Annotated in this window: 51 protein-coding genes (2 of these 51 running past the window's edge); 35 read left to right on the forward strand and 16 right to left on the reverse strand. The window is 37.2% G+C overall.

The window, feature by feature from the left end:
- The 4 genes from RWU19_RS10340 to RWU19_RS10355 form a co-directional block, all read right to left on the reverse strand.
- Positions 1-536, reverse strand: the 5' portion of a protein-coding gene (locus tag RWU19_RS10340) for a hypothetical protein (RefSeq protein WP_070770560.1). Its footprint begins 667 nt before the window's first position; 536 of the gene's 1203 nt are visible here — the first part of the coding sequence; it begins with the start codon at positions 534-536; its stop codon lies beyond the left edge, outside the window.
- Complete coding sequence (locus RWU19_RS10345) at positions 523-2310, reverse strand: DUF6020 family protein (RefSeq protein WP_070770559.1); 1788 nt, start codon at positions 2308-2310, stop codon at positions 523-525. Before RWU19_RS10345 ends, RWU19_RS10340 begins: the two co-directional genes overlap by 14 nt.
- 12 nt (positions 2311-2322) lie before the next feature.
- Positions 2323-3276: a glycosyltransferase family 2 protein gene (locus tag RWU19_RS10350; protein ID WP_123837556.1), complete on the reverse strand. Its 954-nt coding sequence runs from the start codon at positions 3274-3276 to the stop codon at positions 2323-2325.
- A gap of 184 nt (positions 3277-3460) precedes the next feature.
- Positions 3461-3811 (reverse strand): PepSY domain-containing protein, encoded by a 351-nt coding sequence (locus tag RWU19_RS10355; RefSeq protein ID WP_002292629.1) that lies wholly within the window; start codon positions 3809-3811, stop codon positions 3461-3463.
- 199 nt (positions 3812-4010) lie between these two features.
- On the opposite strand from RWU19_RS10355, the gene pepA reads away from it, so the two are divergent.
- The 4 genes from pepA (at position 4011) to ytpR (ending at position 6849) form a co-directional block, all read left to right on the forward strand.
- Positions 4011-5090: a glutamyl aminopeptidase gene (pepA, locus tag RWU19_RS10360; protein ID WP_002294156.1), complete on the forward strand. Its 1080-nt coding sequence runs from the start codon at positions 4011-4013 to the stop codon at positions 5088-5090.
- A 142-nt stretch (positions 5091-5232) separates the two neighbouring features.
- Entirely contained in the window at positions 5233-5553 is a 321-nt protein-coding gene (locus RWU19_RS10365) for a thioredoxin family protein (protein WP_002292632.1), read from the forward strand.
- A gap of 21 nt (positions 5554-5574) precedes the next feature.
- Positions 5575-6039 carry a universal stress protein gene (locus RWU19_RS10370; RefSeq protein WP_002292633.1) on the forward strand — a complete coding sequence of 155 codons (465 nt, stop codon included), beginning with the start codon at positions 5575-5577 and terminating at the stop codon, positions 6037-6039.
- 204 nt (positions 6040-6243) lie between these two features.
- Entirely contained in the window at positions 6244-6849 is a 606-nt protein-coding gene (ytpR, locus tag RWU19_RS10375; RefSeq protein WP_123837557.1) for a YtpR family tRNA-binding protein, read from the forward strand.
- 105 nt (positions 6850-6954) lie between these two features.
- On the opposite strand, the gene RWU19_RS10380 is transcribed toward ytpR, so the two are convergent.
- Positions 6955-8244 carry a S1C family serine protease gene (locus RWU19_RS10380; protein ID WP_002290101.1) on the reverse strand — a complete coding sequence of 430 codons (1290 nt, stop codon included), beginning with the start codon at positions 8242-8244 and terminating at the stop codon, positions 6955-6957.
- 427 nt (positions 8245-8671) lie between these two features.
- Between RWU19_RS10380 and rlmH the strand changes: the two genes are divergently transcribed.
- A complete protein-coding gene (gene rlmH, locus RWU19_RS10385) occupies positions 8672-9151 on the forward strand; it encodes a 23S rRNA (pseudouridine(1915)-N(3))-methyltransferase RlmH (protein ID WP_002287841.1) in 480 nt (159 codons plus the stop codon).
- Between the two features lie 519 nt (positions 9152-9670).
- Here rlmH and RWU19_RS10390 read toward each other — a convergent pair.
- The 3 genes from RWU19_RS10390 to RWU19_RS10400 are packed head-to-tail and all read right to left on the reverse strand — an operon-like array spanning position 9671 to position 13048.
- Complete coding sequence (locus RWU19_RS10390; protein ID WP_024635368.1) at positions 9671-10552, reverse strand: ROK family protein; 882 nt, start codon at positions 10550-10552, stop codon at positions 9671-9673.
- A 21-nt stretch (positions 10553-10573) separates the two neighbouring features.
- Complete coding sequence (locus RWU19_RS10395; RefSeq protein WP_002310605.1) at positions 10574-11557, reverse strand: LacI family DNA-binding transcriptional regulator; 984 nt, start codon at positions 11555-11557, stop codon at positions 10574-10576.
- Positions 11558-11569: 12 nt separating this feature from the next.
- The gene (locus RWU19_RS10400; protein ID WP_002338597.1) at positions 11570-13048 is read right to left on the reverse strand and encodes a sucrose-6-phosphate hydrolase; all 1479 of its coding nucleotides are present in this window, start codon (positions 13046-13048) and stop codon (positions 11570-11572) included.
- A 228-nt stretch (positions 13049-13276) separates the two neighbouring features.
- On the opposite strand from RWU19_RS10400, the gene RWU19_RS10405 reads away from it, so the two are divergent.
- Both RWU19_RS10405 and RWU19_RS10410 read left to right on the forward strand, forming a co-directional pair.
- Positions 13277-15232 (forward strand): sucrose-specific PTS transporter subunit IIBC, encoded by a 1956-nt coding sequence (locus tag RWU19_RS10405; RefSeq protein ID WP_123837559.1) that lies wholly within the window; start codon positions 13277-13279, stop codon positions 15230-15232.
- A complete protein-coding gene (locus tag RWU19_RS10410) occupies positions 15222-16817 on the forward strand; it encodes a glycoside hydrolase family 13 protein (protein WP_024635371.1) in 1596 nt (531 codons plus the stop codon). Before RWU19_RS10405 ends, RWU19_RS10410 begins: the two co-directional genes overlap by 11 nt.
- A gap of 194 nt (positions 16818-17011) precedes the next feature.
- On the opposite strand, the gene RWU19_RS10415 is transcribed toward RWU19_RS10410, so the two are convergent.
- A complete protein-coding gene (locus tag RWU19_RS10415; RefSeq protein ID WP_316002726.1) occupies positions 17012-17332 on the reverse strand; it encodes a PRD domain-containing protein in 321 nt (106 codons plus the stop codon).
- A 300-nt stretch (positions 17333-17632) separates the two neighbouring features.
- On the opposite strand from RWU19_RS10415, the gene RWU19_RS10420 reads away from it, so the two are divergent.
- From RWU19_RS10420 to RWU19_RS10435, 4 genes are all read left to right on the forward strand, one after another.
- Positions 17633-19513: a heavy metal translocating P-type ATPase gene (locus tag RWU19_RS10420; protein WP_070770535.1), complete on the forward strand. Its 1881-nt coding sequence runs from the start codon at positions 17633-17635 to the stop codon at positions 19511-19513.
- Positions 19514-19591: 78 nt separating this feature from the next.
- Positions 19592-19819, forward strand: coding sequence for a heavy-metal-associated domain-containing protein (locus RWU19_RS10425; RefSeq protein ID WP_025477381.1), 228 nt, complete (start codon positions 19592-19594; stop codon positions 19817-19819).
- Positions 19820-19823: 4 nt separating this feature from the next.
- Entirely contained in the window at positions 19824-20366 is a 543-nt protein-coding gene (locus tag RWU19_RS10430; protein ID WP_010727258.1) for a ferritin-like domain-containing protein, read from the forward strand.
- Between the two features lie 243 nt (positions 20367-20609).
- Entirely contained in the window at positions 20610-21317 is a 708-nt protein-coding gene (locus RWU19_RS10435; RefSeq protein WP_070770534.1) for a DUF4767 domain-containing protein, read from the forward strand.
- Between the two features lie 68 nt (positions 21318-21385).
- Here the strand turns inward: RWU19_RS10435 and RWU19_RS10440 are convergent, their stop codons facing one another.
- Positions 21386-24379 carry an LTA synthase family protein gene (locus tag RWU19_RS10440; protein WP_276605363.1) on the reverse strand — a complete coding sequence of 998 codons (2994 nt, stop codon included), beginning with the start codon at positions 24377-24379 and terminating at the stop codon, positions 21386-21388.
- Between the two features lie 253 nt (positions 24380-24632).
- On the opposite strand from RWU19_RS10440, the gene sstT reads away from it, so the two are divergent.
- From sstT to RWU19_RS10475, 7 genes are all read left to right on the forward strand, one after another.
- Entirely contained in the window at positions 24633-25853 is a 1221-nt protein-coding gene (sstT, locus tag RWU19_RS10445) for a serine/threonine transporter SstT (protein ID WP_002316020.1), read from the forward strand.
- 151 nt (positions 25854-26004) lie between these two features.
- The gene (locus RWU19_RS10450; RefSeq protein ID WP_002292320.1) at positions 26005-26640 is read left to right on the forward strand and encodes a DUF998 domain-containing protein; all 636 of its coding nucleotides are present in this window, start codon (positions 26005-26007) and stop codon (positions 26638-26640) included.
- A 219-nt stretch (positions 26641-26859) separates the two neighbouring features.
- On the forward strand, positions 26860-28500 hold the full coding sequence (locus RWU19_RS10455; RefSeq protein ID WP_123837561.1) for a BglG family transcription antiterminator: 1641 nt from the start codon (positions 26860-26862) through the stop codon (positions 28498-28500).
- The gene (locus RWU19_RS10460) at positions 28497-28928 is read left to right on the forward strand and encodes a PTS sugar transporter subunit IIA (RefSeq protein WP_002329674.1); all 432 of its coding nucleotides are present in this window, start codon (positions 28497-28499) and stop codon (positions 28926-28928) included. Before RWU19_RS10455 ends, RWU19_RS10460 begins: the two co-directional genes overlap by 4 nt.
- A gap of 12 nt (positions 28929-28940) precedes the next feature.
- Complete coding sequence (locus RWU19_RS10465; protein ID WP_002292323.1) at positions 28941-29222, forward strand: PTS sugar transporter subunit IIB; 282 nt, start codon at positions 28941-28943, stop codon at positions 29220-29222.
- A gap of 4 nt (positions 29223-29226) precedes the next feature.
- Entirely contained in the window at positions 29227-30477 is a 1251-nt protein-coding gene (locus RWU19_RS10470) for a PTS ascorbate transporter subunit IIC (RefSeq protein ID WP_070770532.1), read from the forward strand.
- Positions 30478-31218, forward strand: coding sequence for a sugar isomerase domain-containing protein (locus RWU19_RS10475; RefSeq protein ID WP_070770531.1), 741 nt, complete (start codon positions 30478-30480; stop codon positions 31216-31218).
- A gap of 133 nt (positions 31219-31351) precedes the next feature.
- Here RWU19_RS10475 and RWU19_RS10480 read toward each other — a convergent pair whose 3' ends face one another.
- The gene (locus RWU19_RS10480; RefSeq protein WP_070770530.1) at positions 31352-34072 is read right to left on the reverse strand and encodes a YfhO family protein; all 2721 of its coding nucleotides are present in this window, start codon (positions 34070-34072) and stop codon (positions 31352-31354) included.
- A 194-nt stretch (positions 34073-34266) separates the two neighbouring features.
- Here RWU19_RS10480 and truA point away from each other — a divergent pair, with 194 nt between their 5' ends.
- The 10 genes from truA (at position 34267) to RWU19_RS10530 (ending at position 43956) form a co-directional block, all read left to right on the forward strand.
- On the forward strand, positions 34267-35010 hold the full coding sequence (gene truA, locus RWU19_RS10485; RefSeq protein WP_002316014.1) for a tRNA pseudouridine(38-40) synthase TruA: 744 nt from the start codon (positions 34267-34269) through the stop codon (positions 35008-35010).
- A gap of 234 nt (positions 35011-35244) precedes the next feature.
- Positions 35245-36048 (forward strand): peptide-methionine (S)-S-oxide reductase MsrA, encoded by an 804-nt coding sequence (msrA, locus tag RWU19_RS10490; protein ID WP_086286264.1) that lies wholly within the window; start codon positions 35245-35247, stop codon positions 36046-36048.
- A 139-nt stretch (positions 36049-36187) separates the two neighbouring features.
- Entirely contained in the window at positions 36188-37144 is a 957-nt protein-coding gene (locus tag RWU19_RS10495; protein WP_002348342.1) for an aldo/keto reductase, read from the forward strand.
- Positions 37145-37422: 278 nt separating this feature from the next.
- Complete coding sequence (locus RWU19_RS10500; protein WP_123837562.1) at positions 37423-38121, forward strand: FadR/GntR family transcriptional regulator; 699 nt, start codon at positions 37423-37425, stop codon at positions 38119-38121.
- Positions 38122-38270: 149 nt separating this feature from the next.
- Positions 38271-39587 (forward strand): PTS sugar transporter subunit IIC, encoded by a 1317-nt coding sequence (locus RWU19_RS10505; protein WP_002292491.1) that lies wholly within the window; start codon positions 38271-38273, stop codon positions 39585-39587.
- Positions 39588-39603: 16 nt separating this feature from the next.
- On the forward strand, positions 39604-41019 hold the full coding sequence (locus RWU19_RS10510; protein WP_104764276.1) for a glycoside hydrolase family 1 protein: 1416 nt from the start codon (positions 39604-39606) through the stop codon (positions 41017-41019).
- A gap of 312 nt (positions 41020-41331) precedes the next feature.
- Positions 41332-41652 (forward strand): PTS sugar transporter subunit IIB, encoded by a 321-nt coding sequence (locus tag RWU19_RS10515; protein WP_002292494.1) that lies wholly within the window; start codon positions 41332-41334, stop codon positions 41650-41652.
- Between the two features lie 24 nt (positions 41653-41676).
- Positions 41677-41994 (forward strand): PTS lactose/cellobiose transporter subunit IIA, encoded by a 318-nt coding sequence (locus RWU19_RS10520; protein WP_002292496.1) that lies wholly within the window; start codon positions 41677-41679, stop codon positions 41992-41994.
- Between the two features lie 28 nt (positions 41995-42022).
- Entirely contained in the window at positions 42023-43276 is a 1254-nt protein-coding gene (locus RWU19_RS10525) for a PTS sugar transporter subunit IIC (RefSeq protein WP_002316009.1), read from the forward strand.
- A 221-nt stretch (positions 43277-43497) separates the two neighbouring features.
- Positions 43498-43956 (forward strand): GNAT family N-acetyltransferase, encoded by a 459-nt coding sequence (locus tag RWU19_RS10530; RefSeq protein WP_002292498.1) that lies wholly within the window; start codon positions 43498-43500, stop codon positions 43954-43956.
- Between the two features lie 136 nt (positions 43957-44092).
- Here RWU19_RS10530 and RWU19_RS10535 read toward each other — a convergent pair whose 3' ends face one another.
- Together RWU19_RS10535 and RWU19_RS10540 are read right to left on the reverse strand one after the other, a co-directional pair.
- On the reverse strand, positions 44093-44407 hold the full coding sequence (locus RWU19_RS10535; protein WP_002292499.1) for a YrhK family protein: 315 nt from the start codon (positions 44405-44407) through the stop codon (positions 44093-44095).
- 30 nt (positions 44408-44437) lie between these two features.
- Positions 44438-45571: an alcohol dehydrogenase catalytic domain-containing protein gene (locus RWU19_RS10540; RefSeq protein WP_002292500.1), complete on the reverse strand. Its 1134-nt coding sequence runs from the start codon at positions 45569-45571 to the stop codon at positions 44438-44440.
- Between the two features lie 290 nt (positions 45572-45861).
- Between RWU19_RS10540 and RWU19_RS10545 the strand changes: the two genes are divergently transcribed.
- Positions 45862-46722: a hypothetical protein gene (locus RWU19_RS10545; protein ID WP_123837563.1), complete on the forward strand. Its 861-nt coding sequence runs from the start codon at positions 45862-45864 to the stop codon at positions 46720-46722.
- A 404-nt stretch (positions 46723-47126) separates the two neighbouring features.
- Here RWU19_RS10545 and RWU19_RS10550 read toward each other — a convergent pair whose 3' ends face one another.
- Entirely contained in the window at positions 47127-48821 is a 1695-nt protein-coding gene (locus RWU19_RS10550; RefSeq protein WP_002292503.1) for an oleate hydratase, read from the reverse strand.
- A 56-nt stretch (positions 48822-48877) separates the two neighbouring features.
- Positions 48878-49006, reverse strand: a complete 129-nt coding sequence (locus RWU19_RS10555; protein WP_002287569.1) for a hypothetical protein — start codon at positions 49004-49006, stop codon at positions 48878-48880.
- Positions 49007-49438: 432 nt separating this feature from the next.
- Between RWU19_RS10555 and RWU19_RS10560 the strand changes: the two genes are divergently transcribed.
- Together RWU19_RS10560 and RWU19_RS10565 are read left to right on the forward strand one after the other, a co-directional pair.
- Positions 49439-49804 (forward strand): DUF1622 domain-containing protein, encoded by a 366-nt coding sequence (locus tag RWU19_RS10560; protein WP_010731843.1) that lies wholly within the window; start codon positions 49439-49441, stop codon positions 49802-49804.
- Positions 49801-50166 carry a DUF1622 domain-containing protein gene (locus RWU19_RS10565; RefSeq protein WP_002292507.1) on the forward strand — a complete coding sequence of 122 codons (366 nt, stop codon included), beginning with the start codon at positions 49801-49803 and terminating at the stop codon, positions 50164-50166. The genes RWU19_RS10560 and RWU19_RS10565 overlap by 4 nt, the downstream gene beginning before the upstream one ends.
- Before the next feature lie 160 nt (positions 50167-50326).
- On the opposite strand, the gene RWU19_RS10570 is transcribed toward RWU19_RS10565, so the two are convergent.
- Positions 50327-51754: a helix-turn-helix domain-containing protein gene (locus tag RWU19_RS10570; RefSeq protein WP_123837565.1), complete on the reverse strand. Its 1428-nt coding sequence runs from the start codon at positions 51752-51754 to the stop codon at positions 50327-50329.
- Between the two features lie 469 nt (positions 51755-52223).
- On the opposite strand from RWU19_RS10570, the gene tdc reads away from it, so the two are divergent.
- The 4 genes from tdc to RWU19_RS10590 all read left to right on the forward strand — a co-directional run.
- Positions 52224-54059, forward strand: coding sequence for a tyrosine decarboxylase (gene tdc / locus RWU19_RS10575; protein WP_123837566.1), 1836 nt, complete (start codon positions 52224-52226; stop codon positions 54057-54059).
- A 306-nt stretch (positions 54060-54365) separates the two neighbouring features.
- Positions 54366-55844 carry an amino acid permease gene (locus RWU19_RS10580; protein ID WP_123837567.1) on the forward strand — a complete coding sequence of 493 codons (1479 nt, stop codon included), beginning with the start codon at positions 54366-54368 and terminating at the stop codon, positions 55842-55844.
- On the forward strand, positions 55810-57141 hold the full coding sequence (locus RWU19_RS10585) for an amino acid permease (RefSeq protein ID WP_123837568.1): 1332 nt from the start codon (positions 55810-55812) through the stop codon (positions 57139-57141). The genes RWU19_RS10580 and RWU19_RS10585 overlap by 35 nt, the downstream gene beginning before the upstream one ends.
- Before the next feature lie 112 nt (positions 57142-57253).
- Positions 57254-57671, forward strand: partial view of an HAD-IC family P-type ATPase gene (locus tag RWU19_RS10590; protein ID WP_123837569.1) — the 5' end (the start) only. Its footprint extends 2135 nt past the window's final position; only the first 418 of its 2553 coding nucleotides appear in the window; it begins with the start codon at positions 57254-57256; its stop codon lies off the right edge, out of view.

Here is a 57671-nt window from a genome sequence, read left to right on the forward strand (position 1 = left end):
AATAGTAATACAGACAATAATGTCAAAATCCAAATATTTGAAAACTGCATACTGAAGAAAAAGATTGCGGCATTTCCTATAACAAGCGAGATTAATAAGGCTATCGCTAAATAGATGTCGCTACGCTTGATTAAAAAGTAGCTCGTTAACCCAATCAACAGAAAAAGAACAGCTGCGTAGATCATCCGAATGCTACCTAAACTCATCACTAGCAATAAAGGACGCAAAAAGAGCTGATAACCATGCCAATAACGAGGATAATCCGCCATAGACATCGCATTCTCCAATGGGTTCAATTCAGGGTCTGCTTTTGTTTTTCGTATCATCAAATGATCAGTAAAGTTATCTAACCGAGTACCTAGCATATTTCCTTGATTGATAGAAGGATACATTCCTTCTTTTTCAACCATCTGTAGAGATTTTTCTGCATTTGATTCAATAGAATGCTGCGGAATGACAAAAGTAATTGTCAGCAGTACGCAATAGCTAGCAATCAAGAAAACAAAAGCAAAAAATATCTTTTTAAATAGTTTCATGAGTATCTCCTATATCTGTTTTCATTTTTTCTCTTTTATCTAGTAAAAAAGGAGAGAGGATATAGACAGGCAAACTTAATGCTAAAACAAACACATACCGTAAACTAAAAGCCACAGGAGTAGCAATCATAATAGTAGCAAAAACAAGCATACCGGGAAGAAAAAGGAGTAAATACCGATATTTCTTCTTAAAGATTGCTAAAAGTGCACTGCCGATAGCTAACCACAGTAATGTGCCGGAACCAAAGAAATCACGAGCATCGATGATTTTTTTCATTCCTGACAATCCAGTAAGATGTTCAATCAAATCTACTTGTTTTATCCCATAATTATTCGTATTTACACGAGTATCTAAAAAGCCGTAACTATTTTTTGTACCAGGTACCCAGAACCCGAACGTTTCTAAAATATAAGCATCTGTATAAATTTTTATATTACTTGGTAAATTTCTTGCCCATAGTGATAAAAATTCTTTTTTATGTGTATTCAAAAATTCATTGTTAAAATTTTTATGCCACTTGATTGAGTCTGCGAGACTAGGAGAATACGCTTCATAATCTTTTATCGGGAGTAGCTGATTCATGAATGCTTTATCTTTCTTAGACAAGTCACCATCCATAACAATAGTTCTAGAAATTTGCTGCAAAGGAATACCTAATTGTTCGGCAGTTTCTGTAGGAATAGCATAACGAGCCATCAACGGGTGGATGAGTAGTCCAGCAATCACTGTATAACCGAGTACCACTTGAAAGAATGCTTGATACCTTTTTTGTTTCAAAATAATCAAGCCGCAAATTAAACCTGTGCCGATTACTACATAAATCCCATTATTTCTTAGATAGGTAGTCAGTAAAGCAAGGATGATTACGTAAATCTGATTGGGAATTGTTGGCTTTTCTCGTTGAAAAATAAAGTCAAAAACCGCTAAGGAAAATAAAAAGCAAGCGATAGAGAACAAAGTATCTTTTTGCATATTCAAGGCGTAGATTGGAAAAACCGGTGCAAATGCAAAATAGCATAAACTAATGAGTACCGGAAAAAAATGGATGTGTCTTTTTAACAGCCAGCAAAGAGAATAACTTATCGCTGAAGCTGTTATCAATGTTTGGAAAATAGAAAATAAAAATACACCGTGATTGATCGTATCAGTTGGTAAATCATGAACAAATAGCTTGACCAGTAAGGTGAATAAGACTGGATGATGATTGCTTATAGGAACATCACCCATAGATTGGGCGACCGAACTTAACGAATCAGGCAAAACCACTCCAGGATACAATGCCAACAGATAAGGAAGCCAACACAGAACTAAAAAGATAGTAAAGAATAAAAAATATTTTCTTGAAGAGAAAGCCTGTGTGTTTTGAGCAGTAAAAAATGTTTCCAGTTTTGGCATTGATAAATAAATCGATTGTAAAAATAAAAAAGAATACACAAAAACGGAGAAAAAAACAAGAAAGTAAAAAATACTTCCATCAGCAATCGTTGTCTTTGTATAGTTTGCTGAGACATACTGAAATTGTATCTGTCTGCCAATAGAAAGTGTAAGAGCAAAAGCTGCAGAAAAAAACAATCGGGCAATAGCTGCAACTTTGTTTTTTATTGAAAACAACTCTATTCCATATTGCTTAAAAGCAAGTAGCAAAACCATGGCTAAACCAATGATTACTGCTGGATTCAAAGTTCCTAAACCATAAGAAGTAAAAAAAGCAAAACCTGACGCAAATAAAGTTGCAAAAAAAGCAGGAAATAGATTCTCCTTTTTCTTATGCATAAAAAAGGCCTCCTACTTCATTTCTTTATTTTGATATTCGTGGTAGACATGGTATAAATTCAATTCATATTCTTTCTTGGCATTTGTGACGACCGTATCCAAAATCAACCCTGTTACTAATGAAAGAAGGGCTAAAGTCATCAATCCCGTACTTAAAATCGCAGAAGGGATGCGTGTAATAAAGCTTGTCAGCATATATTCACGAATCACAGGAATCCCTGTGACCAATCCAAATAAAAAGAAGAAGATAGTCCAGATCCCAAAGAAAAGCAAAGGTTTATAATCTTTGCACATTTTGATGATCATCATGATCACTTTGAATCCGTCAGAGAATGTATTCAATTTTGATTCGCTACCTTCAGGACGATCGCGATAATCGATTGGAATCTCAACGAACTTGAATTTTTTATCTAGAGCATGGATCGTCAATTCTGTTTCGATTTGAAAACCAGAACTCATAATAGGGAAGCTTTTGACAAAAATTCGATTGAATCCTCGATAGCCGGTCATGACATCGCGAATTTTTGTTTTATATAAGTAAGTAATTGTATTTTTAACCAGATTATTCCCAAAATCATGGAAAGGACGCTTATTTTCATCAAAATAGGTTCCATTTGATAGACGATCGCCAATAACCATATCTGCTTCGCCAGAACGTAATTTCTCAAGCAAACCATGTGCAGCTTCTGCAGGATAAGTATCATCACCATCTACCATCAAATAATAATCGGCATCAATATCAAAAAACATTTGACGGATTACATTTCCTTTTCCTTGACGTGGTTCTTTCTTTACGATTGCTCCACCTTGAACGGCCAATTCGTATGTTCGATCGTTCGAATTATTATCATAGACATAAATATCTGCTTCTGGTAATTCCCTTTTAAAATCTTCAATAACAGTTGAAATTGTCGCCTCTTCGTTATAACAAGGAATGAGCACGGCAATTTTTTCACGTGATTCCATTTGTCACTCTCCTTATATAATAAAACTAATCTTATTTCAAGAATACCGTATAATAACTATAAATACTAGCTATTCCAAGAGGAAATAGCCCTATTTTTATAAAAACCACCCACTATAAAAGAAGGATAGGAGACCTCTCTTTTAGATAGTGGGTGCGTATTCGTTATTTCATTTTTTTGACGTATTAATCTATTGCGCCCTTTTTTCTTGAAATGTCTAATACGGTTCCTGTATGAGCATCTGCTAAAAATTCATAATAAACAGTTTCGCCATCTTCTATCCGGGAAAGCCCACCCCGATAAGCACTCGACCGAACGGCGAATTTTCGAATAGGTTCTTTTTCAAAAGAGATCCAAGAACCTTCGATTGCGCCTTCTTTTAAAAAAGATGTTTTGATATTTTCAAGCACTTGGTCTGCTGACAATACTTTTTTGCGATGATACCAAATCGTTGAAGCTACCCCGCTCAATAATCCTAGACCGATCCCAACGGCTAACCCGCCTTTAAAATAGCTTAATTCGCTTTCTTCATACATGTGGATATACCTCCTTCTTCTCACTTGCTACTCCTTGTGCTTATTTTACCACACTCTCATATTTTCTTTGAAATAAATAACCGCTACCAGAAAAAATAAGCTATAATAAATACGATCGGTCTGCAGAAAAAATCATATTTTATCCGCAGATCAATATAAGTCTGAGAGGAGTTTAGTCTGAAATTTAGACGAATAGCATATGGAAGAAAAAACATTTCAACGAATCAAAGAGTTAACAGAATTACAAGGAACAAGCGGTTTTGAACAAGACGTTCGCGCCTATATGGAAAGTCATATGGAACCGCTGGTAGATGAGTTACAATTAGATGGTTTGGGCGGCATTTTTGGGCTGCGCCACCATGAAGAAGCGGATGCACCTCGTGTAATGGTCGCAGCACATATGGATGAAGTCGGATTCATGCTGACACAAATCCAAGAAAACGGGCTTTTCAAAGTCGTACCTCTAGGCGGCTGGAACCCTTACGTTGTTTCTGCTCAACGTTTTACACTTAAAACCTCTACTGGTAAGAATTATCCATGTATTTCTTCTTCCGTTCCCCCACATTTATTGCGAGGAACAAGCGGACAAAAATCAGTAGAAGTAACAGATATTTTGTTCGATGCTGGGTTTGAATCAAGAGAAGAGGCAATGAGTTACGGTGTCCTTCCAGGAGACACAATTGTGCCTTATGCTGAAACGATCAAAACAGCCAACGGAAAGAATATCATCAGCAAATCGTGGGACAACCGCTATGGCTGTACAATGGTATTAGAAGCTTTAGAAGCGTTACAAAATGAAACATTAGGTCATACATTGATTGCAGGCGCGAATGTCCAAGAAGAAGTAGGCTTACGTGGTTCTAAAGCTTCTGTCAATAAATTCAAGCCAGATCTGTTCTTTGCAGTAGACTGCTCTGCAGCAGATGACACAGTGACGAAAAATGGCACATTCGGACATTTAGGAGAAGGTACATTGATGCGTATCCAAGATCCAGGTTTGATCATGCTTCCTCGTTTGCGTGAGTACTTGCTGGATATTGCTGAAACAAACAATATCCCTTATCAATACTTTGTTTCAAAAGGCGGTACAGATGCAGGTGCTGCTCATACACAAAATGAAGGAATCCCAAGTACAGTGATTGGCGTAGTGGGACGTTATATCCATACGCATCAAACGATGTTCAGTATTCGCGATTTTGAAGCTGCACGAGAAATGTTGATTCAAACACTGAAAGGTTTGGATAAATCAACAGTGAACACGATCGTATACGGAAAATAACGCGATAGTAAAACTATAAAATCTGGCAAAAGCAACCTTTTGTCAGATTTTTTTTATAAAAAGAGGATCAATGTTTGTTAGTTCGTAAGAAAGGTGTATAATTTAATTGAAAAATACATAAAGAGAAAGTAGAGGAAAAAGAATGATTATCCCAAATAGTTTAGAAGAATTAGCAGGCTACGTAGAAACTGGAAAGAGTGTATTTTTCTTTACTGCCGGCTGGTGCGGAGACTGCCGTTTTATCAAACCGCAAATGCCTGAAATCGAAAATGACTTTTCTGATTGGCAATTTATTGAAGTAGACCGTGACAAGTACATAGATGTAGCCGCTGAATGGAACATTTTTGGTATCCCAAGTTTTGTCGTGATCCAAGACGGAAAAGAATTAGGTCGTCTAGTGAATAAAGATCGTAAAACAAAACAGGAAATCGAATCGTTCCTAGAAAGTGTAATAAAAGGCTGACATCTGTTAGGAGGGGTCAAGATGAATCAAGAATATAAGAACATTTTAGTAGGTATCGACGGTAGTGAACAAGCACTTGCTGCTTTCAAAAAAGCGGTAGAAGTGGCTCGCCGTAATAATGGGAAAGTATATGTAGCAAACGTAATCGATCAGCAATTTTATAACTTTATGGGATATGCTCCTATTGATCAAAATCTAGTCGATCAGCAAACTGAAACAGCCAAGCAAATGATCGAAGAATGTAAAGAATATGGGAAATCTGTTGATTACACAAATATAGAAGGAATTATTGCCTACGGCTCTGTTCGTGAATCCATGGCAGTCAAATTGCCAAAAAAATATGCAATCGATCTAATCATGGTTGGGCAGTCTGGACTAAATGCAGTCGAACGCTTTATGACAGGAAGTGTAGCCAGCTACGTTATACGTCATTCACCTTGTGATGTCTTGATCGTTTCTGACGAAGAAGAACAGCCAAGTAATTAAGCAAGTGGAACTTGTATAATCTTTTTAATCAATTCACTAAAACAGTAAAGGGACTGTGACAAAAGTCTTGTCACAGTCCCTTGTTACGAATAAATGGTGTTCCAGAAGAAGCTTCTTCGGAAATAAAGCATGAAAAAAAACTCATGCAGTGAATGCAATTTTTTGTTAAGATAAATCTCAGCAAAGGATAATGGAGGAAAGAACATGATTTTTGCTTATAACAAAGCACACGTCGGAGACACTTTGATGGTTATCATAGCCGACGATAAAGGAACAGAAAACACTGTTGAACGTAAATGGAATGTTGCTCGGATCAAAGATGAACAAGGTCAAGTTGTTGCTTGGAACTTTTTCCATATCTCCGATCATCTAACAATCGAAGGGAACGGCCAAGTAAGCTTAACAGATGAAGAATTAGCGAAATTGAATCGATTGATCAAAGAAGCAGGATTCGAAGAACAGCTTGAAGCTGATCGTGAACCGAAGATCGTTGTCGGATATGTCAAAACATGCGTCCCGCATCCTGACTCTGATCATTTATCGATTACTGAGACAGAAGTAGACAATGGGACAGTATTACAAATCGTTTGCGGTGCACCAAATATCGAAGCTGGACAAAAAGTTGTCGTTGCAAAACCAGGAGCCATGATGCCGGATGGCATGATGATCTGGCCAGGAACTTTGCGAGGGGTAGACAGCTATGGAATGATTTGTTCCGCTCGTGAATTGCATTTGCCAAATGCTCCAGAAAAAAAAGGAATCTTAGTATTGCCTGAGGATGCCGTAGTCGGAGAAGTATTTCCAAAATAAAGAGGTTGTGAGCCTGCCGTTTCACTCTGAGTCACAAGAAGTTGGCAGAAGAACACCATTTAAAAAAGAGGTTGTGACAAGTCTTTGTCACAACCTCTTTTTTTATTAATTTTCACTATTTTGATTTTGTTTTAATGCCGATTGATCGATCGTCAATTCAACAGTAGTTGTTTTTTCTTTCGAGCCTTCATAGTAAGTGATTTTGACAGAATCTCCCACTTTTTTCTTATACAAAGCAGATTGAAGTTCTACGCCAGAAGAAACTTCTTTGTCATCGATCTTAGTAATGACATCATATTGTTTCAATCCAGCTTTTTCAGCCGGTGTAGCTGTTTGGACATTTGTCACGATGACACCGTTAGTTACAGATGAAGGAATCTTCAAGATTTGTTCTTGTTGCTGAGTAGAAACGGCAGATAAGTCGACCATTGTGATACCTAGAGCTGGACGTGTCACTTTTCCGTCTTTTTCCAGTTGATTGATGATATTCACTACATCGTTACTTGGAATAGCAAATCCCATTCCTTCTACGCTTACATTAGAAGTCGATTCAGAAGTACTTGCGATCTTACTTGAGTTGATACCGATAACTTGACCTTCGATATTCACTAAAGGACCACCAGAATTTCCCGGGTTGATCGCTGCATCTGTTTGGATCGCATTGATATTGACTGTTTCGTTCGATTCATTCGTACTTGTTACTTGTCGATTCAAAGAAGAAATGATTCCTGAAGTGACAGAATTCGCATATTCAGATCCTAATGGGGAACCAATCGCAATCGCAGGTTCACCAACCTTCAGAGCGCTTGAGTCACCAAAAGAGGCAACCGTTTCGACTTTATCTGAATTGATCTTCAACACCGCTAAATCTGAATAAGCATCTGTTCCAACTAATTCAGCTTTTACTTTCGTCCCGTCTTTCATCATGACTTCCAAACCTTGCTGTCCATCTACTACGTGGTTGTTTGTGACTACATAAGCAGTATTCCCGTCTTTTTTGTAGATCACGCCGCTTCCTTCACTATAAGCTTCCAAATTACTATCATCTGAGCTGCTACTTTCTTCTTGCTGCCCGAATAATCCGCCAAAACCGCTTGATTGATTTTGACTTTGTAAGTTGATAACAGAAACGACAGCGTCTTGAACTTTATCTACCGCTTTGGTGATATCAGAATCTACATTGACTTTGACATTTTCGACAACTGTTTCACCGGCTGAATTTTGATTGCCGCTTGTAGCAGTAGAACTATTGTTGCCAGTGCCCATCGCTGCATAAAAAATGCCAGCTGTCAGTAGTCCTCCAACGATCCCTCCAACAAGCCCCAGACCCAACTTACGCCAGAGGCTATTATTTTTATTTTTTTTCATCTTTGGTGTCACATTTTTTCTATCCATGTGTTCCTCCTCCAATTACATTCATTTATCTACTTTTAGTATAGTCTTATTTGTTGACTTTAGTCTACTTTGAGACTGTGAACTTTTTATGAAAAACTTTAGGAAAAATCATTGTTTTCAGATGAAAATATTTGATTTTCTTTTTCCACAGATACTGTGTAAAACTACGCGAATAGGATTGGAAAAATAAGGGATAAAACATATCCACAGCCTGTGCATAAAGTGGATAAATTCTTATAAAACGTATGTTTGCCTAATAAATGTGATGAAATAAGGTAAAATAACACTATTTTCTGTGGATAAACCTGTGGATGTTGTGCATAACTGTTGGGGAAATCTTTTTAACAAAAATAGCCAAAATAAACATATAGACGAAAAAATTGATTATAATAAACAAAGTGAGCGTGAAGATCAAAGGAGAGAAAACATGAATATCAAAATTATTTCAGTAGGAAAATTAAAAGAAAAATACTTGATCCAAGGTATCAATGAGTATGTCAAACGGCTGAATGCCTATGCAAAAATCGAATTGATCGAAGTTCCTGACGAAAAAGCCCCGGAGAATTTGAGCGAAGCGCAAATGAGACAAGTAAAAGAAAAAGAAGGAGAACGGATCTTAGCGAAAATCAAAGAACAAGAATATGTCTATGCCTTAGCAATTGAAGGGAAAAATCCCACAAGCGAATCTTTTGCTAAACAAATCGACCAATTAGGTATCCAAGGAAAAAGCCACCTTGTTTTTGTTATCGGCGGCTCTTTAGGACTCAGCGAAGCCGTCATGAAAAGAAGCAATGCTCAGATCTCTTTTGGCAAAATGACGTATCCACATCAATTGATGCGTCTGATCCTCGTCGAGCAAATCTACCGTGCCTTCCGGATCAATGCGGGGGCGCCGTATCATAAGTGATGATATTTTTGTAATGTGTTCGGGCATGCTCTCTACTTACTAGTAGGTCAAGTGATTGATCATTAAATAGTAGAAATAGCATGTCCAAGGAGACATTCCACAAAATCATTAACATACATTAAATAAATTGAGCTGTTGCATAATAGACATAAGGAAATGTTCTTTTCTATATTTAGAAAAGCTGTCAAGGCGAAGTTTAAATATCACAAAACTTAATTGGAAAAGAGAATCAACTGGAACTTGCTAGCGTTGCAAGTTGAATAAAAAAACAACCAAGATTAGATTGTAGGAACTTGTAGAAGATCATAATTTGAAGTTAACAAAAGAATTCCACGACACCTCTACTCTGTTAAGTACAGGAAACAGAGAGTTAAGGGCAAGAAAAATAGGCGAGGATATCGGGTTGAAAGGCCGATTGTAGAACATAAGTTAATAGTAAATAAAAAGACGAAGAAATCGCGTCAAGTGGATTCTTCGTCTTTTTATTGATGAGATTGTTGTGACAACGTGCTTATTTTATTAGAAGATATCTTTTTCTGATTTTTCTAATGCTAAAGCTAAACACCCAATGATTCCAGCATCATCTCCTAATTTTGGAGGTAATACATAGTTTTCGAATGCTGGGTAGTCTACATAGTGATTCATCAAACCAACCAAAGCTTCTTGGACTCGTTCTCTCAGATGTGCTTGTTTCATTACGCCTCCGCCAAAGATGATGACATCAGGTGAAAATAGAAGAGTTGTGTTATAGACACATTGAGCGATGTAATAAGCTTCTAATTCCCAAGAAGGATCAGCGACAGACAACTCTTGACCTTTCATGCCTGTTCTTTGTTCGATTGCAGGTCCAGAAGCCATTCCTTCCAGGCAATCGCTATGATAAGGACAAACACCTTTAAAGGTATCCACAGGGTGTCGGCGCACAAGCATATGTCCCATTTCAGGGTGGCTGAAACCTTCTACAAAAGTGCCATTTTGCAAGGCACCGCCACCAATACCTGTTCCAATCGTGTAGTAAACAATAGTGGAACGCCCTTTTCCATTCCCCGCGACATATTCTCCGTAAGCAGCTGCATTGACATCGGTGGTAAAGACAATCGGTAGTTCTTTTAAATTTTTATTTAAATAACCGATAAAATCAAAATTCTGCCAAGCTTTTTTTGGCGTAGAGGTGATATATCCGTATGTTGCTGAATTGGGATGAATATCAATCGGTCCAAAAGAACCTATTCCAATCGCTGCCAGTTGGTCTTGGTGTTTTTTGAAGAAATCAATAACGTTATTCATCGTTTCTATCGGCGTGGTTGTAGGGATTTGTATTCTTTCAATTACTTCTAAATCTTTCGTACCTACTGCGCAGACAAATTTTGTTCCGCCAGCTTCAATTGCTCCATATAACATAAAACATTTGCTCCTTTGCAGTTAAGTCGTTTTACCTTGAATCAGCTTTACTGGTAAAACGTAATGTGATTCCAGTGGTTTTTCAGCATCTTGGATTCTTTGCAGTAGCAAGTCTACAAGGATGTCGGCAATATCCGTTATTGGTTGAGCGATAGTAGACAGATGCGGAAAATAATTCTGGATAAATTTTGTTCCGTCATATCCAATGATTTTCAATTGCTCAGGGATGCGGATATCGAGCTCTTGACACAGATTGTATGCCAATACAGCTGTAAGATCATCTGTGCAAAAAATACTGTCAATCTCTTCATTTTGCAAAATCCGTTTGATTTCTAAATTTTTTAAAGCAGTGGAACGAGCAGTTGAATGGAATTGAAAAATCTGTGGTTCTAGCTGCTGCTCATCCATAAATTTCAAATAGCCGTTCATTCGGTCATTTGTGGGGGAGTTGGATTCTTGCGAGCCCGTCAAAATAGCGATTTTACGAGCTCCTTTTAGATAGAGATTTTCTGTCGCGAGATAACCGCCTCGGAAATTATCACTGCTGACGATTGGTGTTCCGTCTGCCAGATAGCGGTCAAAAGAGACGATTGGCAACTCAATATTTTCGTACTCCTGTATCCCGAGATTATGAGCGCCGGCGATGATGCCGTCCACTTTATTTGCTGCTAACATGTTGAGATAATTTCGTTCTTTTTCTTTATTATTAGCACTGTCACATAAGATCGAACGATAGCCTAAATCAAATAATTTACTTTCCAACTGTTCGACTAATTCGCCAAAAAACGGATTGGCGACTGTTGGGAAAATCAAGCCGATCAATTGGGTGTTTTTTCCTTGAAGTGAACGGGCTAACGAATTCGGCTGATAATTGAGTTCTTTCATTGCTTGATTCACTTTATCGATTGTTTTTTGACTTAAAGAACCATAATTATTTATCACTCTCGAGACAGTAGTAGGAGAGACTCCTGCTTTTTTTGCCACATCTGTCAATTTAACAGCCATTTTCTTCATCCTTTATTTGTTCATATTCCGCAGATGCCATAATTTCCCTTTAAATTCCCTGTCACTTTTTATATACAAGCCCGTTTGATCATCTGTCGGAAAGACACGGGCAGTCGCTGTTTGCTGTCCATCATTTACAAACACCTCTACAACGGAACGATCAACAAATATTTGTAATTTCAGCGGTTTCTTTTCAATTGAGAATTCACGTACAGTTCCAAAATTTTCAGCGAAAGATTTGCCGGCATGGCTGCGATCCATACTCATTTTACCATGTATCATATCAAAGGATAGTGTTAAACCGTGTTTTTGTTGTTCATCTGCAAACAATAAAATAGTACCTTTCTGTGAGTAATCGAATTCTAACTGGAGTTCATATTGATTTATTTCCGCGTCAATAGTGGTTTCCAAACCGCTAAAGTGATAAGGTTTTCCTTTTCGCAACTGCGCTGTTTCTTTCACCGGTCGTTGATAGAGCTGCTCTTTTTCAATAGTAAGTTCTTTTACGATGCTCAAGCAGTGTGCCCATCCTTCTTCGTCAGTTGGATAGCTGATTTCAGGCAACCCAATCCAACTGATTGCCAAGGTTCGTCCATTTTCATCACTGAAACAGTGCGTCGCGTAAATGTCAAATCCTTCATCTATATTTTTTATGTGAGTAGGGTCGGAAAGCTCATTTTTTTCAAAATCAAATGTTTGACCGATCACGTAAGTATTCGGGTAAATATTACTGTATGAGTGGATCTCGTGAGATAAACCTTGTGGGCAGAAGACCAGTAGTGCTTTGCCGTTCACAAATAATAGATTTGGACACTCGATCATAAAACCCATTTCTTCCTCTGTAAAACCCAAAGTTCCTAAAAACTGCCAATTTTGAAGATCTTTACTGTAATAAGTTAGGATTCTTCCTTGTTTTTGTTCAGTTTGTGCTCCGACAATGAGCAAGTAACCGTCATCATAAGCAATCAGCTGAGGATCACGGATTTCTTGTGTATATCCCGGAGGTGGGGAGCTGATCAAAGGAGTCGGTATCTTAGTGATATTACCATTTTTGTCCATCCATGCCCCTAACTGGAAGGAATGACGTCCCCAATTCGAATCACGCACATTTCCGGTATATGCAAGGAACAGTTGATTATCAATCGGCAAAGCTGAACCTGAGTACACACCGTGACTGTCAAATGAATTATCCGGAATCAGTTTGAGGCCATCGTTTTTCCAATCTATCAGATTAACTGAGGAGAGATGGTACCAAGATTTCAGACCATGAACAGACCCCATCGGATATGCTTGATAAAATAGCTGCCATTTCCCGTCGAAATAGGAAAAACCATTCGGATCGTTCAATAAACCAGTAACTGGTTGTATATGGTAGCCTAAGCGCCAATGGGAAGAATTGATTTTCTTCTCTAAGGAATGCAAATGTTCTTCAGACCATTCTTTATATGGACGATAACGATCCGTTCGTGACCAATTTTCTTTAAGTTTCATGACAAACTCCTTGTAAACGTATTCTTGGAATTATAATATATTTTTTCTGGTAAAATGTCAAACGAATATCAAAATTAAATGGCTTATAAAAGCTATTTTTTTATATATAAAAAATTATTTTATTTAAAATTTGATAATCGATTGACAATTGTTTTAAATCATGGCATATTGTGCTTAAGAAAAATTTATAGTTACTGCTTCAATAATTTTGGATTAGGAGGAAATGAAATGGATTACAAAAAAGTAGCTGAAGAAATCAGCAAAGCGCTTGGAGAAGACAATGTACAAGCAGCTGCGCATTGTGCAACACGTTTACGGCTTGTCTTAAAAGATTCAGACAAAGTAGACCAGAAGGCTCTGGATGATAATGAAAGTGTGAAAGGAACTTTTGAAGCAAATGATCAATTTCAGATCATTATCGGAGCAGGTGATGTGAATAACGTATATGATGAATTCGTTAAGATCACCGGCGTAAAGGAAGCTTCAACCGACGATTTGAAAGCGGTAGCATCGAATAAGAAGAATAATCCTGTCATGGCCTTTATCAAGGTGTTGTCAGATATCTTCGTTCCGATTGTCCCTGCATTGGTTGCGGGTGGACTGTTGATGGCTCTGAATAATGTTTTGACGGCACAGGATTTGTTTGGTCCTCAGTCAGTGGTTGAGTTGTATCCATCAGTGAAAGATTTTGCTGGCATCATTAATTTACTTGCTTCAGCGCCGTTTGCTTTTTTGCCGATTTTGGTAGGTTTTTCAGCAACTCGACGTTTTGGAGGCAATCCGTATCTTGGAGCAGCAATGGGGATGGCGATGGTCATGCCGGATTTAGTGAATGGATACAGTGTGACGAATGCTATTGCAGAAGGATCGATGCCTTATTGGAATATTTTTGGAATGAATGTGGCACAAGCCGGTTATCAAGGATCTGTTCTTCCAGTCCTTGCAGTTTCTTGGATTTTAGCTACTTTAGAAAAATTCTTCCATAAACGGTTGGCTAATGCTTTCGACTACACATTTACTCCAATGCTAGCTATTATTATTACTGGTTTTTTAACTTTTACAGTAGTAGGGCCGGTGATGCGTACTGTCGGAGACGGCTTAGCTGATGGATTAAGCTGGTTATACAGTACTACTGGAGCTTTCGGCTTAGGTGTCTTTGGTTTCTTCTATTCGCCGATAGTCATTACCGGATTACATCAAAGCTTTCCAGCAATCGAGACTACTTTACTAGCAGATGTTGCCAGAACGGGTGGCTCTTTTATCTTTCCAGTTGCCTCAATGGCAAATGTAGCGCAAGGAGCGGCTGCTTTGGCGATTATGCTGCTGACAAAAAATAAAAAGCAAAAGAGTCTAGCTACCACTGCAGGTGTTTCCGCTATGTTGGGGATTACTGAGCCAGCGATATTCGGTGTGAATTTGAAACTGAAATTTCCGTTTATTTGTGGAATGATTGCTGCAGGAATTGCTTCATTCTTTATCGGCTTGTTCCACGTATTAGCAGTTGCGATGGGACCGGCAAGCGTCATTGGCTTTATTTCCATTGCACCTCGTTCGATTCCTTCATTCATGATCGGAATTGTTATCAGTATAGTGATCGGTTTTTTAAGCACTTACTTCTATGGAAAAAAACATATGGAACTGCTAGCAGATGGTGAATCAAAAGGAACAGAAGCAGCTGAGTCAATCAGTTCAGTTCCTAAAACGACTAGGAAACCGCAAGATGAAATTTTAGCTGCATCAGTCAGCGGGAAGATTCTCCCTTTAACGAAGGTAAAAGATCCAGTTTTTTCCACTGAAATGATGGGAAGAGGTATAGCAGTCAAACCAGATGACGGGGTAGTCCATGCTCCAGCAGATGGTATATTGACAGTTGTCCACGAATCTAAACATGCATATGGCTTGAAAACAGAGAAAGGAGCGGAAGTACTGATCCATATCGGTATCGATACAGTGAATCTAAAAGGGGCCGGATTCACGACACAGCGACAATATGGTGAATTAGTGAAAAAAGGGGATATTCTCGGTACATTTGATCGTAAATTGCTTAAAGAAGAAGGGTACGACGATACAATTATGGAAATTGTCACTAATTCCTCTGCATATGCTAATGTAAAAATTCTTGAAAAAAACACGGTCAAAAGTGGTGAAGATATTCTGATAGTGAGTGAAACAGATGAAAAATAAATGGTGGAAAAGTGCAGTAATCTATCAAATCTATCCTCGAAGTTTTCAAGATACAAATGGAGATGGCATTGGAGATATTCCTGGTATTCTTTCAAGATTAGATTATCTAGAAAACCTGGGAATCAATGCGATATGGTTAAGCCCGGTTTATGAATCACCTAATGATGATAATGGCTATGATATCAGTGACTACAGAAAAATAGGCGCAGAATATGGAACGATGGCAGATATGGATTTACTGATAAAAGAAGCACGACAAAGGGGAATAAGAGTCATCATGGATCTTGTTATCAATCATACGTCAGACAGACATCCATGGTTTCAATCGGCAAAAAAAAGTGTTACCAGTCCCTATCACGACTATTATGTTTGGCGTAAAGAACCGAATGGATTAGAGTCGAACTTCGGCGGTTCAGCATGGACCTATGTGCCCGAAGTGAATCAATATTATCTGCACTTGCATTCGAAAAAGCAGCCGGATTTGAATTGGCAAAATCCAAAGATGAGACAAGCAATCTATGACATGATGAATTTTTGGCTTGAGAAAGGGATTGGCGGATTTCGATTAGATGTCATTGATCTGATTGGAAAACAGCCGGAACAATCTATTACTAAAAATGGTCCTCTTTTACATGATTTATTGCAAGAAATGTACCAAAAAACATTTGGTCATTATGATGTAGTGACAGTGGGAGAGACTTGGGGGGCAACGCCCAAGATTGCGCAGCTGTATTCAAAAGAAGAACGCAAAGAATTATCAATGGTCTTTCAATTCGAGCATATTAATCTAGACAAACAGAATGGCAAGCGAAAATGGGATCTAAAGGATTTAGATCCACAGGAATTACATCGGACTTTTTCTAAATGGCAGATTGAATTAGGTGGTTGTGGTTGGAATTCTTTATTTTGGAATAATCATGATCTCCCACGAATCATTTCTCGCTGGGGGGACGATCAAGAATATCGAACAATCAGTGGAAAAATGCTAGCGATATACCTCCATTTTATGCAAGGTACTCCTTATATCTATCAAGGAGAAGAAATCGGCATGATCAATTATCCAGTAAAGAGTATTGATGAGGTAGATGATATTGAAAGCCAAAGAATGTATGCAGAACGTATAAAAAAAGGCTATTCGAAGGAAGAGTTGATCCAATCAATCAACTCGAAGGGGCGAGATAATGCTCGCCATCCGATGCAATGGAACAATCACAAAAATGGTGGCTTTACGGAAGGCACTCCTTGGTTGCCAGTGGGGAATACAGAAGAGATCAATGTAGAAGCAGCATTAGCTGCTCAAGATTCCTTGTTTTATACGTATCAAAAACTGATCGAATTGCGCAAAGAATTACCTGTGATTGTCTATGGGAAATATCAAGTCATTGAGACAGAGGAACCGAATGTTTTAGCATATCTACGCAGTTTAAAAAACCAAAAAATACTAGTTGTAGTTAATTTTTCTGATCAAAAGACTACTTTTCCAATCGGTAAGTATCGTGTCAAACAAGTCTTGATCCAAAATTACAAAAAGAAAGTTACTAACAATTTACTCCCATATGAAGCTTTTAGCGCGCTGATCTATTAAGTGGTTTTTTCTATAGATGAATCTTTGTTATGAGGTAGATAGTTCAATGAAACAGTTATTCGATTTGTTTATAGAAAACAATTTAATCAGCAAAAAGGGGGACAAACTTTTAATTGTCTCCCTTTAATTGTTAGGATGGAATATTATCACTCTTAAACAATAAGTTAAAAAAATATTCGTTTACATAAAAAAGATTATTTAGATGCGATAATATCATAGATAAAGAAACATTCATCATAAGAAACAGTGATCCCAAATTCTGTTTCAATATTTTTGAAGGCCTTTTTTACATGAAAAATTGTTTCATGAGAAGGTCTTGTGTCATCTTCTGATATAATTTTAAGTTCATGACCGTTTATCAATGTATGCTCAATTAGACACGCTGTATGAATCAAAAGTTTTAAAAGAATGGAATGAGTGAATTTTTTGTGGAAAGTACATTCCAATTCTTGGATAAAATCCATTAAGCTTTTTTGGATCTTATTCCCAGCTAATAAGTAGAGATATTTGTCCACTGCTTCAATTCCCATATCAAAAAACGATATTTCTTGTGAATGAGTGGCTGCTGCCCTTTTTTGATTGTTGTTCTTCAGTCGTAAGATGACAAAGCATCTTATCTTTGAATAAAAAAATAGAACTACCTAAGGAAGCGTTTCGGCGCTTCCTTTTTCTATATGATCGTTTAATGACTGTAGGAATTCAGTATACCAAAAGAAAACCACCTTTTTGACTAAACTTGATAGTGGTCAATTTTTTATGATGGATAAGTATCTATACTTAGTCTCGTAAGAACGAAAAGGAAAAGAGGGAGAAAGATGAAATTTCAAAAGTGGATCCAAGAGCATCGAAATCATATCACCGCCTTATCAGCTGTGTTGATTATTTTTGGTTTTATCGGAAAATTTACTGGATTTGTCTTGTTCTATAACACTGCTCTAGCCATAGCTTCTATTATTGCGGTCATACCTATTATGATCCATGCGTATCAGGCAGTAAAAGTCAAAGTTATCTCAATTGATTTACTCGTTACTATTGCTGTGCTTGGTGCCTTTATGATCGGAGAATACAAGGAGTCAGCTATCGTTACATTCTTGTTTTTGTTTGGTAGTTATCTGGAACAAAAAACATTGACCAAAACGCGGGAATCAATCAAGGCTTTGACCGAGATGGCCCCATTGACTGCCAGCGTTGTCCAAGAAGATGGAACGACTGAAGAAGTGGAAATCGATGACGTGGAAGAAGGTGATATCGTCTTAGTAAAAACTGGTGGAGCTATTCCTGTGGACGGACGAGTCATTGACGGAAAAGGGTATGCGGATGAAGCCGCAGTGACGGGTGAATCACGACAAGTCGTCAAAATCAGTGGAGATGACGTATTTTCTGGAACGATTTTAGCAGATGGCTACGTGACGATCGAAGCAACTAAGGTCGGAGATGATACGACCTTTGCCAAAATTATCGAATTAGTCGAAGAAGCACAAGATACCAAATCACATGCGGAAAAATTCATTGATCGTTTTTCTCAGTATTATACTCCAACCGTTTTACTTATTGCGTTGCTTGTTGGTCTGATCAGTCGTGATTTTCGTTTAGCCATCACTGTTTTGGTTCTTGGTTGTCCTGGCGCTTTAGTCATTGGTGCGCCTGTTTCGAATGTAGCAGGAATCGGTAATGGAGCGAAACGGGGCATCTTAGTCAAAGGCGGTGAAGCAATGGATACTTTTTCCAAAATCGATACTTTTGTCTTTGATAAAACCGGTACATTGACCAAAGGAACTACTGCTGTATCCACTATCAAGAACTATACAGAGGATGAAGGGGACAGCTTAGCTTTAGTGGCTCGATTAGAAACGTTATCCGATCATCCTCTGGGGCGCGCCGTGATCCATTATGCTCAGGAGAAAGACATTGATTTTCAACAATTAGCAGTCAAAGATAATCAGACGATCAAGGGACAAGGAATCACAGCTGAGATTGATGGTCATACAGTTTGTGCGGGCAACACCAAATTGATTGCCGCTCACAAACTTTCTCTCACACCAAAGCAAGTACAAGATTTACATCAATTACAACAAACAGGCAGCTCGGTCATTATTGTAGTAATCGACAAAAAAATCACTCAAATCATTGGTGTGTCAGATGTGATTCGACCAGAAGTCGCTGAACAATTAGCTATGTTGAAACAAGCAGGAGCAAAACATTTAGTGATGCTGACAGGTGATAATCAGATGACTGCTGATTATGTAGCTGATATGTTAGGCATTGATGAAGTCCATGCTGAATTATTACCAGATGAAAAGGTTCAATTTGTGAAAAAATACCAAGAACAAGGATTGCGCGTTGCTTTCATTGGAGATGGAATCAATGATTCTCCCTCTTTGGCTGCGGCTGATATCGGGATTGCTATGGGATCAGGAACGGATGTTGCTATCGAAACGAGTGACGTTGTCTTGATGCAATCTAGTTTTGGATCGTTGGTTCATGCCTACCGTTTGGCTAAGAAAACTGTTTTGAATACCCGTGAAAATGTAGTGATTGCCATTGGTGTCGTCTTATTTTTACTCATCGGCTTATTTGCCGGGTTTATTTACATGGCTAGTGGGATGTTCGTTCACGAAGCTAGTATCTTGATCGTTATCTTTAACGCGATGCGTTTATTGTATTTTGGACACGAAAGCAAAGAGGAAAAATCGTAAAACTTGATAAGAATCAATTTTTTTATGGAAGCTGTAATCTAGAATAAGACTATCAAGAAAAAGGAAGGAAGAACTATGATGAAAAAAATGATTATGCAATTAGATACACTAGCTTGTCCAAGCTGTATGCAAAAAATCGAACATGCGGTTTCGCAACAGCCTGGGGTAAGCAATACGAAAGTTTTGTTTAATGCGAGCAAAATCAAAGCAAACTTTGATCCAGATAAAGTTCACCCTGAACAATTAGCTGCAGTTGTGGAAAAATTAGGTTATGAAGTCCAATCAACAAAAGTAAAAGAGGCGTAAATCAATGAATATAGTGGAAGAAAAATTTGCTCAAGAAACAAAACAAGCAGATATTGACCATCATAAACCAACTGCTGGCGCCATGGTGGGGCATGTATTAGCAAATTTTAAATTAGAAGAAATGAAATTGATCCAAGCACAATTGTATGTTTTGGGTACATCTTCGCAAGAATTAAGTACCCTTTTTTCAGAATATGCTGATCAAGAAGCGAGATGGTTCAATAAAATCTCTCATGAGTTAGTGATTGAAAATGAAATCGTTCCGTCTACTTTAGAAGAAGTCATGCGTTATGGAAAAATTTACGAACATGGTCAAAACAAATATTTACCAGCCTCAACAATGTTGGAAAACTTTGCAAAAGATTTTGATTTCCAAAATATGTTTATCACACGGGCAATCAAGTTAGCTGAAAAAGAAGAAAAATATGGCTTGCAACAATTGCTTGTTGAACTTTTAAGTTTCAATAAAGAAATCATCTACCAAGTACAAAGACTCCAAGGAAAAACTGTCCGACAAGATTTGGATGAGGAAGACGATGATGACTAAAAGTGTATGTTTCTTCAAATACAAATATAAAGCGTGAGAAAAGCGGGAAAAAAACACGAAGTTTTGTCTTAAAAATAAAATAAAAAGAAGCACCCGCTGAAGTTGTCTATAAGACATCAGCGGGTGCTTCTTAGTTCTTAAAAGGTTTAAAAGATGGATGAGAAAATACGAAAAAACAATAAAATCACATTGCTTATTTGATAGAATAAAGAAGTGGGGGAGTAATCGAAAGGAGTTTTTTAATTGAAAAAAAGGATTTTATTAACAATGGGTCTAGCTTTTTTGTTAGCTGGTTGTACCAACGGGAATGAACCAAGAAAAGAATCAACAAAAGAAACAGCGAAAGAAACAATTGCAACTACTACAACAACTAGCACAGAGAGCAAGTCAACTGCAACAAGTATAGAAACAGCAGATACCTCTACTTCGTCAGAGTCTTCCAAAACGATTGAAACAACTCAAACATCTACTTCAAGTTCTTCTGTAGAGGCTTCATCTTCCTCTTCAGAAAGCAGCGAACAAGTCGAACAAACACTATGGAATGCAGACAAAGCCGCACAATTAGAGGCATTTATGACTACATGGGGCCAAACAATGGGACAACAATACAAAAGTTATACGAATCAAATGAGTGTGGACTTATATGGTCTTAAAGTCCCTCAAGCTATTTTGAACGGGGAGTGGAAGATGGCTATTGGTGGAGTGCCTGTTTCTGCAGAATGGTCAGAAAGCGGAACAGGTCAAGCAGATTATCAAATCACAGCCGTCTATTCCGATGCAGAGACAGAACCATATCTGAAAAAGCATGTCTATCTATTCGGGTTTCAGCAAAATCAGCCCAAAGTATTGGTGACACAACAAAATCAGGGGAATCCCGATAATTATCTTTACTTCAACGAGACAGCGAATAATGAATTGAAAAATGGCTTTGATCAAATCGTTTATGGGTAAGTAAATTAGTGAGATGAACAAGGGGTTGTGACATGTCTTTTGTCACAACCCCTTGCTCAGTTTATTTGTTAGTCTTTTATTTTTTGTGTCGCCCATGTTGCACTGTACTGGTTACCTGCAACAAGATCATATTGTATCAGACGATAATCTTCTAGAATTTCTTTTTGTTTCTCAGTCAAATTTTTTTCTTGGATAATTTGACTATCTTCTGTAACAAAGACCTGTTTTCCGTTAAAACGATTAGACAAGCTTTCCGTAGGATCAATTGTTAATGCAGGTAGATGATTAGATACTTCTGTCAACAACGCATAGTAAGGAGTTACTTTGATATTCGCATGCTCAAGAGCCATAGCACCAAAGTTATTAGGAGCGACAACTTCTTTATTTAACGTAGTTGCTTGTTCACGACTATACTTGTTGCTATAAATGAAATAATCTGTCTGGTGCTGTTCTAATCCATATTTTTTTGAATCATTCCCACTATAGATTGCGGGTAAATGGTCACCATAAAAAACAAAAGTAATCGGTTTATCGATTTTGTCGATTTCTTGGATGAATTTTTTTACTGCTGTATCGGTATAATGAAGACCCTGCATATAAGTTTGTAATTCTTTTCTTCGATTAGGAATGACAGCAGTTCCTTCAGCAGTATAGTTCAATTCACTATAGTAATCATCATAAGGCATATGGTTTTGCATAGTGGATAATTGGATGAATTGCGAAGTTTCTGTATTGCTTTGTAAAGCTTTCAAGGTTTCTTTGTATGCTGAATCATCCGATATACGTGGACTTTGTTCTATTTTATCCGTATAAGTTAATTTATTCGGACTGTCTAAATAATAGAACCGATCAAAACCAAATTTATCAAACACTTGTTTTCTGCGATAAAGAGCAGCTGTAAAAGGATGGATGGCTATTTTTTCATCGAATAAATCGGTAATGTTTGGACTTATTTTCTGACGTTCCACTAGCTGGGTATAAGGGGTAACTAATGAAGCAGACAGGTTGCTGATACTCAATCCTGTCAATCCTTCCCATTCCATATTAGCTGTTCCGCCACCATAACCAACGGATAACATCAATCCTCCTGTTCCTTCTGTTATAATGCTTTTGATGTAAGGAATAGGGTCTGTAGGTACTGTCAGATTAGGGACACGTGCAGGATCACTGAAACTTTCACTTAAATTGAGAACGATCGTCTGATTGTTTAACCAGTCATTTCTTGTTTGATTGATTTCCACTGCCTTTGTATTGTACTTTTTCATTATTTCATTAATTTTTTCTTTCGAATAGTCAGCAGGTTCTTCCATGATTTTAATGTCGATATTATTTAGGAATTGAATGACTGGACCGTTATCTTTTACGGCCCCTTGTTGGTTAAAGAAAGTCTTGTTTACTTTAAATAAATTAAACAGCAAGAAAGAAGGCGAATTTTTGTGATTAATGAAAAAGACCCCCGAAAAACATACTAATAATACAGCGATACTGATAAATCGACGTTTCCAATGAATCTTCAAGGAATACTGTTTTTGTAGTCTACGTTGTACAATAATACTAGTAATCAATAATAGGAGAAGGATTAATCCGCCCACGATTAATAAGATTGGGCTAACCATCGATAATAGTTCCGACAATCCGGTCAGCATTTTTAAATCTGAAGGAAAGACAGGTTCTTCCCGCATTTCCATTTTGATTACTGTCGAAATAGTGAGCAGTAAGTTAATGATTAAGGTAGCAGTAAAGGCGTACCAAAAACGATTGGAAATCAACAATAGTAAGAAGAAAAATCCCATAATGATGATGATTGTCAGGATCATGGGTGCTTGTCGCTGAGTAAATATTTTTAAGGCAACTTGGATAGTTTCTTTCCAACCTTCTTTTGGTTCTAAAACGAAAATCTGCACGAAGGTAAAGCAGTAAAAAAATGTTGCAACTAAAAAATAACTTTTATGAACAAAAAGCCAATGAATTCTTTTTTTCCAACGTTGTGTTAATTGTTCAATCGAATCAAAAGCGAAGTATTCGATGAAATGATGAATGAAACGGATTTTTTGTATATAAAATAAAAAGATAACTAGGAGGGACACTGCTAATAAATAGTAAATAAAAAACTGCCCGATATTTATCAGCCATGCCTTTCCTGAGTTTGGAAATTCACGTTTCATAAATGTAGATACGCGATAAGAAACTAAAGGGAAATTACATATAACTTGAGTGACAATCAAAAACACAGCAAGGAATTTTCCTCTTCCTTTTATATCTAATTTATCGGATAGCATTTCTAAAAATAAAAACGAAGAGAATGTATAATACATTGCGAAGAGAGAATATGGTTTAGAAAACCTTAGCGCTGTATCTGTATTTCCTCTGATGATGAGTGAAATTTGTGTCATCAAAATAATCAAACCGAATAAAACAATCAAGCTGATAAATACTTGAGGAAGCTTATAGCGGACCTTTTCTTTCCAGTTCCATTCTTTCAAACCATAACCCATTAAAAATAAATAAAAAATCCATAAAATACTCTGTCCATTCTGTAATGCAAACGGGTCTTTATTAAATAGAGTAGAGCAGCCAACTAATCCAATTGTTAAAAATAATAGTAGATGTTTAATTGTTATTTTCGATAATTTATTTAAAAATGCAACTGTATAAGGAATACTACAAAAAAGCAAAGTACAAGAAACAGCATAAGTAAAGTAGTTCTGACTGATAGGCGTTAGGATAAGCCAATAATCACGAATATTCAAGCTACCAGCTTGTACGTAAAAAAAGATATTGCAAGCTAGTGTGGCTATTAGGAATATAAAGGCAAAACGACTTAAATAATGTAAAACTTTTAAACGGGCGATTTTTTGATATTGGTAACCCATATAAAGTGGGATTAAATTTGTACCAATAACAACGGAAGTTTGTAAAAATGTATAGATGTAGAATCGTCCAGGGTTTGTGGAATATGTAGGAATAGTGACTGCTGAAATCAATATACGCTGTAAAACCATCATTATACAAGCGACAAAGATTGTTAAGAAGCCATAACTCTCCTTCTTTATTTTTTTCAAGAATAAACACCTCACAAAAAATTGGACAAAAACATAAGAAAGTGTTTCCTGAGAAGTTGCCCATTAATAACATCCTAACTTAGAATATCTCAAAAAACAACGTGTAGACAGAAAAAGTGTAAAACTAGCAAGAAATGGTTGTTTATATTATTAGAATTTTTAGAAAATTGCACCTTTAGTTTCTTTAGATAAAATGATACAATGATTGTTAAAATTGTGAAAGGGTGGTCATTTGTTAGAGAAGTTTTTGGATATGTCGTTAGTTCAACGTATTGTTGTTGGTATTTTAGTCGGAATATTGTTTGGTATCTTTTTCCCCACGTGGACATTTATTTCAATATTGGGGACGTTGTTTGTCAGTTGCTTGAAAGCAATTGCGCCTCTTCTAGTTTTTTTCTTGACGATGGCTTCAATTGCCAAACATAAAATAGGAAATAAGACATTTGTGAAGCCTATTTTAGTCTTATATTTAGTAGGAACATTGCTTTCGGCACTTGTAGCAGTGATTATAAGTTCAATTTTTACTGTTCCTATTACTTTACAAGAAACAGTGTCTGAACAAGCACCGCAAAATTTGGAAAGTGTTTTATCTACGATGTTGACAAATGTCACACAAAATCCTGTTCAATCGCTCATTGATGCGAATTATCTTGGTGTCTTATTCTGGGCTGTGTTGTTAGGTCTAGCTTTTCGAGCACGTTCAGAATCGACAAAAGAATTGGTGGATCAAATATCTGTAGCATTATCACAAGTCGTACAAGTGATTATTGCATTCGCTCCGATAGGGATTTTAGGATTAGTTTATCAATCGATTGCCACGACTGGAATCGCTGGATTGGCAGAGTATCTGCAGCTTTTACTTGTGTTGATTGGCACGATGCTGTTTGTCGCATTAGTTGTGTACCCGTTCCTCACGTTTTTGTTTATTAAAGAAAACCCCTATCCATTGATTCTCTTTTGTTTGAAAGAAAGTGCGCTTCCCGCTTTCTTTACCCGAAGTTCTGCCGCAAATATCCCGATAAACATGATGCTGGCTGAAAAATTGAAATTGACGAAAGAGTCTTATTCCATATCGATCCCATTAGGTGCTACGATCAATATGGGCGGTGCTGCGATTACCATTTCCGTGATGTCATTGACGGCTGTACATTCCTTAGGGATTGAAGCACCATTTGTTTTGAAAGTCCTTTTATGTATTTTGTCTGCTTTAGCTGCTTGTGGGGCTTCAGGTGTTGCGGGCGGTTCACTGTTATTGATTCCATTAGCATGTAGTTTGTTTGGTATCTCTAATGATGTCGCGATGCAAATCGTCGGTATCGGATTTATTATCGGTGTTATCCAAGATTCAATGGAAACTGCCTTAAATTCGTCAAGTGATTTGTTGTTTACTGCGATAGGAGAATTAGGCGCGCGTAAAAGAAGTGGAGAAAAAATCAAATTGAAAGATCGATTAGATGGGTTAAATGAACGTTGAACATTAGATATTTAGGGGATGAACCTTAAGACGATTCAAATTTTTAATGAGTTATATAGATGTACGTGTAAAAAGAGGTTCCTGTTAAATCGAGATAAAGTCGTTTATAATAACAATTAAAAGCATAGGTAATTGTTATTGGAGGCGCATCATGGATTTTTTACGTAAATTTGGTTTCTTCTTTTTATTATTAGGCGTGTTGAGTGATTTTTTGACTCCGTACGTATTAGGATTGTATTATCCTGAATTAGATCAAATGAAGAGTGTGATCAGTGTATTTGGAGAGATTTCCAGTCCTGTAAGAAAGGCATTTCTTATTTGGTCAGTGGTTTCAGGGATTTTTTTCATCCTGTCATTGCCTGCATTATATGCTGCATTTGCAAGTACATCTCGCGTGTTAGCTACCCTGGTTACAGCATCTATCGGTTTTTATGGTATAGGTGATTGTATCTTCACAGGTTTGTTCAGTATCAATACCCATGAGTCTTCGTGGAATGTCTCGACATGGGTCCATAATATCGGATCAGGTTTAGGTTACAGTGGTTTTTTATTGTTTCCAGTTCTTCTTTTCTTGATCTATCGAAAAAATGGGCAAATGGACGTAAGCCACTTATACCTTGGACTGTCTGTAATCAGTTTGCTTTTTGCGGCGATTTATGGTCTGGCAAGAATTCCTTCTATAAATTCTTGGCCATTACTGAATAAAATAGGATTTTGCCAAAGAATCAGTTTTTTCTTTAATTATGTGCCCATTGCCTGGTTGAGTATCTTGCATCTCAAACAGTAAAACTTGAGCCGTCAAATTGAACAGTCAGCGGACATTTCGTCCGTTGGCTGTTTTTTTGTTTTTCTGAAATATAGTTCCATAATTTTCTTGTAGAGCTTCTGTTTTAGCGTATATTAACTGAGAAAGAGTAGTGTATGATTTCTCAGGTTATTTTAATCTTTTATTTGGTCTAGTTCTCCTTATAAAAAAAAATTATAGTGAATATAGAAGGTGATGGAAATGAGTGTAATACAATATCAAGAAAGCAAACTACGAAGAGTAGCGATCCTGAACAGACTGTCCAATTTCGAGCATGTAAGTTACCAGCAACTTTCTGAAGAATATTATGTTTCCAGAAGCAGTATCGCAAATGATATTTCTTACATCAAATATGTATTTGCGAAAGAAGGGTTGAATCTCAGTTTTGATCGTTTCGGGACATATTTTGAAGGAAATGAAATACAGGTTCAGAAGGTACTGAAGCGTATGATCCTGAATCATTTTGATGAATTGGAGATCGTAAGAGAAATAGTGGATCGAAAGCTTCTAGCAATAGTCGAACGATCTTTTCGCGAGAGCATTGCAGACAAGCAAATTGAGATACCAGAAAGCTACTTTTCAAGTATCATTGTTTCGATCTTATTGATGATTCAGCGTTCAAGAGAAGGGAAGAAAATCAGTTTAAAAGGTAAAAATCAATATGGAAAGTATTTTTTAGAATTCAATAAATATCCCCTCGTTTGTGAATTGCTGCATCAGTTAGAGGAACAGCGTATTTACCAATTTTCGCAAGAAGAAGTACAGTATTTGACTTATGTTATTGTGGGAAGTGGTTTACGCTTTTTCATGAAAAATGAAACGATCCCTTTAGTATTTCGAGAAAAAATCCGGCAATTGATCCAAAAAGTGAGTAGAGGCATTCAGATAGATCTTACCCAAGATAGTCGTTTAGAAGAAGATCTGCTTGTCCATCTGTATCAGCTGCTTTTACGTATTGAGGCTCAAACGACCATCGTAAATCCTTTGATAGATGAGATAAAACAAAATTATCCTTCTTTGTATGGTGTTGTCTGGTTTGCGTTAAATGATTTTCGCTGGCCTTATCAAGTAAGCTTGTCCGAAGATGAAGTAGGTTTTGTAGCTATCCATTTCCAAGCAGCAATCGAGCGTGTCAAACGATTAAATAGACTCTTATTCGTATGTCCCAATGGCATGGGAACCAGTTCATTTGTTTCTGCAAAAATCAGAAGAATCTTACCTGATATCGATAGTATCGAAACAGCATCTGTCGATAAATTGAACAGACTAGATTTGTTTGACGTAGATTTGATTATCTCCACTGTCGATATACCTAAACAAATTAGACCAGTAGTAAGAATCTCACCAATGGTTACTGCTAGAGATATGAAACGTATCATGAATCATTATATCGATCTGGTCATAGATAACGAACAAATAAACATCGAAGGCTCGATAGCTGAAAAAGTGAAAACTCTTATTTCCTCTAATGTCTATTTTGATCACTTTGATTCAAAAGAAGCTGCTATCCGTTTTTTGGTTGATCAGCAACAGTTTGAGAATGAAGAATCGAAACAGCGATTTCTCCACTCTATTTTTGAGCGTGAGGAAATCCAATCAACATACTTGGAGAATGGTTTTGCTATTCCTCATGGCAATCCTAATGTCGTTAAACAAACTTCGGTTGCTGTATTGATAGCAGACAAGCCATTTTCATGGGGATATCAAAAGGCAGATATCGTTGTTCTGCTAATGATCCGAGAAGAAGATGTGAAAGAAGTCGAACCTGTGATGAAAATGGTCATGCAAGGAATAGAGGATAAAAATTGGTTTATTTCAAAAATGTTGGAGGTCAGAGAATGAGTAGTATCAATAAATTGCTACCGAAAAATCAAATCCAAGTAATAGAAACGGCTGAAAATTGGATGAAAGCAGTCGAAATTGCTAGTAATCCATTATTAAAAAACAAAATGATAACGCATACGTATTTAGAAAACATGATCAGAAGTGTAGAGGAAAATGGACCATATATGGTGTTGGCTGATTATTTTGCGCTGATGCACGCAAAACCAGGTCTTGGAGTAAACGAGCAAAGTATGAGTCTTTTAGTCGTAAAAGATGCTGTAGATATGAAAGGGAAACCAATCCATATTTTTTTGGTTTTAGCTGCCAAAAACCACGAAAGCCATCTGGAGAGATTAAAAGATATCATGGAAATATTTATGGACAATGAAAAATATCAAACGATTTTATCAGGAAATAAAGAAACAATCATTCAGTTATTTGCATAAGGAGGAAGAAAAATGAAAATTTTAGCAGTATGTGGATTTGGTGTGGGGAGTTCTATGGTTTTGAAAATGTCTCTTGATAAAGTAATTAAGGAGCTTGGTTTAAAGGCGACAGTGGAAAATACAGATTTATCCACTGCCAAAGCAACGATGGCAGATGTTTATTTTACAAGTCATGAATTACTTCCAGAACTAAAAGCTTCTGTAAAAGCGCCTGTTTATCCTATTAAAAAGTATATGGATACTTCAGAAATAAAGGCGCAATTGGAACAATATCTAGCTGATAAGGGGGAATAAAAGAATGAATTTCATTAGTGAACACATCTTGAAGAATCCACCCGTCTTGCTAGGTTTGATTGCGATGCTCGGGCTGATCATCCAGCGAAAATCATTTTCAGAAACGGTTAAGGGAGCTTTGACCGCTGCATTTGGTATGGTTGCTTTGACCGCCGGTGTCAATATGCTGGTCGGAACGATTTCTCCAATCAATATAGCTGTCCAAACACAGTTGGGTGTAGAAGTGACAGAAGGACTATCTGATGTGACGTTTACTGCAGAATATGGCGGAACGGTCGGATTAGCTATGTTTTTAGGATTAGTTATCCATTTATTGATTGCTCGGTTTACACCTGTGAAGACGATCTTTTTAACAGGTCATATGCTTTGGTGGTTTCCTTTCGTATTTGTAGCAGCTGGTGTGGAGGCAGGACTGTCAGGGGGAGAATTGATTGGAATCAGCGGGATTTTATCGGCTTGTTATTGGTCTTTCATGCCGTGGATCATGCGCAAATATGTCTGGGATGCTACGGGAGATGATTCTTTCCTGATTGGTCATCCAACGGGTGTTTTGTCTTTAGTTTCGGGATTTGTAGCAAAACGAGTAGGAAATAAAGAAAAATCGACAGAAGATATCAAAGTACCTGAGAATCTTTCATTTTTCCGAGAAATCTCAATTACAGGTGCACTAGTCATGTTCTTGATGAATACCGTAGTTGGGATCATCGCACCTGTTTTGATACCAGAAGGGGATAATCTCCTGATGTTTTCGATTGAAGCAGGGTTGAATTTTGGTGCAGGACTACTCATTATGCTATATGGTGTCCGACTACTGATCAATCAAATCATTCCAGCATTTCAAGGGATTGCAGAAAAAGTCGTACCGGGAGCGAAACCAGCATTTGATGTGCCTATTTTATTCAATTATCGACCAAATGCAGTGATTATCGGTTTTATCGTGGCAATGATCACTTCTACGATTTTAGTTGTTTTGGCGAATTCATTCCATCTATTCGGTGTGTTGCTTGTGCCATTAGTAATCACAAGTTTCTTTGAATGTGGTGGTGCAGCAGTCATCGGTGAAGGTCAAGGTGGCTTTCGTGGAGCGGTTGTCGGAACAATCGCAGCTTCATTTGTCATGGTCGTATTAGCTGGTTTTTCAGCTATTGTTTTTAGTACGACGATCCAAAGCTGGATATTGATTTTCGGCGGAAACGATTTGTCGTTATGGGGAATGATCGGTAGAGGATTCAGCGGTTTGTTTGGAGGGTTCTAGATGTTCAAATATATGGATAAAATCAAACAGTTATTAGATTTGGTTGAAAAGGAAGAAAAAAAGTCAATCAAAGAAGCAATCGATGTATTGACCCAAGCGAATCTACAAAAACGTTCGGTCTATATTTTTGGTGCTAGTCATGCTGGTATCTTAGCGGAAGAGATGTATTATCGGGCAGGTGGGATGATGACCATCAATGCTATCTTTGGACGAGAAGTGATGCTAGATCGTTCCCCTATCACCTTTACCAGTCAAATGGAACGTTTAGAAGGATATGGAACGAATTTAGCAAAAACAGTTTCATTTAAAAATCAAGATGTATTGATCCTTCACTCGGTATCGGGAAGAAACCCAATCATTATTGATTTAGCGTTAACTGCAAAAGCGAAGGGCGTAAAAATCATTAGTTTGACGAATGTCCAATATTCACGATCGGTGACTAGTCGTCATTCATCAGGGAAACGATTGTTTGAGGTTTCTGATATAGTTATCGATAACCATGGGGATATAGGAGATGCTTGCTGTGAGCTGACAGGTATCGTACAAAAAGCTGGTCCTTCCTCTACTGTAATCGGTGCAGCCATCCTCAATACGATCATCGTGGAAGTTTGCGAACAGCTTATTGCAAATGGGATAAAACATCCTCCTATATTTTATTCGGCGAATTTAGATGGGGGCGATCTGCGAAACGCGGAATTATATGAGGAATATAAAGAAGTGATTCATTATGAATTCATGTAATTCATAATGGCAATTTATCTTTTAGAATATAAGTGAAATAAAAGGGCTGCGACAAAAGTATTGTCACAGTCCCTTATTTCGAACAAAGGGTGTTCCAGAAGTATCTTTCGGAAATAAACCCAAATTTCTTGAATTATTTAAAAGAAAATCGTTTTTTCAAGATAATAGTGAATAAGAAGATGATCCATCCAACGATAGTGAGTATCCAACCTGTCGTTAAACCAGGTGTATGATAGATCAGTTTGATTTGATGATTACCTGGATTGAGGAGTAATCCTGTATACATATAATTCGATTGGATAATTGGTATTTTCTTTCCGTTATCATAAGCAGTCCATCCTTTTTCATAAGGGATGGTTAATAAAAGCAATTTTTCTTTTTCCAGATTTAGTTCACCAGATACTTCATTTGCCGAAAAATGAACATCCTGAAGTGTGTTTTCCCTTAATTTAGCTATTTCCGTACTTAATTGACTATAGTCACGCGTATATAACTCAATAGAATCAAATGTATAGACTCCTTGATTTCTAAAGCTGACTTGAATAGTTTGATTAGGTTGCACTGCCCCTAAATTAAGTAAGGAATTTTTGATCCCTACGTACCATCCTTGATATTGATTTCGAAAATTAAATTCTTTTGACAGTTGTCCATAAGTTACTTTTAAATACGTGGCGGTCTCAGTTGGAAGAAATAATCCTGGTTGTGTATTAGGATAATTTATTCCCTTAAACCGTAGAAACAAATAATTGTTTGTCAAATCAGATGGAGCGTCTACAGAAAACGTAACAGTTGCATTGTTCTTAGAAACGATATACTGATTTCCTTTTATCTCTACTCCATCCGTTTGCTGTATATGATCGTTCAGTTTTTTGATTCCTTTATCGGTAATAGGATTTTTCTTTAGACCAGAGATATCTTTATTTATAATAACGCTTTTTGTCATACTATCCATAATAGCTAATGAACTAGTTTGAGTATCATTTTGTTTGATATAGGAATCGTACGTATAGCCAAAAGGTAGGAAATTTGTATTCTGATAGATTTCTACATCTTGACCATTTTTATTGATTGTTTGTAAATAAGTATAACCAAAAGGAATATCTTGATTAGTGTCAGTTTTTAGTTTTGCGTAATATTTGCTATTTGCTAAAGTGCCTAATTCTGCACGACTATCTAGCCCATAATATTCATAGTCACTGTTGATATTGTTCTCAATAGACTTATTGAAGGAAAAAATATTTTTATTTGCTAAACTAAAATAAAAATTCGTACTATTTATTCCCCTTAACAAAGCATTGTTTTCTTCGGAACGAGGATTTCCAGTTTTAGACAATTCATACCGAGACCAGTCAGTATCTTTATTGATAATATCTGAGATAGCTGAACTTTTTGGTGCCCAATAATCATTTTCTACGATATTTTTATCAGTATAACTGTTAATAATAAGGGGATTGATTTTGATATTTGTTTGAAAGGCTCCATAAACTAGAGCATTCAAAAATACCAGTATACTCAACGCGATTTTTGTTTTTTTCGAATTAGCAAACAATAAAAAGATAGTTGAATAGAGCAACAGGAAGATCAAACCGATATAAGGCTGTACATTTCGCTTATAGTTTGCAAAAGTGAAAAGGATAAAGAAAAAGAAAACAATAGAAGAAATATGCACAAACCGTTTTCTTTTTGATAAATCAGTTGCGGATTCAACTAAAACAGGTAAGTATTTTGCTGTTAGAAAAGCCCAAAAGAATGCATAACCAAACATCCAACGATTCGTGCTATAAGAGAATCCGTTGAAAAGACTACCAAAAAATGGAAAGAATAAGAAAATAGTCAACAAGCTAATGGCTAAAAGATCAAGTCTTGCAAAATTATTTTTTTGCTTAGAACGATATAAAATAACAGATAATACAAAAATGATGATTGGGAAAAAGGCTGTGACAGTTGAGGCTTCTCCTCCGTAAACTGGTGAAATAAAGTTTTTCACAAAATTCAAATAAAATGATTTCGTGTAAAAAGGTAAGAGCGTTGAATGAATCTCCCCGCGTCCAGCATTGAAAAATTGATTAATTACGGGAATGAAAATAACGGAGCCCATCATTATTCCTAATACGTAACTACCAATAGATTTGAATAACAGAGAAAACAACACTTTATAGTCTTTTAAAGTATAAAGTTCAAAATATCTGTAAACAGCGTATAAAAAGATTAAGATAGAAAGCATATAAAAGAAATAAAAGTTGCTGATAACAGAAATGAAAATCATAAACGTAAAGAGTTTATATCCTCTTTTCTCGAAGATATACTCAAGCCCCAAACATAGCAATGGTAGATAAATCATCGGATTGATGAAGTAAGGGTGTTTCCAAGCAGAACTTAGTACGAAACCAGAGAATACATAAATGAATGTGGCGATAAAAGTTTGATAGTTGGCCATTTTCTTATGTCGAAGAAAGATCGATATAGAGATTCCGGAAAAGAAAATGCGTAACATGATTGCTAATGAAAAGGCAAATTCTGCATACTTTGGTTTAGCAAATACTGCTAACAGTGAAAAAGGATCACCAATGATATAGTAATGTAATGTTCCTAAAATATCTTGACCATAACCAATACTAAAATCATAAGTTGGGATAGAAAAATTATGATCAATCAAAATATTTTTGATTATTTCCCGAATGTATTCGCCAAAATAAACAAATGAAACAAAGTGTTGGGATTGACCATCCCATAGCTCAACAGGGGCTTTTCCAGCAATAGGCCACCACATATAAAGACTAACGATAACGACCCATAAGCAGATGCTTAAAATAGAATAGTAAGTGAAAGCATCTTTTTTTAACAGTTTTTTCAAAACAAGTTCCTCCGATAATAGATTAAAGAATATATATCAAGTATAGACAATGAGAATTAGGAAAACTAGCATTATTTTAAAATGAGTATCTGAAAATCAAGGAGACATCAATAGTATGCAAGCTACGCTATTTAGATTATGTTATACTCATGAAGCAAATAAATTGTAACTGACCATAAAGGAGTTAAATAAATATGAGAAACATCAAGTTGACGATCGAATATGACGGAAAAAGATATTCAGGCTGGCAAAGACTTGGAGATGACGATAAAACCATCCAAGGGAAAATCGAAAAAGTGTTGCATCAGATGACAAATGAAGAGATAGAAATTATTGGATCAGGAAGAACAGACGCCGGCACGCATGCGCGAGGACAAGTGGCAAATTTCAAAACAAACTCAGAAATTGGACTGGCAGAAATGATCGACTTTATGAATCGCTATCTTCCGCGAGATATTGTCATCAAAAGAATCGAAGAGATGCCTGAGCGCTTCCATGCAAGATATAATGCGGTGGGCAAAAAATACAGCTATTATGTTTGGAACAACGTGATTCCTTCAGCATTTGAACGAAATCACAGCTTTTATTTTCCTCAAGAGTTGGATATGGATAAGCTGAATGCAGCTTGCGAAAAATTGATGGGTACACATGATTTCATTGGTTTTTCTGCATTGAAAAAATCAAAAAAATCTACGGTACGTACGATTGATGAATTATCTATCGAACGTAAGGGAGAAATGCTTCATTTTACTTTTGTCGGAGACGGATTTCTATATAAAATGGTGCGAATCATCATGGGAACATTACTAGAAATCGGTACAGGTGCCATGCCGATAGAAACAATCGATGAAATATTCGAAAGCAAAGTGCGGCAACATGCAGGAGAAACCGTCCCTGCACAAGGTCTGTTTTTGGATGAAGTTTATTATCGTTCATAAAAAAAGAATCATCTTTACTCGACTTCTGAGAACTGGAGAACATCCCTTTTTTCAGAGGTCGTTTTTTAGTTAAACCAAACCATAGAGTATACTTTTTAAGATAAAGATCATCTTATATCATCTGAAGCCGCTTATCTTCTTTGAATAGATACGATTCAATCGCTTATTTCCTCACTTTATGATAAATTACAGCTAAAGTCACTAGCTTGTCTTCTTCGGAAAGGAGGAGAGTCTATGGATAAGGAACAAGTATTCATTCAAACACTTTATAATCTGATTTTAAATCCGAATACACGAGATTGGGAACGAAAAGTATTGATCCAGACAAAGAATGACATAAGAGAGAATACATCCGCTAAAGAACAGTTATCAAAACTAGAAGCAACACTACGTCCATTAGCTATCCGAATGAATCTGACGCCTGACGTAATGGACTTTTATTTATTGCTTACGGAAGGATTTGACACGCAGCAAAAATATGACTTTTCCAAGCATGCTATGCAAGATGCTGACTATCAAGAACGTGCAGTATTTGCAGGGGGATGTTTCTGGTGCATGGTCGAGCCGTTTGAATCGAAAAAAGGGATCCTATCCGTTTTGTCAGGATACACGGGCGGACATGTTGAAAAACCAAATTATGATCAAGTAAGTGGTGGTTACACAGGCCATGTGGAAGCTGTGGAGATCATTTATGATACGAGAGAGATAAGTTATAGCGATTTGTTGACAATCTATTGGCAAATAACTGATCCCACAGATGCCTTTGGACAATTTCAAGATAGAGGGAAGCAGTACCGTCCGGTGATTTTTTATCAAGACGAACGTCAGAAAAAATTAGCGGAGCAATCGAAACAGGAACTAGTCAGTTCAGGAACGTTCCACCAACCAATCATCACAAAAATTGAACCAGCTGGTACGTTTTGGCCAGCAGAAAATTATCATCAGCAATTTTACAAAAAACAACCGAAACGCTATAAAAAAATTCAGCAAGCACGTAAACAATTTCTGATCTATCAACGAATAAAAAACAAATGGTAAAAAAATACAAGAAAAAATCATTTTGACTAACTCCTTTTCTTTAAAATGTAGTAAACTAAAACCAGAACGAAAGAAAGCGTTTTAAAAATGGTAAGGAGGAGAAAATTTGTATATTGCAGATAGTGCACGTTATGAAAAAATGGAATATCGTAAATCAGGTCATTCAGGTTTGAAATTACCGATTTTATCTCTCGGATTATGGCAAAATTTTGGTGATTATGATCCTATCCATAACCAAAGAGAGATTTTAAGAGGCGCATTCGACATGGGAATTACCCATTTCGACCTTGCGAATAATTATGGAGGCCCTGCTGGAGCTGCAGAGAAAAACTTCGGGCGTATTTTTAGAGAAGATTTTCAAGCCTATCGTGATGAACTGATTATTTCTAGCAAAGCAGGTTATCATATGTGGGAAGGCCCATACGGAGAATGGGGCTCTCGTAAATCTATCATTTCAAGTTGTGATCAGAGTCTCCAAAGAATGGGACTAGATTATGTTGACATCTTCTATCATCATCGTCCAGACCCTGATACACCTTTGGAAGAAACAGCAGAAGCATTGATGCAACTTGTAAGACAAGGAAAAGCATTATATATTGGTATATCCAACTATAATGGAGAAGATACCAAAAAAATGACTGAAATTTTAAAAAGAAAAGAAGCACCGTTCATTATTCATCAGATGCGCTACAATATGTTTTCTCGTGAACTACTAGAAGACGACTTATCTCCAGTATTAGAAGAAGAAGGTCTAGGAGCAATCACGTTCAGCCCGCTTGCCCAAGGTTTGCTGACAAATCGTTATCTGCATGGGATTCCTGAAGATTCTAGAGCACATCGTAAGGAAATACCATTCCTTTCAGAAGAACAAGTTGGATCAACTCTGGAAAAAATCAAAGCACTGCAGACAATCGCCGTATCACGAGGGCAATCATTAGCGCAAATGGCCCTTGCATGGAATTTGCGACAAAAATCTGTTACGAGTGTACTGGTTGGAGCAAGTCGGTTAAGTCAGTTACAAGAAAGTGTTCGAATGATGGATAATTTAGATTTCTCACCAGAAGAAGAATTGAAGATCGACCAAATTCTAGAATAGAAACGATGTAATCAAACTTTTTATCCATCTATCAAAAAATGTCATCAAGAATCGAATGAAGCTCATCTATTATTGAACATCATACGTTTTGTCGTTCAAAATAAAAATGATCGAAGGCTAGGAGTGAATTTTATCCTAGTCTTTTTTTATGGTAAATAGCTTCGTTTGTATATCCATGAACGGATGAATCGATTTTTTATACAAAAAAATCATCAGATGATTCAAACGTGTTATAATAATTACGAAAAAATACATCAGATGAAAAGGAGGTATGTGGTTTGGAAGAAAATAAAACCCTAGTAGAAGTAACCACGGACAAAATCCTTAGATATTTAAAGGAAAAGCAGTTGCAAGTAGGAGATAAATTGCCGAATGAATATGAGTTGTCCGATTATTTAGAGGTGGGACGCAGCACGGTGCGAGAAGCTGTCCGAGCGCTTGCTTCTAGGAATATTCTTGAAGTTCGGCAAGGAGCGGGGACATTTGTCAGTGATAAGCGAGGGATTGCTAATGATCCACTCGGTTTTTCTTTGATTGAAGATCAGGACCGGATGATACGAGACTTGTTTGAACTGAGATATTTACTGGAGCCAAAGATGGCAGGGTTAGCAGCGGAATATGCAACGAAAAATCAAATCAGCCGAATGAAAAGCTTAACGCAAAAGATTGAAACGTCTTTTCGAGAAGGTACACAAGATCATGTTCAATTAGACATCGATTTTCATACGACGATTGCAGAAGCTAGCGGAAACGTAGCGTTACTGCATATCATTCCGATCATTAATGAATCGATTGCTTTATTTAACAAAAATTATGATATCCAGCATTTGAAAATCGAGACGATCGATATCCACACAGAAATCGTTCAGGCTATCGAGAGGCGGAATGCACTTGCGGCATTTGATGCGATGACTGTCCATATGGCAACAAATCGGAGAGAATTACAGAAAATAATTGGGAAGAAAGAAACTAATTGACAGTTCATCTGATGTATTTTATGATAAATACATCAGATGAATTTTTGTTTTATATTTGGTAAAACGGACAAGCAAATAGTTTTTATTCACCGGAATGTAAGCGCTGACTAACAGGCGAAAAGAGATGACGGCAAGGAGAAGAAGCAGGAATGAGGGGATCTGGAATGAGTTTTATGGATAAATTAGCCAATGTTTTAGGGAACGTGGCAACGAGAATCAATAATTTAAGGTATATCATGGTGATAAAAAACGCATTTGCTGCATTGATTCCGGTAATTATTACGGGTGCTTTTGGCACGTTGTTTTCAGCAATGGTCTTTGATTCGGAAAATGGGTTAGCACAGATAAGTTTTTTGCGTTTTTTAGAAGAATTAAAACCTATCGCATCTGCCATCAGCTATGTCACACTAAGTTTCTTGACCATCTATGCTGTTTTTCTGATAGGGATCGAATTAGCAAAGCTGAATAAAGTGGATGGTGTATTCCCTGGTATTATCGCAGTGATGTCTTATTTATCTGTTAATCCAACTGTTTATGAATTAGTGAATGAAAACCAGACTGTTATAGTAGAAAACGTATTGGCTAAACAATATACAGATACGAAAGGGTTATTTTTGGGAATGTTGGTCTCCATCCTTTCCATTGAACTTTATTGCTGGTTGAGGAAACAGAAGAAACTACAGCTGAGAATGCCGGATACCGTGCCAACGAATGTTTCTGCCAGTTTTTCTGCGTTATTTCCCACGATTCTGACAGTATCAGGTATCGCGGCTGCGGGGTTTATCATCAAAGAACTTACAGGGATGTACCTTTATGATATCATTTACAATGTCGTACAACGCCCATTAGAAGGTGTCGTTCAAGGGCTACCAGGTATTTTGTTATTGATGTTCATTGCGCAAGTCTTTTGGGTGATTGGTATCCATGGAAATCAAATGGTGAAGCCAATTCGAGAACCGTTGCTTTTAGCGGCAATTGCTGTAAATACGGAAGCTTTTGAAGCTGGAAAAGAAGTACCAAACATTATCACTATGCCATTTTGGGATATGTATATGAGTATGGGCGGGTCTGGGGTCACGATAGGTCTACTGATAGCAGTATTGCTAGTGGGAAAGCGAGAAGATATGAAACAAATCACCAAGTTATCTCTTGCTCCTGGGATCTTCAACATCAATGAACCAGTTATTTTTGGTATGCCGATCATGCTGAATCCTATTTTAGCTATCCCGTTTATCTTAACGCCGCTTGTTACAGGAACGATTGGTTATTTTGCAACCGCTTTAGGATTTGCGGCAAAAGCAGTTGTAATGGTTCCTTGGCCGATGCCGCCGATCGTCAATGCTTATCTGGCCACAGCAGGAAATATCGGTGCAGTTATTACGCAACTTGTTTGTATTGTTGTTTCTATTTTGATCTATCTGCCATTCGTAAAAGTAGCAAATCGTGTGGAAAATGATGTGATCTAAAAAACAGGAGGAAATCATGAAAATTACTATTCCAGAAAATTTTATTCTTGGTGCAGCATCTTCTGCTTGGCAAACGGAAGGTTGGAAAGGAAAAAAAGAAGGACAGGATTCGTTTATAGATAGCTGGTATAAAAATGAACATTTTGTTTGGCATAATGGGTATGGTCCAGCCGTAGCAACTAATTTTATGGAGCAGTACCAACAGGATGTAGATTTGATGAAATCCATCCATCTGACACATTATCGGACTTCTATCAATTGGGCTCGTTTTTTCACTGATTACGAGAATTGTATAGTAGATGAAGAATATGCTCAGCATATAAGTGAAATGATCGACTCTTTGATCGAAGCAGACGTAGAACCGATGATTTGTTTAGAACACTACGAAGTCCCTGCTTTTCTTTTGGAAAAATATGATGGCTGGTCTTCAAGAAAAGTGGTTGATTTTTATGCTAAGTACGCAAAGATTGCTTTTGATCGTTACGGTGACAGGGTAAAAAACTGGTTTACATTCAACGAACCAATCGTTCCCCAAACGCGTTGCTATTTGGATGCTGTTCGCTGGCCGCATGAACAAAACACAAAAAAATGGATGATGTGGAATTATCACAAAGTATTAGCAACGGCTAAAGCTGTAGAAATTTACCATAGTGGCAATTATGGCGGAAGGATTGGCTGTATTTTAAATCCTGAGATGGTCTATGCTCGTTCCAGTTCTCCAGAAGACCAAAAAGCTGCTTATATGTATGATCTGTTTTATAATCGAGTATTTTTTGATCCGATGGTAAAAGGGTACTACACAGAAGAGTTCCTAGAGTTGTGTCGAAAACAATCGATTTATTTCGATCCTGCAACAGAGGATTTAGAAACGATTCAGCATCATACAGTAGATTTCCTTGGGATCAATCAATATTACCCTAAACGCGTTCGTGCTCCTCGTTATCAATGGAATGAAGAGACACCTTTCCATCCAGAACGATATTATGAAGTCTTTGATTTACCTGGAAAGAAAATGAACAATTCTAGAGGGTGGGAGATCTATCCAAAAATCATGTACGATATAGCCATGTATCTAAAAGAAAATTATCATAATATCCCTTGGCTGATAACAGAAAATGGTATGGGAAGAGAACATGAAGAACAGTACATGGATGAGAAAGGAATCGTGCAAGATGACTATCGTATCGAATTTATCGGACAGCATTTGCGTTATTTGATCAAAGCAGCAGAAGAAGGTGCAAATTGCGAAGGTTATATGCTATGGGCATTCACTGACTGTGTTTCACCAATGAATGCATTTAAGAATCGATATGGATTAGTTCGAATCGAATTGAACGATGAACGGAGCAGAATATTGAAAAAGTCTGCTTCCTGGTATCAGTCTCTAATTGATAAGAGAGAATTAAGCTTGCCTGATGAAGCCTATAAATAACTAGAAGTTTTTCGAAGATATTGATTGTATTTGATGGTTATTTGGAATAAAGGAGGTTGTGAAAGTAGCATTTTGACCTCGTATTCAAAAAAGTTGTGACAAAAGACTTGTCACAACTTTTTTTGTGCACGTTAAAAGAAATAAATACAATAAAAAAGAATTTGTGTGTTTAGTGTGCGCTTTCTTTTTTAGTGTGTATGCAACTTGGTATAGACCATAAACGTGATATTATCAACTTTTTAAAGCGCTTTTAAAGTTGGCACACTACTTGCTTTATATACAAGTGTAAGAATAGAAAGGAACGTGTTTAAAATGGAAAAGAGAACAATCATGCTTGTATGTTCAGCGGGAATGAGTACAAGCCTCCTAGTCACAAAAATGCAAAAAGCAGCAGAAGCAAAAGGAATGGAAGCAGATATCTTTGCTGTCTCTGCCTCAGATGCAGATAATCAACTAGAATCTAAAAATGTAGACGTTTTACTTTTAGGTCCGCAAGTACGTTTTATGCAAAATCAATTTGCTGAAAAGCTAGCACCTAAAGGCATTCCTTTAGATGTGATCAATATGGCTGACTATGGCATGATGAATGGTGAAAAAGTACTCGACCAAGCAGAAAAACTAATAAACAAATAATAAAAATATCGGAGGAAACAAGAAATGGAAGATCAAAAAAATCTAGAAGCCATCATGGGTCTGATCATGTTTGGCGGAAATGCAAAAAGCGATGCAATGGAAGCGATTGCTGCTGCGAAAAAAGGAGATTTCACTTTAGCAGATGAAAAAATCAAAGATGCAGAGGAATCTTTAGTCCAAGCACATCACTCTCAAACAGAGATGCTGACGCAAGAAGCACAAGGAAACCACGTTGAAGTAACACTTTTGACGGTTCACAGTCAAGATCACCTGATGACATCTATTGCTTTTACAGATTTAGCAAAAGAAATCATTGATCTGTATCGTCGGTTGGATGCGTAATTCACAGTAAAGAAAAGAGGGAAGATTTATGGATAAATTTGTTGCATTTATGGAGAAACATTTTATACCTGTCGCATCAAAAATTGGTGCACAACGGCATTTAGTTGCGATTCGGGATTCATTTATGGTGAGTATGCCGTTAATGATTTTAGGAGCATTAGCAGTAATGATCAATAACTTACCGATTCCCGGATTCCAAGAATTGATGAATTCAATTTTTGGCGGTGAATCATGGAAAGGATTCGGGGCTGCAGCTTGGAACGGCACATTTGCCATTCTTTCTGTCTTGATTGCTTTCTTACTTGCGTATCATTTAGCTAACGGCTACCGAAAAGACGGTGTTTCCGCAGGTGTGATTTCTTTAGGCTCTTTCTTTGCTTTAGGCGGAGCATTAGGTATGAGCTCAAACGGTTTGTTTATTGCTATTATTGTTGGGATTATTTCAACAGAAATCTTTGTACGTTTAAGCGGAAATGAAAAATTGATCATCAAAATGCCTGATGGTGTGCCACCAGCAGTTGCGAAAGCATTTGCTTCATTACTGCCAGCAATGATCACTATCTCTGCCTTTGCTTTAGTTGCTGCAATTTTTGCTGCATTTGGGGTTGATGATATCGTAGGTTCGTTCTATACAGTGGTCCAAGAACCATTTATGGGACTTGCGAACTCTTATCCATCTGCATTATTGCTTGCATTTATCACACCATTCTTATGGTTCTTTGGTTTACACGGGGCGAATATGGTCGATCCTTTGATGCAAACGATCAATGCGCCGGCAATCGAAGCAAATGTCAATGCGATCGCAGCTGGACATAGCGCACCATTTATCGTGAACAAACCTTTCTTCGACAGCTTTGTCAATTTAGGAGGAACAGGTGCAACATTAGGTTTACTGTTAGCTATTTATTTAGTAGGACGTAAAAACAAACCGTATATGGTTGTAACAAACTTGTCGATTGCGCCAGGTGTTTTCAATATCAATGAACCAACGATGTTTGGTTTACCGATCGTATTGAATCCAATCATGTTCATTCCATTTATTTTGACACCAATGGTCTTAGTTAGTGTTGCGTACTTTGCGACTTCTACAGGTTTAGTGCCAGCAGCTACTGTTATGCCACCATGGGTAACACCACCAGTTATTGGCGGTGTATTGGCAACGAAGAGTATTGCAGGTGGTGTACTGGCCGCTGTCAATCTGATCCTTTCTATTTTGATCTATCTGCCGTTCGTCAAGGTAGCTACGATCCAAGAAAGAAGAAAAGAAGCTTTGGATGCTTAATGAAAAAAGAAAGCAGAACCGGTTATCTGGTTCTGTTTTTTTATGGAAACAAGTAATTTAAAACTTAGGATCGAATAATGAATGAGAAAATCGAGGTATATTTGTCTTGAAATTTGTGTATAAATAAAAAATCCCATTCATTCAAAAAAATCGAGCGATTGGAAAGCTATTTGAAATACAAGGTGCTATAATAGACCAAATATGAATGGGAGAGAGTACAAATGGAGAGAAGAACAGTCATAAAATTGCGGGATCGACCGACGTTGATAAAAGAAACAGCCGAATGGTTTGCTTCAAAATGGCATCTGCCAGTTGCTGTTTATGAAGAAAGTATCCAAGCAAGCACGAGAAAAAACACATCGGTTCCGCAATGGTATGTGGTGTTGAATGAATGGGGAGAGATTATTGCAGGTGCAGGTGTTGTTGACAATGATTTTCATGATCGAGTAGATTTGACTCCGAATGTCTGTGCGCTGTTTGTTGAAAAAGACTACCGAAACCAACGGATTGCCAAAATGATTTTAGAAACGATCAAGCAAGACTTTGCAGAAATGGGCGTAAAGGTGCTTTACCTTGTGACGGATCATACGGATTTTTATGAAAAATACAATTGGCAGTTTATCGGGATGGCTCAGGATAATGAAGGAATTCCTGTGCGAGTGTACCAAATGACGCTGTAAGAGTAGATACATGAAACAGCATAGACGTGAGTATATAGAGAAGGAAACCGAAAAATTGTTCTATACTTAGAAATTTTTCGAATCGCAGTATGCGAAATATGCACAACACAAGAATAACAAAAAAGCATGGAGAAGGCTAAACGGCCTTCCCATGCTTTTTCCTTGTTCTTTTCTCGTCGTAAATGAAAATGTTCCTAACGATTCTGAGAATAGGACGAATCGTCAAGAAAACAGCACCAGCCAAATAAAAATAGGTGCCATATCGATCGGGGATTTTAGTTAAGGAAGCAAGGCTTCCAAAAATATAGAAAATCCCGGTTAATAAGTCGACAGCTAGTGAGATCAATGTGTAACGGTTTTGGAAATAGAAGCGGAAGCGACGTCCTCGTATTTCGATATCTTCTTCTTTTCCTATTTCGATCTCATGGGTATTTCGTTTGATTTTGGGCATAAAGAAAATCACCTGTATTTTTTACTGATTTCAAGGTTTCAAAACAACTTTTATATTTTTATCTTCTTTTTTGTCAAAGATCTCATATGCTTGTGCTGCTTCTTCCAGTGGTAGCGAATGAGTAATGATCTGTGTAGGATCAAATAGTCCTTCTGCAATCATTTCGTAGATTTTCGGCATCAGATGGATAATTGGTGCCTGTCCATGCTTGACCGCAATATCTCGCATGAAAAACTCTTGAAGCGGGTAAGAAGAAGCTGGCGTCATATACACACCAGTTACTTGGACGGTTCCGAATTTTTTGACAGCTTGCGAAGCCATCTGTAATGGAGAAATCGTGCCGCTTTGTAGGCTCACCAAATTTTTTGCTTTTTCTTTTACAGGTTCTAACCCATCCATTCCTACACAATCGATGATGACATCGGCACCACCTTTAGCCAACTCATACAATTCCGTTCCAGCTTGTGCTGTGTCTTCTAAGAAATAAGTTTCCACGCCGTTGTAATTAGCCGCTTTATCTAAACGATGTTGTACTGGATCCACTGCAATCACGCGCTCTGCTCCAGCCATTACAGCGAATTTTTGAGCAAATAGACCGACTGGACCAGATCCTAGAATCACAACTGTATCGCCTTTTTTTACGCCTGCATTTTCAACGCTCCAATAAGCTGTAGGCAAAATATCTGATAAAAACAAAACTTTTTCATCAGGAAGATTATTATCTGGAACGACAAACGACGTAGAGTCTGCATAAGGTACTCTTAGGTATTCTGCTTGCCCACCCCAATGATTGCCATTCAACTTGCCAAAACCGAAAAGCCCGCCATATAACTGATCTGGATTTGATTCATCACATTGGCTTTCCATGTGATTCAGGCAGAAATGACAATGACCACAACTGATATTAAAAGGGATAACCACTCGTTGCCCTTTTTTCAATGTTTGAACTTGTGATCCTACTTCTTCAACGATTCCCATAGGTTCGTGACCTACAACATACCCTTTTTCCAAAACTGCTTCACCATGATGGTAAAGATGCAGATCGGAGCCGCAAATGGCGGTTGCTGTGATACGGATGATTGCGTCTGTTGGTTCTAATATTCTTGGATCATCTACGTTTCTGATTTCCATTTTTTGTTTTCCTTGCCAAGTGACTGCTTTCATTGGAGATGCTCCTTTCAGATTCACAAAATTGTCTGCATTATTGGTACTACAGATAGTTTCATTCTAAAGGAGTTCTTATCTTTTTGATAATGAAACGCTTTTTTCTCAACATAAAAATCCTCAAAAAAGCAAGAGTTCCAAAATTTTTTTTTATTAGAAAAAGAAGGAGTGTGCCTTCATTGTATCCTTACGTACAGTAAAGTATAGTTGAACTATTGAATCATTTTAACTATTTAAACAATAACCAACCATCATTCGTTTCAGAAAAAAAACAAATACGAGGAGGCGTAATGAAACAAATTCAAAATAAATGGAATAAACGGATCATTGTTATGATTAGTTCTGTCTGCCTGTTTTGCCTGACTGTTATGCTTTGTTTAATAAGCACCTTGGCAAATCAACATTTTATGTTAGAGCAAAACATGCAATCGGACTATGCGAAAAAAGTAGCTGCTGAGATCAATCGAGAGATCCAAAGCTATCATTATGAGATCGGAGCTCCGGCTGAAGCATTGGAAAAGATTGTTTCTGAAGAACTAGTACAAAAAAACATCGAGCTTTTCATCCGCAACAGATATGAAAAAGAACCAGTAGAACTGATCGGAGAAAAAGAAGTAGAAGAAAAGCTCCAAGAGATAATCAATACATACAAACAAGAAGAAGCAGAGGATGATCCATTTGCTAGTGAAGAAAACAATTTACTCATCTATATGACTTCTGGGATTTTTCGACGAGGAATACAGTCAATTTATTTGATGTCGTTCATCGATCAGATATTGACGATACGAGAGCGAATGGTTTCTTTTCTTCCAGTGATCAGTAGTATCTTACTTGTATTGCTGAGCGGAGTGTTTTATTTATACAGAATGTCTTGGAAAAAAGTTCTTTGGTCATTTGCAGTGGTGATAGGAGGTGCGGGCTTCCAATTATTAAGTCTGTCAGTCAGTCTCTATTTGTACGATATGGCCAGTCAGTTAGATATTCGAACCCAAGCACTCCAACATTTGTTAGACACATATATTTTGTCATTCATCCAATTTTTTAGTGTAGTAGCAATCGTTGAAGTAGCGATAGCAGCTGGATTATGGTGGATTGGCAAGAGAGTGAATACTGAAAAAAAGGTTTTTTCAAAAAGAAACGGATATAAATAATAAGAGGTTGTGACATGAAATCTGTCACAACCTCTTGTTATGAATAAACGGGGTTCCCCTACCAACTCCTCGGTCACAATATTCATAAAACATAGGAAGCTATTTTTTGAAATTGCTTCTTGTGACTCAGAGCTAAACGGTAGGTTCACAACCTCTTGGTAAACGGTGTTCAAAAGCCAGTTTCTCGGTATTAAGCCAAATTTATGTAAAAATGTGAGGAACCATTTTCACAAAATTTTTCTTAATACTCGAAACTAAACGACTTTTTCACACCCTCTTGATAAACGGTGTTCAAAAGCTTGCATCTGCGGTAATAAGTCCAACCAAGTCAAAAACATAAGTAGCTGTTTTTGCTTGGCTGTTCTTATTACTTGATGCAAGGCAGCTTTTTCACAACCTCTTGATTATTCAAACATTTTTTTTGCGGCACGAGCTAGAGTAGGGATGTCTTTGTCGTAACGCGGTGTTTTGACAAGACGGGACATAGGGATGCCCGCAAAATGGAAAGCAGCGATTTCTCCAGAACGTACAGCACTTTGTTCAGTAAAGATCATCTGATAAGGCTGCTCAACAAATTCTCCTGTAAAGGCCAGATTGGTTGAATGCTTAGGAATGACTTTTGGTCGATCACTTTTTGCACGGTTATTAAATAATGCGGAAGCATAAGGCATATAGACAGGGATATTATTTATTACGCTGTCGAAAATCTCTGTTTCTTTTTCCCGAATATTCACTGGACCAGGATCTACTTTTGAAAGTTGTCCGATCAGTTCTTCCAACATTTCTTTTCCGTTCATCTTAATATACTGTTTATCCACAAATTCGCCACGTCGTCTTGGATAAAGGAAATAACCCCAAATAACTGTTTCATTTGGTTTTTGAGACGTAAAATGCGGTTGATGATGCACGACGATAGACATATTGACATCTTTTTGACCTAATGGCGTGATCGGTGTAGTTGAAATAAATGAATTCAAGGCATTTCCTGGTTCTTGAGTCGTGATACGGGTGATTTCATTCAATAACAGGTGGTTTTTCGTCGTCAGAGTAAAGCTGACCCATTCGCTCGCATCTCGATCCGCGAAAAATTTGTCGGGATTTCCTAAGTTATAGAAACGTTCGCTGGCTTTTTTCCAGAGACTAGAAGCTGCACCATAATCCATATTTTCTACAGCTGGTGTTTCGTAATCTCCCAAAGTAGCTGAATCTGTAATGGAACCATTCGTGAAAATGACCGCTGTATCTTCATCTACCGTGACATGTTCCTCTTCCTGAGTCAATGTATTAGTCATTTTCAAACCAGTGACAGTGATTTCATCTTGCATCGGTGTATCTTTGAATTCCCAGTCAGTGACACGGCGGTTCAAAATGATTTTGCATCCTTGTTCTTTCAAGTACTCGATCAAAGGAAGCATGATACTTTCGTACTGATTGTAACGTGTTCGATTGACGCCCACTAAATGCTCGATTTGAGTGAATTCATAAATCATTTGATGCATATAGCGACGCAATTCTTGAGCAGAACTACGTGTTCTGAAAGCAAATGTTGTTTCCCACATAAACCAGAAGTTTGTTTCAAAAAAGTGTGGATCATCTTTGAAATATTCTTCGATAGTGATATTGTCTAGTTTTTCTTCTTCTGAATCAGGCATGGCAATCAGTTTAGTCAGAAGAATACGGTCCTTGTTGTTGAAGCCCAGTTTTCCGCCGTCAATGATCCCTTTACCACCTTCCATCAAACGTGCTTTGTCAAAGGTACGGTGTTTTGCATCAAAATCTCTCGTATCTTCTTCAGCAGTCATTCCTGGCTCAGTAACAGAAGGTATTCGACTTAATAGATCCATCAAATCTACATAGGTACGGTAATTAAGCATGCGACCGCCTCGAGCAATATAGCCTTTTTGGTTTTCTAATGGATGATTTTTATTCCAATATTCATCCACTACAGTGTCGGTCGGTGCACCATCATTTGAACCGTGATCATCCAATGAATAAAAGGTGATCTGATCCCCTTTCCATTTGCCTTCTTGAATCAAATAAACAGCCGCTGCCATATTGGCAATACCGGCACCAATCATTATTGCTTTACTTTTTCTCATTGTGATTCCTCCAATGTCTTCCAAGTATGTCCGTAGTGATTCAACGAAATAGGATGCTAGATGGATTCAAATTCATCATATAAATGACTGTCATCTTCGAATAGCCCTGTTTTTTTTCCTAGATATGCAGCGCCAAGGGCAAGCAAACCTAAACCGATGCCGACTTTGATTAATTTTTTACTCATGAAAAACGCCTCCTTGTTTTCTCTTTCTATATCCAAGGATAGTTCGTTTTTATGAGAATGCCAAATGATAGGGTGAGAAGAAAAAGGAAATTTTGACAAAAAAGAAGAAGTGTCTGATTTTCCTGTAATTAAAAATAGGGTAGGAAAGAAGAAAAGATTTGAGGAGACGTATGGTTCTATTTTTAGAAATTTGGGTAAAAAAAAAGCGCGAGACAGTGCCACTTTGAAAAGCTGATGACGGACTAAACCTTATTTTAACTTGCTATGTTGTTTTGGATACTTCCATGATGTATGGATGGTGAATAATGAGAAAGGGAAGAGGAGGATTTTAGGCAAGGTGTGATCAATAAACAACTTTTAAATAGACGAACAAGGTCTCTTTCTTTTACAATAAAAGAATAGGAACAAATTAAAAGAAAGTAGGTAGCTTATATGTTTCACTCAAATTTGATTGAATTTCTAGAATGGATCATTGCTATTTTAAATATTTGTTCTATCGGTATCTTAGTTGCTGGGATCGTTCTTGTTCTATTCAAACTTTTTGATTGGTCTCATGTCAAGAAAAACTATGCAGAACGTAATGCTCGTAATGCAGATACAAGAAAACTGTTAGCAAGTTATATTTTGTTAAGCTTGGAAGTACTAGTCGTTGCTGATATCATCGAGTCAGTTATCAAGCCGACTTGGACAGATATTTTGAAGCTTGCACTTATTATTATCATTCGAACAGTCATTTCTTATTTCTTGAATCAGGAAATAGAAGACAAAGAGAAACAAAGAAGAGGAGAGGTAGGATGACGACAGAGTTGATGCAGTTTCTTCTTCCATATTTTGAAAAACTTGTACTGGGACTTGATATTTTTGCTATCTGTTTATTGATTTGGGGAGTTTGTCTGTCGATTAAGGATTTCTTGAAATACTTATTTGTCCATACAGAAGCGAAAAACGACCGAGTCAGCGAGAACAATGCTATTAAAAAGATGTTGGGAGGTTATATACTCCTAAGTTTAGAAATTCTTGTTTCGGCTGGGATCATCGAATCGATTATCAAACCTACTTTGCAGGATATTTTCCAGCTAGCTGCATTGGTAGTTATCCGAACGATCATTTCTTATTTTTTAAATAAAGAAATCGGGCCAGTAGATGTCCCAAATAAGTGAGGTTATGAGCCCGCCGTTTATCGAGAGGTTGTTAAGAAGTGGGCAGATTCAAGGAATAAGAAGAAATTTATGAAAATTTCGGCTTATTTCCGAAGAAGTTACTTTTGGAATATTGTTTATTCAGAATAAGAGGCTGTGATAAACATCATGTCACAGCCTCTTATTTATTTTGCATAGCTGAAACGATTGCTCGTTCGATCGTATTGATTGAAATAGGAATAATATTCTCATATTGGACTGCATCTGGTGTATATAATGTACGTTCACATAACACTCGGTTCGAGGATTGCTGTGCATACTTCTTTATATCAGATATACTTGCATAAATTGTTGGTGCAACTTGAAAATCGAAAGTAGTCACAGCTTCCAAGGCTTCCCGATAAATCAGATAATGAACATCCGAATTTGTGACGATATAGATAGTCAGACGTTCTTTTGTCAGACGGAGAATTCCACTCAATTCGATGACAAAAGCTCGCATGCAATTAGGATTAAACCGTAGATCATAAGGTAGCCGTTTGGCCCAACTGGAAAAAAGTGTTTGGACGTCTTTATACAAATTTGCCTGTTCCTCATTTAGAAGATAAAATTTTTCCGGCATGAATAATTGATAGTTATCCCAAGCCGAACGCATCAGATGAATCAGTGCACGTTCAAATGGCTGATTCCCGAATAATTCTTGACGGAAATGAGTTTCAAAGGTAGCAACTAGTTCTTTTATTTCGGGAGTATTATCAATAAACACTTGGTGTAGCTGTTGAAAATCTTCCGCAATCAACTGATAAGAATGGAAACCATAATTACAAAGATTGAACAGTGTCAAAATAAAGACAAATTCTTCTTTTTTATAATAGGTTTGGAAATCAGTGGTTTCCCATGCTGACTCGACATAATTGTAAATAGGACGTTTTTTGATTTCTTCGATAAATGTTGGATCTATTGTCACCGTACACAACTGTTGGCGCAAGAAACTAATAGCAAAACCAATCGATAAGATTTCTTTATTTTCTTTATCATAAAATCTACCGCTATTCTCCGTTACAGATTCAATGAAACGATCCGCACGTTCAAAAAACGATTCAGGTAGCTCCCAGGACTTAAAGCTGCCTAAACGATAAGCCACATTAAGAAGCAACAGACGTCTTTCCATTTCAGTGAATCGAGGGGAGTAGCGGTCGATTTCGATCCCACAATCATGAAAATAAGCCAATACTTGTTTTTTTAAGGAGTAAGCTTTGCTGACAGAGATGAATTCACACTCAGTTAATTGGAGATAATCAGGTTCATCTTCTTCCAAATAAAGCAGGCAAGTTTTTAAAAACAACGAATTTTGGGTTAATTGCTGCATGATCTTACATCGAGGTATATGTTCTGAAAAATATAAAGTGTAACAATCCTTTTCCCGATGTGTATAAACAATTTGTTCTTCAAATTCTTTTTTTATGTTATTGATATCATTGAGTAAAGTGGTTTTGCAAACATGTAGAAGATTGGAGAGCTTTTCTAGATTGACTTCTTTATTTACATAGAATTGTCCACATAAAAACAGCTGTCTCAAAATATTCTTCTCAATATATTCTTCAATCATAGTAAAGCCTCCATCTTGTATTTTTTTGCACAATATGAAAAATATTATGACATGTTTTCTTTTGGAAATCATCAATTAATTTCTGAAAAAGCCTGTAAATTCCGTTGATAAAAGATTTTTATGTTATAAAAATTGAAAAATAAATATTTTCATTAGAAAATAGATTGTGAATTTCTAACAAGCAAAAGGAATGCAAATACAGTTGATGAATGAATGATGGTCATTTAAGTTATTTGTTCGTTTTTTTTAGACCATCCATTTTAGAAGTCTGATTTATTAAAAAATTGTTCGTTTTTCCACGTTCAATTATCAGAAAAATCCGACTTTATTTATTTTTGTTTGAAATATTCTACGTGAATTTGATGTTATAAAAAAAATTTTCTCATTTTTGGCGCTATAGTGAAGAGGTGTTACAGATAAGCACATGTATCTGCGAGACATTGACCAACGAAATATGGAGGGAAGAAACATGAAAGATATGGATATCAAGGCCGTCTTTATAGGCGACAAAGCTGAAAATGGACCAGTTTACAAAATGTTGTTGAACAAGATGGTAGATGAACATCTTGGCTGGAGAGAAAATTATATTCCTTCAGATATGCCTGCAATTAGCGAAGGAGATAAGCTAACTCCAGATTATCTAGCCACCCGCGACCATATGATAGAAGTCTTGGATGAAGTCAGTCAGCGATTACGCGCAGGATCGATCCCCTGGCATTCAGCAGGCCGTTACTGGGGACAAATGAACGCTGAAACACTGATGCCTGCTTTATTAGCTTACAATTATGCGATGCTATGGAATCCCAATAACGTTGCACTAGAATCTTCTATGGCAACTTCGCAGATGGAAGCAGAAGTAGGACAGGATTTTGCCTCACTATTCAACATGGTAGACGGATGGGGACATATTACAGCAGATGGTTCTATTGCTAACCTTGAAGGATTATGGTACGCCCGTTGCATCAAATCGATTCCTTTAGCTGTCAAAGAAGTTCTGCCTGAAAAAGTGAAAAACATGTCTGAGTGGGCTCTTTTGAATCTGTCTGTTGAAGAAATTTTGGAAATGACCGAAAGCTTTACGGATGAAGAGATGGATAAGGTCAAAGCAGCTTCTTCTCGTAGCGGAAAGAATATCCAAAGATTAGGGAAATGGCTGGTTCCTCAAACAAAACACTATTCTTGGATGAAGGCGTTAGATATTTGCGGAGTGGGCTTAGATCAGATGGTTGCTATCCCAGTTCAAGAGGATTATCGAATGGATATCAACGCTTTGGAAAAAACAATTCGTGAATTAGCTGATCAAAAAATCCCGATTCTAGGTGTGGTTGCTGTCGTAGGAACAACAGAAGAAGGACAAGTAGACAGTGTAGATAAAATCATCCAGTTAAGAGAAAAGTTAAAAGATGAAGGTATCTATTTCTATTTACATGTTGACGCTGCATATGGCGGGTACGCGCGTTCACTGTTTTTAAACGAAGCAGGAGAATTTGTGCCATATGCTTCCTTAGCTGAATTCTTTGAAGAGCATCATGTATTCCACCATTACGTAACGATCGACAAAGAGGTATATGAAGGATTCAGAGCTATTTCAGAAGCGGATTCTGTCACGATTGATCCGCATAAGATGGGCTATGTCCCTTATGCTGCTGGAGGAATCGTGATCAAACATAAAAATATGAGAAATATCATTTCTTATTTTGCACCATATGTGTTTGAAAAATCAGTCAAAGCACCAGATATGCTAGGTGCCTATATTTTAGAAGGATCAAAAGCTGGAGCGACGGCTGCTGCAGTCTGGACAGCTCATCGTGTATTGCCATTGAATGTGACCGGATATGGTCAATTGATTGGTGCATCAATCGAAGCAGCTCAAAGATTCAGAGAATTTTTAGAACAATTACACTTTACTGTAAAAGGAAAAACGATCGAAGTCTATCCACTGAATCATCCTGATTTTAATATGGTCAATTGGGTATTCAAAGAACAAGATTGTACAGATTTGAACGCTATCAATGAATTAAATGAAAAAATGTTCGATCGGTCTTCTTATATGGATGGCGACGTTTATGGTGAACGGTTTATTACTTCTCATACGACATTCACACAAGAAGATTACGGTGATTCTCCGATCCGTTTTATTGAAAGAATGGGTCTATCGAAAGAAGAATGGCAAAAAGAACAGCAAATCACTCTGCTACGTGCGGCTATCATGACTCCTTATTTGAATGATGATCGAATTTTCAATTTTTATACAAAAGAAATCGCCAAAGCAATGGAAAAGAAACTAAACGAAATCATCAAATAGAACTGATTTTTGTGTGAAAGAATAGCAAGAGACATATGGAGAACAGACAATTATTTGCCTCATCAAAACAGTTGTATTTCCCCCTGTTTTTCATATATTCCTTAGCAAGACATTCTTTTTTATAAATCTTTCTATAGTTGGTTCGTTCGTTTCACGTATCAAACCCAGTTCACTAAGTTCGTTCAATGGATGTTTCGGTGATACTGGGTTTTGTACTGAATCGATGAAGCCTTGTCACTTTTGTTCTTGAACAAAAATAAAAGAAAACGAAAAACATGTCGCTATTGAAAGAAAGAAGGAATAAAGATGAAAGATGCTGGTTCATCAAAACAAATCACGACCATGACCTTTATCGGGATGACCTGTGCCCTTGTAGCAAGTGTACGAAATATTCCAGATGTGGCAGCAACGAGCTGGACGATGATTTTTTACATGCTGGTTGCCGTATTGTTATATGCCTTTCCGATCTCATTGATCTCTGGTGAATTTGCCGGAATGTTTCCTCAAAAAGGTGGTCCAGAACTTTGGGTATCGAATGCTCTAGGAAAAAAATGGGGATTCGTTGTCTCCTGGCTGTTATGGGTCCAAATGTTTCCAGGGATGGTGATGGTTGCTTCAGCACTCGCTCCGTTGTTTGGTAATATTATCGATAATGTGCCGCTTGGGCTGAACAGCAAATTTACATTAGTCGTTATTTTAGTTGTTTATTGGATCATCACTTTTTTGAATTTAACATTCGACATGGCAAAAATCGGCGGAAAAATCGGTGTTTGGTTAGGTCTATATGTGCCTTTGACGATGATGCTCTTATTAGGGCTTGCTGCGTGGATCAAAGTTGGAATCGTACCAACCGGAACATTAGGCAATTTTTCATGGGACAAAGTAATACCAGATAGTACGACTGCATCCTCATTTGTTTATTTTGCGCCGATCATGTTTATTTTTACTGGCATCGAAATGTCCTCCGTGTATATCACTCGATTGAAGAATCCAGTGAAAACGTATATTCGTGGGGTATTTGCCGCGCTGATTTTTATATTTTTCGTCAATATTTTGAATGCTTTGGTTGTAGCAAATGTCGTACCAAAAGGTCAAATGGAATTGAATAATATCGCACAATCTATTTCGATTTATTGCCAAATTCTCGGTTTGCCGCATCTTATTGTGAATCTGTTTAGTTTGCTTGTCTTCATCGGTGTGGCCGTCCAATTATCTGCTTGGGCATCAGGACCTGCAAAGACAGTGACAGAAAGTGCTAGAAAAGGTGCGTATCCACCAAAATTCAATTTTTGGAAGACAAATCAATTTGACGTATCCAAATCCGTTATTTTGACTCAATCTGTCATTATCTCAATCTTTGCACTTTTTTATTTGCTGATTCCTGGCGTCAATCAAGCATTTTTGATGCTAGTTAATTCAACTACTGTAATCTATTGTATCGTCTATGTCATTATGGGGATCTCGGTTTTGAGATTACGTTATACACATGCAAAGTTGAACCGTCCATTCAGAATTGGAAAAAAAGAGAACAAAAGCAATCTTGGCGTCTGGGCGATCGTTATTGTTTTATTTGCGGCAATCGGCTTTTCTGTCGGACTGACGATGAAAGCTGGAACATGGATCAATCTAATTGCAGTCACAGCCATCAGTGTCATTTTGTTTGTAGTACCACTATGTATTGAAAAAATAAAGAAACCTTCTTGGGAACAGGAAGTCGCCATGCTGCTTGAAAAAGAAAAAGGTGAACTTGATGGAAAAACCGGCAATGAAACGGACTCTAACTAATCGAAATATCCAGTTAATCGCACTAGGTGGCGCAATTGGAACAGGATTATTCTTAGGTTCAGCAAAGGCAATTGCACTGGCAGGACCAGTTGTTATTCTCGTCTATTTGATATGCGGTGTGGCTATTTATGGCTTGATGCGGGCTATGGGTGATTTGTTTTTAGCAAATAGTAAATTTAACTCTATCAGTGATTTCATTGACTACTATTTGGGTGAAAAGTGGGCCTTTTTTGTCAATTGGACTTATTGGCTTTGCTGGCTTGGAGCTGGACTTGCGGAATTGACAGCAATAGGATTGTATATCCATTTCTGGTTTGTACATGTACCAGCTTTGATAAGCGGAGGTAGTGCATTAATGATCTTAATGGCAGTCAATCTTGTTGCCGTCAAATGGTTTGGCGAATTGGAATCTTTTTTCTCAATCATCAAGATTTTGGGGATTGTTCTTTTTATTTTATTGGGTATAGGTTTGAGCGTCTCATATTTTCATACCCAGTCTATCGGAATCAAAGCAAATTTTGGACAGCTCAATGAATTACTCCCGTTTGGCTTTGCTGGAATGATTGCTTCATTTCCTATGGTTTTATTCAGTTTTGCTGGAATTGAAATGATCGGATTAACAGTTGGTGAGACGAGTGACCCACAAAAGAATTTGAAAAATGCAATCAACTGTCTGCCTTGGCGTATCCTTTTTTTCTATGTAGGAACGATTCTGTCGATTTTATTCGTTGTTCCATGGCATTGTTTAGATTTAAAAGAAAGTCCTTTAGTCACTATGTTGCAAATGATCCATTGCCAAAGCGGGGCAGCAATCGTCAATCTGATGATTCTGGTTGCTTCTTTGTCTTCGGCAAATAGTGCGGTTTACAGTACTAGCAGGATCTTATATCAAACAGCAAAAGAAAAAAGTCTGCCCCCTTGGTTTTGTGCGCTTTCTAAGAAAGGCGTACCTTTACACGGTATTTTGATTACAGGAACGTTATTTCTTGTAGGCCTTTGTCTACATTTTTTTGTCGCTGATAGTCGATTGTTTTTTCAGCTTTTGGCAGGTATGACAACGAGTTGTTTTCTATTTGTGTGGTCTTCGATCTTATGTGCACATATTCAATTTGTTAAAGAAAAGAAACGGAACACTACAGCAAGATATAAAGACCTTACTTTGTTGGTATTTTTTGCGGCCATTGCTTTCAGCTTGTTATTCGAAAGAACGACACGTTTTATTCCTTTTTTATTAGTTATCTGGTTTGTTTTCTTAAATTTTGTATATAAAAGAATAAGCAATAGAAATATCAATTAAGTCTAGATATATCCGGCAAAACGAATTATTTCAGACTTCTCTGAAATAATCGATACGCCTGAAAGATCTCCTTACGTATAATAAAAGTATCAATTAAGTAGGAGGGGATAGGATGAACTGGTATAAATTGACGGTAGAAGATACATTGAAAAACTATCAAACATCAACAGAAGGCTTGTCGCAAGAAGAACGGCAGAAACGCCTGACTGATCAAGGATATAATGAGATAGAAGCAAGACAGCAGACAAAACGATGGAAAAAAATAGTAAAGCACTTTACTGATCTGCTGATGATCGTGTTGATCATTGCCTCTTTTTTGAAATTTGCTTCGAGCGAATACATCGAAGGAAGTATTATTTTATTCGTAGTGATCGTCAACGGACTCGTTAGTTATTGGCAAGAAAGAAAAGCAGAAGAATCGTTGAATGGTTTGAAGCAGCTGATGGGACAAGAAGCGATAGTACTATCGAACGGGATGCAAGAAAAAATTCCTGCGAAAGAACTAGTAAAAGGAGATGTCATTGTCTTAC

The organism is Enterococcus sp. 2STP (assembly GCF_032465635.1).
Taxonomy (GTDB): domain Bacteria; phylum Bacillota; class Bacilli; order Lactobacillales; family Enterococcaceae; genus Enterococcus_B; species Enterococcus_B lactis.

Bases quoted from the DNA above. Each gene is read 5' to 3' on its own strand.
- RWU19_RS10560 (WP_010731843.1), top strand. From the start codon at position 49,439: ATGTTTCACTCAAATTTGATTGAATTTCTAGAATGGATCATTGCTATT.
- RWU19_RS10470 (WP_070770532.1), top strand. From the start codon at position 29,227: ATGAATTTCATTAGTGAACACATCTTGAAGAATCCACCCGTCTTGCTA.
- RWU19_RS10495 (WP_002348342.1), top strand. From the start codon at position 36,188: ATGGAATATCGTAAATCAGGTCATTCAGGTTTGAAATTACCGATTTTA.
- RWU19_RS10450 (WP_002292320.1), top strand. From the start codon at position 26,005: ATGGATTTTTTACGTAAATTTGGTTTCTTCTTTTTATTATTAGGCGTG.
- RWU19_RS10400 (WP_002338597.1), bottom strand. From the start codon at position 13,048: ATGAAACTTAAAGAAAATTGGTCACGAACGGATCGTTATCGTCCATAT.
- RWU19_RS10390 (WP_024635368.1), bottom strand. From the start codon at position 10,552: ATGTTATATGGAGCAATTGAAGCTGGCGGAACAAAATTTGTCTGCGCA.
- RWU19_RS10460 (WP_002329674.1), top strand. From the start codon at position 28,497: ATGAGTAGTATCAATAAATTGCTACCGAAAAATCAAATCCAAGTAATA.
- RWU19_RS10530 (WP_002292498.1), top strand. From the start codon at position 43,498: ATGGAGAGAAGAACAGTCATAAAATTGCGGGATCGACCGACGTTGATA.
- RWU19_RS10345 (WP_070770559.1), bottom strand. From the start codon at position 2,310: ATGCATAAGAAAAAGGAGAATCTATTTCCTGCTTTTTTTGCAACTTTA.
- RWU19_RS10455 (WP_123837561.1), top strand. From the start codon at position 26,860: ATGAGTGTAATACAATATCAAGAAAGCAAACTACGAAGAGTAGCGATC.
- RWU19_RS10420 (WP_070770535.1), top strand. From the start codon at position 17,633: ATGAAATTTCAAAAGTGGATCCAAGAGCATCGAAATCATATCACCGCC.
- pepA (WP_002294156.1), top strand. From the start codon at position 4,011: ATGGAAGAAAAAACATTTCAACGAATCAAAGAGTTAACAGAATTACAA.
- ytpR (WP_123837557.1), top strand. From the start codon at position 6,244: ATGATTTTTGCTTATAACAAAGCACACGTCGGAGACACTTTGATGGTT.
- RWU19_RS10540 (WP_002292500.1), bottom strand. From the start codon at position 45,571: ATGAAAGCAGTCACTTGGCAAGGAAAACAAAAAATGGAAATCAGAAAC.
- RWU19_RS10365 (WP_002292632.1), top strand. From the start codon at position 5,233: ATGATTATCCCAAATAGTTTAGAAGAATTAGCAGGCTACGTAGAAACT.
- RWU19_RS10505 (WP_002292491.1), top strand. From the start codon at position 38,271: ATGAGGGGATCTGGAATGAGTTTTATGGATAAATTAGCCAATGTTTTA.
- RWU19_RS10585 (WP_123837568.1), top strand. From the start codon at position 55,810: ATGGAAAAACCGGCAATGAAACGGACTCTAACTAATCGAAATATCCAG.
- RWU19_RS10550 (WP_002292503.1), bottom strand. From the start codon at position 48,821: ATGAGAAAAAGTAAAGCAATAATGATTGGTGCCGGTATTGCCAATATG.
- RWU19_RS10520 (WP_002292496.1), top strand. From the start codon at position 41,677: ATGGAAGATCAAAAAAATCTAGAAGCCATCATGGGTCTGATCATGTTT.
- RWU19_RS10515 (WP_002292494.1), top strand. From the start codon at position 41,332: ATGGAAAAGAGAACAATCATGCTTGTATGTTCAGCGGGAATGAGTACA.
- RWU19_RS10355 (WP_002292629.1), bottom strand. From the start codon at position 3,811: ATGTATGAAGAAAGCGAATTAAGCTATTTTAAAGGCGGGTTAGCCGTT.
- RWU19_RS10580 (WP_123837567.1), top strand. From the start codon at position 54,366: ATGAAAGATGCTGGTTCATCAAAACAAATCACGACCATGACCTTTATC.
- RWU19_RS10430 (WP_010727258.1), top strand. From the start codon at position 19,824: ATGAATATAGTGGAAGAAAAATTTGCTCAAGAAACAAAACAAGCAGAT.
- sstT (WP_002316020.1), top strand. From the start codon at position 24,633: ATGTCGTTAGTTCAACGTATTGTTGTTGGTATTTTAGTCGGAATATTG.
- RWU19_RS10565 (WP_002292507.1), top strand. From the start codon at position 49,801: ATGACGACAGAGTTGATGCAGTTTCTTCTTCCATATTTTGAAAAACTT.
- RWU19_RS10395 (WP_002310605.1), bottom strand. From the start codon at position 11,557: ATGGCTGTTAAATTGACAGATGTGGCAAAAAAAGCAGGAGTCTCTCCT.
- rlmH (WP_002287841.1), top strand. From the start codon at position 8,672: ATGAATATCAAAATTATTTCAGTAGGAAAATTAAAAGAAAAATACTTG.
- RWU19_RS10380 (WP_002290101.1), bottom strand. From the start codon at position 8,244: ATGGATAGAAAAAATGTGACACCAAAGATGAAAAAAAATAAAAATAAT.
- RWU19_RS10510 (WP_104764276.1), top strand. From the start codon at position 39,604: ATGAAAATTACTATTCCAGAAAATTTTATTCTTGGTGCAGCATCTTCT.
- RWU19_RS10370 (WP_002292633.1), top strand. From the start codon at position 5,575: ATGAATCAAGAATATAAGAACATTTTAGTAGGTATCGACGGTAGTGAA.
- RWU19_RS10525 (WP_002316009.1), top strand. From the start codon at position 42,023: ATGGATAAATTTGTTGCATTTATGGAGAAACATTTTATACCTGTCGCA.
- truA (WP_002316014.1), top strand. From the start codon at position 34,267: ATGAGAAACATCAAGTTGACGATCGAATATGACGGAAAAAGATATTCA.
- RWU19_RS10555 (WP_002287569.1), bottom strand. From the start codon at position 49,006: ATGAGTAAAAAATTAATCAAAGTCGGCATCGGTTTAGGTTTGCTTGCC.
- tdc (WP_123837566.1), top strand. From the start codon at position 52,224: ATGAAAGATATGGATATCAAGGCCGTCTTTATAGGCGACAAAGCTGAA.
- RWU19_RS10410 (WP_024635371.1), top strand. From the start codon at position 15,222: ATGAAAAATAAATGGTGGAAAAGTGCAGTAATCTATCAAATCTATCCT.
- msrA (WP_086286264.1), top strand. From the start codon at position 35,245: ATGGATAAGGAACAAGTATTCATTCAAACACTTTATAATCTGATTTTA.
- RWU19_RS10425 (WP_025477381.1), top strand. From the start codon at position 19,592: ATGAAAAAAATGATTATGCAATTAGATACACTAGCTTGTCCAAGCTGT.
- RWU19_RS10350 (WP_123837556.1), bottom strand. From the start codon at position 3,276: ATGGAATCACGTGAAAAAATTGCCGTGCTCATTCCTTGTTATAACGAA.
- RWU19_RS10570 (WP_123837565.1), bottom strand. From the start codon at position 51,754: ATGATTGAAGAATATATTGAGAAGAATATTTTGAGACAGCTGTTTTTA.
- RWU19_RS10405 (WP_123837559.1), top strand. From the start codon at position 13,277: ATGGATTACAAAAAAGTAGCTGAAGAAATCAGCAAAGCGCTTGGAGAA.
- RWU19_RS10545 (WP_123837563.1), top strand. From the start codon at position 45,862: ATGAAACAAATTCAAAATAAATGGAATAAACGGATCATTGTTATGATT.
- RWU19_RS10475 (WP_070770531.1), top strand. From the start codon at position 30,478: ATGTTCAAATATATGGATAAAATCAAACAGTTATTAGATTTGGTTGAA.
- RWU19_RS10535 (WP_002292499.1), bottom strand. From the start codon at position 44,407: ATGCCCAAAATCAAACGAAATACCCATGAGATCGAAATAGGAAAAGAA.
- RWU19_RS10465 (WP_002292323.1), top strand. From the start codon at position 28,941: ATGAAAATTTTAGCAGTATGTGGATTTGGTGTGGGGAGTTCTATGGTT.